This is a genomic window from Microbacterium sp. LWO12-1.2 (genome assembly GCF_040675875.1).
GTDB lineage: Bacteria > Actinomycetota > Actinomycetes > Actinomycetales > Microbacteriaceae > Microbacterium.
On record NZ_JBEGII010000001.1, the window covers coordinates 1,974,292 to 2,029,955 of the forward strand.

At 68.4% G+C, this 55,664-nt stretch carries 52 protein-coding genes (2 of these 52 only partly in view); 16 read left to right on the forward strand and 36 right to left on the reverse strand.

Going from position 1 to position 55,664, the window contains the following annotated elements; translation table 11 throughout:
* Both hrpA and MRBLWO12_RS09430 read left to right on the forward strand, forming a co-directional pair.
* Positions 1-2,808: the 3' portion of an ATP-dependent RNA helicase HrpA gene (gene hrpA, locus MRBLWO12_RS09425; protein WP_363554834.1), read on the forward strand. Its footprint begins 1,227 nt before the window's first position; 2,808 of the gene's 4,035 nt are visible here — the last part of the coding sequence; its start codon lies beyond the left edge, outside the window; it ends in the stop codon at positions 2,806-2,808.
* A gap of 23 nt (positions 2,809-2,831) precedes the next feature.
* A complete protein-coding gene (locus tag MRBLWO12_RS09430) occupies positions 2,832-3,776 on the forward strand; it encodes a quinone oxidoreductase family protein (RefSeq protein WP_363554836.1) in 945 nt (314 codons plus the stop codon).
* A 28-nt stretch (positions 3,777-3,804) separates the two neighbouring features.
* Here the strand turns inward: MRBLWO12_RS09430 and MRBLWO12_RS09435 are convergent, their stop codons facing one another.
* From MRBLWO12_RS09435 to MRBLWO12_RS09470, 8 genes are all read right to left on the reverse strand, one after another.
* Positions 3,805-4,413, reverse strand: a complete 609-nt coding sequence (locus MRBLWO12_RS09435; RefSeq protein WP_363554838.1) for an alkylhydroperoxidase domain protein — start codon at positions 4,411-4,413, stop codon at positions 3,805-3,807.
* Positions 4,410-5,030: a CMD domain protein gene (locus MRBLWO12_RS09440; RefSeq protein WP_363554840.1), complete on the reverse strand. Its 621-nt coding sequence runs from the start codon at positions 5,028-5,030 to the stop codon at positions 4,410-4,412. The genes MRBLWO12_RS09435 and MRBLWO12_RS09440 overlap by 4 nt, the downstream gene beginning before the upstream one ends.
* Positions 5,027-6,049 carry a putative FMN-dependent luciferase-like monooxygenase gene (locus MRBLWO12_RS09445; protein ID WP_363554842.1) on the reverse strand — a complete coding sequence of 341 codons (1,023 nt, stop codon included), beginning with the start codon at positions 6,047-6,049 and terminating at the stop codon, positions 5,027-5,029. The genes MRBLWO12_RS09440 and MRBLWO12_RS09445 overlap by 4 nt, the downstream gene beginning before the upstream one ends.
* A complete protein-coding gene (locus MRBLWO12_RS09450; protein WP_363554844.1) occupies positions 6,046-7,674 on the reverse strand; it encodes an ABC transporter ATP-binding protein in 1,629 nt (542 codons plus the stop codon). Before MRBLWO12_RS09450 ends, MRBLWO12_RS09445 begins: the two co-directional genes overlap by 4 nt.
* Positions 7,671-8,564, reverse strand: coding sequence for an ABC transporter permease (locus MRBLWO12_RS09455; protein ID WP_363554846.1), 894 nt, complete (start codon positions 8,562-8,564; stop codon positions 7,671-7,673). The genes MRBLWO12_RS09450 and MRBLWO12_RS09455 overlap by 4 nt, the downstream gene beginning before the upstream one ends.
* Positions 8,561-9,547, reverse strand: a complete 987-nt coding sequence (locus MRBLWO12_RS09460) for an ABC transporter permease (RefSeq protein WP_363554848.1) — start codon at positions 9,545-9,547, stop codon at positions 8,561-8,563. Before MRBLWO12_RS09460 ends, MRBLWO12_RS09455 begins: the two co-directional genes overlap by 4 nt.
* 16 nt (positions 9,548-9,563) lie before the next feature.
* Positions 9,564-11,198, reverse strand: coding sequence for a TIGR04028 family ABC transporter substrate-binding protein (locus tag MRBLWO12_RS09465; protein WP_363554850.1), 1,635 nt, complete (start codon positions 11,196-11,198; stop codon positions 9,564-9,566).
* Positions 11,199-11,339: 141 nt separating this feature from the next.
* Positions 11,340-12,725 (reverse strand): NtaA/DmoA family FMN-dependent monooxygenase, encoded by a 1,386-nt coding sequence (locus MRBLWO12_RS09470; RefSeq protein ID WP_363554852.1) that lies wholly within the window; start codon positions 12,723-12,725, stop codon positions 11,340-11,342.
* A gap of 106 nt (positions 12,726-12,831) precedes the next feature.
* Here MRBLWO12_RS09470 and MRBLWO12_RS09475 point away from each other — a divergent pair, with 106 nt between their 5' ends.
* Both MRBLWO12_RS09475 and MRBLWO12_RS09480 read left to right on the forward strand, forming a co-directional pair.
* Positions 12,832-13,839 carry a Gfo/Idh/MocA family protein gene (locus tag MRBLWO12_RS09475; protein ID WP_363554854.1) on the forward strand — a complete coding sequence of 336 codons (1,008 nt, stop codon included), beginning with the start codon at positions 12,832-12,834 and terminating at the stop codon, positions 13,837-13,839.
* The gene (locus MRBLWO12_RS09480; RefSeq protein WP_363554856.1) at positions 13,832-14,800 is read left to right on the forward strand and encodes an NYN domain-containing protein; all 969 of its coding nucleotides are present in this window, start codon (positions 13,832-13,834) and stop codon (positions 14,798-14,800) included. Before MRBLWO12_RS09475 ends, MRBLWO12_RS09480 begins: the two co-directional genes overlap by 8 nt.
* 19 nt (positions 14,801-14,819) lie before the next feature.
* Here MRBLWO12_RS09480 and MRBLWO12_RS09485 read toward each other — a convergent pair whose 3' ends face one another.
* From MRBLWO12_RS09485 to MRBLWO12_RS09525, 9 genes are read right to left on the reverse strand one after another with little or no spacing between them, the layout of a single operon-like run.
* The gene (locus MRBLWO12_RS09485; RefSeq protein ID WP_363554858.1) at positions 14,820-16,064 is read right to left on the reverse strand and encodes an MFS transporter; all 1,245 of its coding nucleotides are present in this window, start codon (positions 16,062-16,064) and stop codon (positions 14,820-14,822) included.
* A gap of 6 nt (positions 16,065-16,070) precedes the next feature.
* Positions 16,071-17,081 (reverse strand): sugar phosphate isomerase/epimerase family protein, encoded by a 1,011-nt coding sequence (locus MRBLWO12_RS09490; protein WP_363554860.1) that lies wholly within the window; start codon positions 17,079-17,081, stop codon positions 16,071-16,073.
* The gene (locus tag MRBLWO12_RS09495) at positions 17,078-18,040 is read right to left on the reverse strand and encodes a sugar phosphate isomerase/epimerase family protein (protein WP_363554862.1); all 963 of its coding nucleotides are present in this window, start codon (positions 18,038-18,040) and stop codon (positions 17,078-17,080) included. Before MRBLWO12_RS09495 ends, MRBLWO12_RS09490 begins: the two co-directional genes overlap by 4 nt.
* A 47-nt stretch (positions 18,041-18,087) precedes the next feature.
* Complete coding sequence (locus tag MRBLWO12_RS09500) at positions 18,088-19,035, reverse strand: sugar phosphate isomerase/epimerase family protein (protein ID WP_363554864.1); 948 nt, start codon at positions 19,033-19,035, stop codon at positions 18,088-18,090.
* Positions 19,036-19,053: 18 nt separating this feature from the next.
* The gene (locus tag MRBLWO12_RS09505) at positions 19,054-19,881 is read right to left on the reverse strand and encodes a carbohydrate ABC transporter permease (protein ID WP_363554866.1); all 828 of its coding nucleotides are present in this window, start codon (positions 19,879-19,881) and stop codon (positions 19,054-19,056) included.
* Positions 19,878-20,834: a carbohydrate ABC transporter permease gene (locus MRBLWO12_RS09510; protein ID WP_363554869.1), complete on the reverse strand. Its 957-nt coding sequence runs from the start codon at positions 20,832-20,834 to the stop codon at positions 19,878-19,880. The genes MRBLWO12_RS09505 and MRBLWO12_RS09510 overlap by 4 nt, the downstream gene beginning before the upstream one ends.
* Positions 20,835-20,842: 8 nt before the next feature.
* Positions 20,843-22,153, reverse strand: coding sequence for a sugar ABC transporter substrate-binding protein (locus tag MRBLWO12_RS09515; protein ID WP_363554871.1), 1,311 nt, complete (start codon positions 22,151-22,153; stop codon positions 20,843-20,845).
* Positions 22,154-22,192: 39 nt separating this feature from the next.
* Positions 22,193-23,677: a GMC oxidoreductase gene (locus MRBLWO12_RS09520; protein ID WP_363554873.1), complete on the reverse strand. Its 1,485-nt coding sequence runs from the start codon at positions 23,675-23,677 to the stop codon at positions 22,193-22,195.
* Positions 23,678-23,693: 16 nt separating this feature from the next.
* A complete protein-coding gene (locus MRBLWO12_RS09525) occupies positions 23,694-24,806 on the reverse strand; it encodes a Gfo/Idh/MocA family protein (RefSeq protein WP_363554875.1) in 1,113 nt (370 codons plus the stop codon).
* A 115-nt stretch (positions 24,807-24,921) separates the two neighbouring features.
* On the opposite strand from MRBLWO12_RS09525, the gene MRBLWO12_RS09530 reads away from it, so the two are divergent.
* On the forward strand, positions 24,922-26,118 hold the full coding sequence (locus tag MRBLWO12_RS09530) for an ROK family transcriptional regulator (RefSeq protein WP_363554877.1): 1,197 nt from the start codon (positions 24,922-24,924) through the stop codon (positions 26,116-26,118).
* On the opposite strand, the gene MRBLWO12_RS09535 is transcribed toward MRBLWO12_RS09530, so the two are convergent.
* Genes MRBLWO12_RS09535 through MRBLWO12_RS09545 form a run of 3 tightly spaced genes read right to left on the reverse strand, consistent with a single transcriptional unit; the run spans position 26,119 to position 28,447 of the window.
* Positions 26,119-27,099: an epimerase gene (locus MRBLWO12_RS09535; protein WP_363554879.1), complete on the reverse strand. Its 981-nt coding sequence runs from the start codon at positions 27,097-27,099 to the stop codon at positions 26,119-26,121.
* Positions 27,096-27,479, reverse strand: a complete 384-nt coding sequence (locus MRBLWO12_RS09540; RefSeq protein WP_363554881.1) for a PLDc N-terminal domain-containing protein — start codon at positions 27,477-27,479, stop codon at positions 27,096-27,098. Before MRBLWO12_RS09540 ends, MRBLWO12_RS09535 begins: the two co-directional genes overlap by 4 nt.
* A 38-nt stretch (positions 27,480-27,517) precedes the next feature.
* Positions 27,518-28,447, reverse strand: coding sequence for an aldo/keto reductase (locus tag MRBLWO12_RS09545; RefSeq protein WP_363554883.1), 930 nt, complete (start codon positions 28,445-28,447; stop codon positions 27,518-27,520).
* A gap of 428 nt (positions 28,448-28,875) precedes the next feature.
* Here MRBLWO12_RS09545 and MRBLWO12_RS09550 point away from each other — a divergent pair, with 428 nt between their 5' ends.
* The 3 genes from MRBLWO12_RS09550 to MRBLWO12_RS09560 are packed head-to-tail and all read left to right on the forward strand — an operon-like array spanning position 28,876 to position 30,346.
* Positions 28,876-29,253: an XRE family transcriptional regulator gene (locus MRBLWO12_RS09550; RefSeq protein ID WP_363554885.1), complete on the forward strand. Its 378-nt coding sequence runs from the start codon at positions 28,876-28,878 to the stop codon at positions 29,251-29,253.
* 7 nt (positions 29,254-29,260) lie between these two features.
* On the forward strand, positions 29,261-29,701 hold the full coding sequence (locus MRBLWO12_RS09555) for an ImmA/IrrE family metallo-endopeptidase (protein ID WP_363554887.1): 441 nt from the start codon (positions 29,261-29,263) through the stop codon (positions 29,699-29,701).
* A 42-nt stretch (positions 29,702-29,743) separates the two neighbouring features.
* On the forward strand, positions 29,744-30,346 hold the full coding sequence (locus MRBLWO12_RS09560; RefSeq protein WP_363554889.1) for a GNAT family N-acetyltransferase: 603 nt from the start codon (positions 29,744-29,746) through the stop codon (positions 30,344-30,346).
* On the opposite strand, the gene MRBLWO12_RS09565 is transcribed toward MRBLWO12_RS09560, so the two are convergent.
* From MRBLWO12_RS09565 to MRBLWO12_RS09575, 3 genes are all read right to left on the reverse strand, one after another.
* Positions 30,347-31,441, reverse strand: coding sequence for a fatty acid desaturase family protein (locus MRBLWO12_RS09565; protein WP_363554891.1), 1,095 nt, complete (start codon positions 31,439-31,441; stop codon positions 30,347-30,349).
* A 29-nt stretch (positions 31,442-31,470) separates the two neighbouring features.
* A complete protein-coding gene (locus MRBLWO12_RS09570; protein WP_363554893.1) occupies positions 31,471-31,986 on the reverse strand; it encodes a hypothetical protein in 516 nt (171 codons plus the stop codon).
* A gap of 91 nt (positions 31,987-32,077) precedes the next feature.
* Positions 32,078-32,308, reverse strand: a complete 231-nt coding sequence (locus tag MRBLWO12_RS09575; protein WP_363554895.1) for a hypothetical protein — start codon at positions 32,306-32,308, stop codon at positions 32,078-32,080.
* Between the two features lie 110 nt (positions 32,309-32,418).
* On the opposite strand from MRBLWO12_RS09575, the gene MRBLWO12_RS09580 reads away from it, so the two are divergent.
* Complete coding sequence (locus tag MRBLWO12_RS09580; RefSeq protein WP_363554897.1) at positions 32,419-33,030, forward strand: flavodoxin family protein; 612 nt, start codon at positions 32,419-32,421, stop codon at positions 33,028-33,030.
* Between the two features lie 2 nt (positions 33,031-33,032).
* Here the strand turns inward: MRBLWO12_RS09580 and MRBLWO12_RS09585 are convergent, their stop codons facing one another.
* The 8 genes from MRBLWO12_RS09585 to MRBLWO12_RS09620 all read right to left on the reverse strand — a co-directional run bounded on the left by MRBLWO12_RS09585 (position 33,033) and on the right by MRBLWO12_RS09620 (position 43,267).
* Positions 33,033-34,052 carry a hypothetical protein gene (locus MRBLWO12_RS09585; RefSeq protein WP_363554899.1) on the reverse strand — a complete coding sequence of 340 codons (1,020 nt, stop codon included), beginning with the start codon at positions 34,050-34,052 and terminating at the stop codon, positions 33,033-33,035.
* Positions 34,053-34,062: 10 nt separating this feature from the next.
* Positions 34,063-35,490: a diaminopimelate decarboxylase gene (lysA, locus tag MRBLWO12_RS09590; RefSeq protein WP_363554901.1), complete on the reverse strand. Its 1,428-nt coding sequence runs from the start codon at positions 35,488-35,490 to the stop codon at positions 34,063-34,065.
* An 81-nt stretch (positions 35,491-35,571) separates the two neighbouring features.
* On the reverse strand, positions 35,572-36,960 hold the full coding sequence (locus MRBLWO12_RS09595; RefSeq protein ID WP_363558579.1) for an NAD(P)/FAD-dependent oxidoreductase: 1,389 nt from the start codon (positions 36,958-36,960) through the stop codon (positions 35,572-35,574).
* Complete coding sequence (locus MRBLWO12_RS09600; protein WP_363554903.1) at positions 36,852-37,778, reverse strand: S66 peptidase family protein; 927 nt, start codon at positions 37,776-37,778, stop codon at positions 36,852-36,854. The genes MRBLWO12_RS09595 and MRBLWO12_RS09600 overlap by 109 nt, the downstream gene beginning before the upstream one ends.
* Positions 37,775-39,505, reverse strand: a complete 1,731-nt coding sequence (locus MRBLWO12_RS09605; protein ID WP_363554905.1) for an ABC transporter ATP-binding protein — start codon at positions 39,503-39,505, stop codon at positions 37,775-37,777. The genes MRBLWO12_RS09600 and MRBLWO12_RS09605 overlap by 4 nt, the downstream gene beginning before the upstream one ends.
* A complete protein-coding gene (locus tag MRBLWO12_RS09610) occupies positions 39,502-40,416 on the reverse strand; it encodes an ABC transporter permease (RefSeq protein ID WP_363554907.1) in 915 nt (304 codons plus the stop codon). The genes MRBLWO12_RS09605 and MRBLWO12_RS09610 overlap by 4 nt, the downstream gene beginning before the upstream one ends.
* Positions 40,413-41,471 (reverse strand): ABC transporter permease, encoded by a 1,059-nt coding sequence (locus tag MRBLWO12_RS09615; protein ID WP_363554909.1) that lies wholly within the window; start codon positions 41,469-41,471, stop codon positions 40,413-40,415. The genes MRBLWO12_RS09610 and MRBLWO12_RS09615 overlap by 4 nt, the downstream gene beginning before the upstream one ends.
* A 5-nt stretch (positions 41,472-41,476) precedes the next feature.
* A complete protein-coding gene (locus MRBLWO12_RS09620) occupies positions 41,477-43,267 on the reverse strand; it encodes an ABC transporter substrate-binding protein (RefSeq protein WP_363554911.1) in 1,791 nt (596 codons plus the stop codon).
* A 243-nt stretch (positions 43,268-43,510) separates the two neighbouring features.
* Here MRBLWO12_RS09620 and MRBLWO12_RS09625 point away from each other — a divergent pair, with 243 nt between their 5' ends.
* The 3 genes from MRBLWO12_RS09625 to MRBLWO12_RS09635 are packed head-to-tail and all read left to right on the forward strand — an operon-like array spanning position 43,511 to position 46,950.
* Positions 43,511-44,845 (forward strand): M20/M25/M40 family metallo-hydrolase, encoded by a 1,335-nt coding sequence (locus tag MRBLWO12_RS09625; protein WP_363554913.1) that lies wholly within the window; start codon positions 43,511-43,513, stop codon positions 44,843-44,845.
* Entirely contained in the window at positions 44,838-46,277 is a 1,440-nt protein-coding gene (locus tag MRBLWO12_RS09630; RefSeq protein ID WP_363554915.1) for a serine hydrolase domain-containing protein, read from the forward strand. Before MRBLWO12_RS09625 ends, MRBLWO12_RS09630 begins: the two co-directional genes overlap by 8 nt.
* Complete coding sequence (locus tag MRBLWO12_RS09635) at positions 46,267-46,950, forward strand: MurR/RpiR family transcriptional regulator (RefSeq protein WP_363554917.1); 684 nt, start codon at positions 46,267-46,269, stop codon at positions 46,948-46,950. Before MRBLWO12_RS09630 ends, MRBLWO12_RS09635 begins: the two co-directional genes overlap by 11 nt.
* An 8-nt stretch (positions 46,951-46,958) precedes the next feature.
* On the opposite strand, the gene MRBLWO12_RS09640 is transcribed toward MRBLWO12_RS09635, so the two are convergent.
* Positions 46,959-47,111, reverse strand: coding sequence for a hypothetical protein (locus MRBLWO12_RS09640; RefSeq protein WP_363554919.1), 153 nt, complete (start codon positions 47,109-47,111; stop codon positions 46,959-46,961).
* Between the two features lie 155 nt (positions 47,112-47,266).
* Here MRBLWO12_RS09640 and MRBLWO12_RS09645 point away from each other — a divergent pair, with 155 nt between their 5' ends.
* Positions 47,267-48,265, forward strand: coding sequence for a hypothetical protein (locus MRBLWO12_RS09645; RefSeq protein WP_363554921.1), 999 nt, complete (start codon positions 47,267-47,269; stop codon positions 48,263-48,265).
* 96 nt (positions 48,266-48,361) lie between these two features.
* On the opposite strand, the gene nrdF is transcribed toward MRBLWO12_RS09645, so the two are convergent.
* From nrdF to nrdH, 4 genes are read right to left on the reverse strand one after another with little or no spacing between them, the layout of a single operon-like run.
* The gene (gene nrdF, locus MRBLWO12_RS09650; protein ID WP_141871173.1) at positions 48,362-49,342 is read right to left on the reverse strand and encodes a class 1b ribonucleoside-diphosphate reductase subunit beta; all 981 of its coding nucleotides are present in this window, start codon (positions 49,340-49,342) and stop codon (positions 48,362-48,364) included.
* Between the two features lie 31 nt (positions 49,343-49,373).
* On the reverse strand, positions 49,374-51,518 hold the full coding sequence (nrdE, locus tag MRBLWO12_RS09655; RefSeq protein WP_363554923.1) for a class 1b ribonucleoside-diphosphate reductase subunit alpha: 2,145 nt from the start codon (positions 51,516-51,518) through the stop codon (positions 49,374-49,376).
* On the reverse strand, positions 51,515-51,967 hold the full coding sequence (gene nrdI / locus MRBLWO12_RS09660) for a class Ib ribonucleoside-diphosphate reductase assembly flavoprotein NrdI (RefSeq protein ID WP_363554925.1): 453 nt from the start codon (positions 51,965-51,967) through the stop codon (positions 51,515-51,517). Before nrdI ends, nrdE begins: the two co-directional genes overlap by 4 nt.
* 33 nt (positions 51,968-52,000) lie before the next feature.
* Positions 52,001-52,234 (reverse strand): glutaredoxin-like protein NrdH, encoded by a 234-nt coding sequence (nrdH, locus tag MRBLWO12_RS09665; RefSeq protein ID WP_141871170.1) that lies wholly within the window; start codon positions 52,232-52,234, stop codon positions 52,001-52,003.
* 413 nt (positions 52,235-52,647) lie between these two features.
* Between nrdH and MRBLWO12_RS09670 the strand changes: the two genes are divergently transcribed.
* The 3 genes from MRBLWO12_RS09670 to MRBLWO12_RS09680 form a co-directional block, all read left to right on the forward strand.
* Positions 52,648-53,811 carry an MFS transporter gene (locus tag MRBLWO12_RS09670; protein WP_414685468.1) on the forward strand — a complete coding sequence of 388 codons (1,164 nt, stop codon included), beginning with the start codon at positions 52,648-52,650 and terminating at the stop codon, positions 53,809-53,811.
* The gene (locus MRBLWO12_RS09675) at positions 53,808-54,719 is read left to right on the forward strand and encodes a sugar kinase (protein WP_363554930.1); all 912 of its coding nucleotides are present in this window, start codon (positions 53,808-53,810) and stop codon (positions 54,717-54,719) included. The genes MRBLWO12_RS09670 and MRBLWO12_RS09675 overlap by 4 nt, the downstream gene beginning before the upstream one ends.
* A 125-nt stretch (positions 54,720-54,844) precedes the next feature.
* Positions 54,845-55,664: the start of a metallophosphoesterase family protein gene (locus MRBLWO12_RS09680; protein ID WP_363554932.1), read on the forward strand. 1,214 nt of this gene lie beyond the right edge of the window; the window shows 820 of its 2,034 coding nt (coding positions 1-820); it begins with the start codon at positions 54,845-54,847; its stop codon lies off the right edge, out of view.

Here is a 55,664-nt window from a genome sequence, read left to right on the forward strand (position 1 = left end):
TCGGTCATCCTGCAGATGCTGTCGCTGGGCTTCGGCGACATCGCGGCGTTCCCCTTCCTCACCCCGCCCGACTCCCGCGGAGTGAAGGCCGCGTTCGACCTGCTGACCGAGCTCGGCGCGGTCGAACCGTCTCGTCGGGACGGTTCCCCGCGCCTCACCCGCACGGGCCGCGACATCTCGCGCATGCCGATCGATCCCCGGTTCGCGCGGATGCTGATCGAGGCCGGCCGCCCTTCGACGAGCTCAGGGACCCAGGGCGCCAGCGTCACGCGCGACGTGCTCGCGATCGTGTCGGGCATGACCATCCAGGATGTGCGGGAACGCCCGGAGGAGCGCCGCGAGGAGGCCGACCGGCTGCACGCGCGCTTCGTGGATCCGACCAGCGATTTCCTGACCCTGCTGAACCTCTGGAACCACCTGCGCGAGCAGCAGCGCGAGCTCGGATCCAGCGCGTTCCGCCGACTGTGCCGCGCCGAGCATCTGAACTATGTGCGGGTGCGGGAGTGGTTCGACGTGCACCGGCAGCTGCGCACGCTCGTGAAGTCGCCGGAACGCCAGGGCGGCGACACCGGAGCGAGCGATCCCGATGCGATCCACCGCGCTCTGCTGTCCGGTCTCCTGTCGCAGATCGGCATCCTCGATGAGCGCAGCGCGCCCACCGGCAAGTCCCATTCCCCCGCGAAGGACCCGAAGCGCCGCATCGCGGAGTATCGCGGCGCCCGCGGCATCCGGTTCTCGATCTTCCCCGGCTCTGGTCTGCGCAAGAAGAGTCCGCCGGCCGTCATCGCCGCCGAGATCGTCGAGACGTCGCGCACCTTCGCCCGCACGGTCGCCGCGATCGACCCGGCCTGGGCGGAATCGCTCGCCAGCGATCTTGCCAAGCGCCAGGTCAGCGAGCCGCACTGGTCGAAGGATGCCGGCGCCGCCGTCGCCTTCGAGAAGGTGACGCTGTTCGGGCTCGAGATCGTCCCGCGTCGGCGCGTGCAGTTCGCACGCATCGACCGGGCGGCCTCGCGCGAGCTGTTCCTGCGCCATGCGCTCGTCGAGGGCGAATGGGACCCGACGCGCATCGACAAGCGCGTCAGCGCCTTCTGGCGCAGCAACGCCGAACTGCGCAAGCGTCTCGAGAAGCTCGAGGAGCGGGAGCGTCGCCGCGACATCCTCGCCGGCGACGAGGCCGTGTACCGCTTCTACGACGAGCGCATCCCCGCGGACGTCTTCGACGTGCGCTCCTTCGAGGCCTGGTGGCGGGAGGCGATGCAGAGCACGCCCAAGCTGCTCGTGATGCGCGAGGGCGATCTGCTCGACGACGAGGAGCGGGCCGATCAGAGCGAGTTCCCGACGCGCTGGACGCAGGGCGACCAGGTGCTCGGTCTCGCCTACCGCTTCGAACCCGGCGCCGCCGACGACGGCGTGAGCGTGGTCATCCCCCTCGCGCTCCTCGCGCAGGTGGAGGACCGCGGCTTCGACTGGCAGGTGCCTGGGCTTCGCGCCGAGCTGATCACCGGCCTGCTGCGCGCGCTCCCCAAGTCCATCCGGCGGCACGTGGTGCCCGCGGCGGACTGGGCCGAGAAGTTCGGCGCCGAACTCGCGGGCGAGGGCCCGGAGTCGCACGGCGGTCTGCCCGCACGCACCCTGAAAGAAGCGCTCGCGCGGCTCATCCAGCCCCTCGCGAACCAGCTCGTCTCGGCGGCGGATTTCGAGGAGGAGCGGGTGCCCGCGCACCTGCGCATGAACTTCCGCGCGGTCGACGAGCGTGGGAGGACGGCCGGTACCGGCCGCGACCTCACCGCGCTGCAGCAGCAGCTCTCCGACCGTGCCCGCAGCAGCGTCGCCCGTTCGATCGCCGCCCCTCCACGGCCTCGCGGCGGTGCGAAGGAGGCCTCGGCGTCGGTGGCAGCGGCATCCGCGCGCGGCCCCATCGAGCAGGACGGCCTGACCGCGTGGACGTTCGGCGACCTCCCCGAGGTGCTCGACACCCGCGTCGCCGGCGGCGTCGTGCGCGGCTACCCGGCGATCGTCGACCAGGGCAAGACTGCGTCGGTGCGCGTGGAGTCGACAGCGGATGCCGCGGCTGCCGCGACCCGCGACGGCGTGCTGCGGCTGGTGCTGCTCGCGGTGCCGTCACCCTCGTCGTACGTGCAGGAGCACCTCACGAGCCAGGAGAAGCTGGCGCTCGCCGCCTCGCCGTACTCCTCGGCCGCGGCACTGATCGAGGATTGCCGCGCCGCGGTCGCCCGCGCGGTCATCGACGCTTCGACAGGCTCAGCGACCGGCGAGGGACGCGGCGTCGTCCGCACCGAGGCGGAGTTCACCCGCGTGCGCGATGCGGTCTCCGCCGCCCTGGTCGACGACCTGTTCGCGTGCGTCTCGCTGGTCGCCCGCATCCTCACCTCGTCGCGCGAGGTCGAGCGGGGCATCAAGTCACAGAACTCGCTCGCGCTGCTCGGGCCGCTCAACGACATCCGCACGCAGCTGTCCGGCCTCCTGCATCCCGGTTTCGTCTCTGCGGCGGGCGTCGAACGCCTCGCGCACTTCCCGCGCTACCTCGCCGGCATGCTCGACCGTCTGAAGATGCTCGCGAGCGAACCGGGCAAGGACCGCGCCCGCATGACGGAGTTCGAACGCATGGCGAAGGCATACGAGGATGCCGGCGGCACGATCCCCCTCGCTCCAGGAGTTGCGGCCCCGCTGGTCGAGACGCGCTGGCTACTGGAGGAGTATCGGATAAGCGTGTTCGCGCAGCGACTGGGCACCGCGCAGCCGGTGTCGCCGCAACGCATCCTGAAGGCACTCGCCGGACGCTGATCCACGGCGGGTAGCCTGGCAGCATGGCTCGCGCGATCGTCTACACCGAAATCGGCTCCCCCGACGTTCTGCACCTCAGCGAGGTGCCCGACCCCATCGCCGGTGACGGCGAGGTCGTGGTGCGCATCGAGGCGGCGGGAGTCAACCCGATCGACGCCAAGATCCGGGGCGGCAAGCGCCCCTCACCGCCCATCACCGAGCCCCGTCCGGTCGGCTTCGACGGGGCGGGCGTGATCGACTCGATCGGCTCCGACGTCGACGACTACTCCGTGGGCGATCGCGTCGCGATCCGCGACACCGTCGGCACCTACGCCGACCTGCTCCGCGTCCCGGTCGCGAACCTCGCGCCCCTCCCCGACTCCGTGACCGCGGCTGAGGGCGCCGGCATCGGCATCCCGGCCGGCACCGCGTACCAGGCGCTGCGCTCCCTCGCCGTCACCGCCGATGATGTGCTGCTCGTGCACGGCGGCTCCGGATCCGTCGGTCAGGCAGCCGTGCAGTTCGCGGTCGCATGGGGTGCGACCGTGATCGCGACCGCCAGCCCCGCCCGCCACGATCAGCTGCGCGAACTCGGCGCGATCCCCGTCGCCTACGGTGATGGTCTGCTCGAGCGCGTGCGCGAGGCCGCACCTGAGGACGTCACGGTGGCGCTGGACTGCGCGGGCACGGACGAGGCGATCGAGACCTCGCTGGCACTCGTCGCCGACCGCGACCGCATCGCGACGATCGTGCGGGGGCCGGATGCCGCGTCGTTCGGCATCCGCGCCTTCTCCGGGGGTTCGCCGGCCCCGTTGACCGCAGAGGAGCTCGCGTGGCGTGCCGAGGCGCTCCCGGCGACGATCGCCCTGCTCGCCTCCGGCGACTTCACGATCGAGCTCGGCCCCGAACTGCCTCTCGCCGAAGCGGCGCAGGCCCACGAGCTCGTGGAATCCGGCGCCGCCTCGGGCAAGATCGTGCTGATCCCCTGACCTGATCAGGTCAGGACACCAGGCCTGATCAGGCGGGGGCCACCGGTCGCCCGATCGACAGCATCAGCCGGTTGGCCCAGTTGAAGAACGCGGCGCCGTGGATGACGTCGGCGATCGCGAGGTCGTCGAGCCCCACCGCACGCAGTCGCGTGATCTCCGCCTCGCCGAACGCGCCGGGGGTGTCGGTGAGCGCGACCGAGGCCGCGACGATCGCGTTCCACCGCTCGCCGAGCTCCGCGTCCACTCCCTCGTCGAGCAGCGCGTCGACCTCATCGACCCGCTTGCTGTAGTGCGCCGCGAAGCGCGAGTGCACCGAGGCGCAGAACACGCAACCGTTGCGCCGCGACGCCGCCGTCGCGGCGAGCTCGCGGTCGGCGCGCGGAAGCCCCTCGGCCACGTTGTAGAAGATGTCCTTGTCGACCAGCGTGCGCGCCTTCAGCACCTCGGGATCGCGGGCGAGCAGCCGGAAGTAGTCGTTCTTCGCGCGGGCGGCGTCGACCAGCCCGTCGTAGTGGCGCTCGGTCAGCTCCTCCTCGGCGAGCGGAGCCAGGTGCGGCGTCCACCCGACCTCGGCGCGGGTGAAGGCGTGCGGGTGCGGGGCGTCCTGGTGCAGGAGCGCGGTCTGCGCGTCGGTCATGCTGCCTCCTCCTCGGCATCGATTCCCGCAGCGATACCGGTCGCGGCGAGCACGCGCAGGCCTGTGACCACGCGCTGTTGGAAGGCCAGGAACGACACCAGCTGCGAGAGCGTGACGATCCCGTCAGCCGACCACCCGGCATCCAGCAGATGCCCGAGGTCGGCGCCTGAAGCTTCGCGGGGCCGCAGCACCAGCAGGTGCGTGTGCGCGAGCGCGGCGGCGAGACGCTCGCCGAGTGCCGCAGTGACCGCATCCGACGGCGCGTATCGCTCGCCCTCGGTGTTCTCGTCCTGCAGGCCGAGCTCGGTGTAGGAGCCGAACGGTCCGCTCGTCGCCGCAGCAGCCGCCTCGGAGAGCACGACGCCCGCCCGTACCGGGTCTGCCCGCCGTGCGCGATCGGCGTAGAACGCGGCTGTCTCGTCGGTGCTCCCGGCGAGGCTCGTCGCGAAGGCCGCGATCAGCTCGCGCTCCTGCTGCGAGACGTGCTCCACCGAGACCGGCTGGAAGAGGGCGTCGAAGCTCGCCTGCAGCTGCTCCCTCGTGACAGGGCGCCGACGGCGCAGGGCGTCCAGCTCTGGCGTCACCCCCGCGATCTGATCGACGATGTCGTGTGTCATGCCTTCTCCTTGAGTGTGGGGTTCACGGTGTAGCCGAGGGCCGGGGCGACCTGATCGGCGAAGAGCTCGATCGAGCGGAGCACCTGTTCGTGCGGCGCATCCACCGAGTGCACCTGGAAAGCCACCTCGGTCGCGCGCTCGAGCGTGGCATCAGCGGCGAGCGACTCGGCGACCTGCTCCGGCGTCCCCAGATGCGTGTCCAGTGCGGCGATCAGCTCCTCGATGCTGTCGTCGCCGGGGATCGTCTGCCCCTGACGCCGGAAGCCCTCGGCCGCTCGACGCAGTCCGATCTCGGCGTAGCGCAGCGCCTCAGCGCGATCGTCGGCGACGAAGACCGTGCGCGAAGCCGTGATCCGCGGAGCGATGCCGTCGGGCAGGGCATCGAGGTACGCGTCGATGATCGGGTCCTGCAGCGCCGAGAGCGGTGCATGCAGTGCCTCGGCCGCACGCGGCTGTGTCCGCGAGAGCAGCAGCCCATGGCCGTGCGCACCGGCGCGGTGGCCGCCGGGAATCGAGAACGTCGCCTGCCAGATGCGCTCGTCGAGCGTAGAGGCGTCCGGGTAGAGGGCGTTGCCCTCGCCGATGTCGCGGCCTCCCAGCGCATCGAGCAACACACCGAGCTTGCGGTCGTAGGTGACGGCTTTCTGACGCACGTCCTCCCCGAAGGGCGAGAACGACGAGGGGGTGCCGCCGCTGCCGAGACCGAGATCCAGGCGGCCGCCCGAGAGCAGATCGGCGACCGTCGCGTCCTCCGCGACCCGCACCGGGTCTTCGATCGACAGCGTGATCACTCCGGTGCCCAGACGGATGCGGGAGGTCTGCGCCGCGACGTTCGCGAGGAACACCAGCGGAGAGGGAAGACCACCCTCAGCGGCATGGAAGTGGTGCTGCGCGACCCAGGCACGGCCGACGCCGTGTCGCTCGGCGTGCTGGATCTGCGCGGTCGCCAGAGCGTAGCGCTCTGCGGGCGCGGCATCGTCGAGCAGTCGCGTGAAGAACGCGATGGACGGTGCACTCATCGGGAGACCTCCGTTCGTCCGGGAACCGCAGCGAGCAGCTCCCTGGTGTAGTCGTGCTGCGGGGCGCGGAAGAGCTCTTCGGTGACCCCTTCTTCGACGATCCGGCCGCGGCGCATGACCGAGACCGTGTGGCTGATCCTCCGCACGACCGCGAGGTCGTGCGAGATGAACAGGTAGGTGAGCCCGAGCTCGTCCTGCAGCGAGGTGAGCAGCTCGAGGATGCGGGCCTGCACCGTCACATCCAGCGCCGACACGGCCTCGTCGAGCACCACGATCTCGGGATCGATCGCAAGAGCGCGGGCGATCGCGACGCGCTGGCGCTGACCGCCTGAGAGCTCGCGCGGGGTGCGCTGAGCCACGTCCACCGGGAGCGAGACCCGGTCGATCAGGGCGAGAGCGCGCTGCTGCCGCTCCGCGCGCGAACCCACACCGAAGTTCTGCAGGGGCTCGGCGATGATGTCGACGATCTGCTGGCGCGGGTCGAGCGAGGCGAACGGGTTCTGATAGACGAGCTGGATGCGGCGGCGCAGTGCACGCAGCTGCTTTCCCGATGCGGTGGTCACATCGTCGCCGTCGACCTGGATCGATCCGGCGTCCGGCCGGTGGAACCGTGTCACGAGACGTGCCGTGGTCGTCTTACCCGACCCTGACTCCCCCACCAGCGCGTGCGTCGTGCCTCTGCGCACACGGAACGACACGTCGTCCACCGCACGGAAGCGCTCCCGACCGCCGACTGAGAACTCCTTGACCAGGCTGTCGGCCACGATCGCGTAGGGGTTCTCGGCGGCGACCGCTGCCGCGTCCCGGAGGAACGGGGGTGCTTCCGGACGACGGAATCCGGTCGTGAACGCCGGCGCGTCTGCGAGCAGCTGCCGCGTGTAGCCATCGCTCGGCGCAGCCAGCACATCCGCGCTCGAGCCCTGTTCGACGATGCGACCGTCTTTGAGCACGACCAGGCGCTGCGCACGGTCGGCGGCGACGCCCAGGTCGTGGGTGACCAGCAGGATGCTCGTGCCCTCCTCCTGGCGCAGTTCGTCGAGCAGGTCGAGCACGCGCCGCTGCACGGTCGCGTCGAGTGCACTGGTCGGCTCATCGGCGATCAGCAGCCGCGGCCGCAGGGCGATCGCGGTGGCGATCAGCACCCGTTGACGCATGCCGCCGGACAGCTCGTGCGGATACTGCCGCGCCCTCAGGTCGGGGTCGTCGATGCCGACACGGTCGAGCAGTTCGATCGCCCGCGCGCGCCGGGAGCGGCGGTCACGGTGCCCGTGCAGCCGGAGGATCTCCTCGACCTGAGCCCCGATCGGGCGCACGGGGTCGAGCGAGGTGGTCGGATCCTGCGGCACCAGACCGATCTCCGGGCCGCGGATGCTGCGCAGCGCGCGATCCGACCACCCCGCGATCTCCAGTTCGCCGAGGCGCACACTGCCGCCCTCGACGCGCCCGCCGGCCGGCAGCAGCCCGAGCAGGGCGTGCGCGGTGGTGGACTTGCCCGACCCCGACTCCCCCACGAGGGCGAGGGTCTCCCCCTCGCCGATCTCGAACGAGACGCCGTGCACGACATCGCGTCGCCCGGCGCGGGTGGCGTACGAGACCCGCAGGTCATCGACGGCGAGAACACTCATCGTGCGGCCCTTCCGATCCGGTGGCTGATGCGGTTCGCGCTCAGCACGACCGCCACGACGACGAGACCGGGCAGTGCGGTCAGCCACCACGCCGTCCCGATGTAGTTGCGGCCGTCGGCGATCAGGAGGCCCCATTCCGGGGTGGGGGGCGGTGCGCCGTAGCCGAGGAAGCCGAGCGTCGAGATCGCCAGGATCGCGGTGCCGAACTGCAGGGCGGCGAGCGCGACGATCGGGGTGAGCGAATTCGGGAGCACGTGGCGGCGCAGCACCGTGAAGAAGGTGGCACCACTGCCGTAGGCGGCCTCGACGTACTCGGTGCGGCGCACGCGCGCGACCTCGGCGCGCATGAGCCGGGCGAAGGCCGCGATGCTGCCCAGGCCGACCGCGATCGCCGCGTTCACGGTGCCGAAGCCGAGCAGGATGATCACCGACAGCGAGAGCAGCAGGCCGGGGATGGCCAACAGCACATCGACGATCCGCATCAGCACGTCGTCGACGACGCCGCCCAGCGCCCCCGCGATCGCCCCGAGCAACGTGCCGAGCGCGAGCCCGACGGTGACGGCGATGAGCGCTCCCGAGAGCGAGTGCACCGCGCCGTGCACGACCCGGCCGAACAGGTCGCGGCCCAACGTATCGGTGCCGAACCAGTGCGCTGCGCTGGGCGGGAGGAGCTTGTCTGCGGGCGTTCCGGTCAGCGGGTCGCCCGGGGCGAACACCCCGGGGATGAGCGCCCAGAGCACGGCGAGCGAGACCACAGCGACCGCGAGATACAGGCCCCAGGAGCGCCCACGCAGCCGGCGGACCCTCCGTGGGGCATCTGCCGCCGCGTCGACGGGCACGGGCGTATCCGCGTCCGTGGTCGGACGGGGAGTGAGAACGGGGACGGTCATGCCGACACCTCCTGGAGGGTCGTCGTCTTCGGAGTGGTGGCCGGGGTCGATGCGCGGGCGACACGGCGCTGCCGCGGATCGATGAGCGGTGTCACGAGGTCGACCGCGAAGCTGATCAGCACGAACCCGAGCGCCGAGAGCAGGACGACGCCCTGAAGCACAGGGATGTCCTGATTCGACACGGCCTGCTCGGTGAGGCGTCCGATGCCGGTGCGCCCGAACACCGTCTCGGTGACGACCGCGCCGCCCACGAGCTCACCGAACAGCACACCGGCGATCGTCAGCGTGGGCAGTGTCGCGTTGCGGGCGACCGACCTGGTGAGCACCCAGAGCGGCGGCGCTCCCTTCGCGCGGACGACCGTGATGAACGGTTGCGCCTGCACCTGGTCGACGGCGCGGACCAGTACCTGGGCGAGTGGCGCCGAGATCGGCACTGCGAGTGTCAGCACCGGCAGGATCAGCCCGCTCACCGGGTCGGCACCGACGATCGGCACCCAGCCGAGCCCGAACGAGAACACCTGGATCAGCAGAATGCCGAGCCAGAACACCGGCACGGCCACGAAGAGGCCCGGCACCTGCCGCAGTCCGTCGCGCAGCCAGGCGAAGGGGGCGAGAGAGGAGAGCCCGGCGATGAGGATCGCGATCAGGAGCGCGACGACCAGTCCGAGTGAGGCGAGCAGGAGTGTGGCGGGCAGCGCCTCGGACAGCATCGTCAGCACCGGTGTGCCGAACTGCGTCGAGTACCCGAAGTCGCCGGCCAGGAAGCCGAGTCCGGCGTGCACGTACTGCTCCCACCAGGGCAGATCGGCGCCATAGGTGGCGCGGATGCTGTCGAGCTGCTCCGGCGACAGCCCGAGGCTCGGATCCGCGAACTTGATCAGTATCGCGTCGCCCGGCAGCAACTGGAGCAGGAAGAAGGTGGCCGTGAAGGCCGCGATCAGAACGATCGCAGCCTGCCCGGCTCGTCGGAGGACGAAACTCATCAGTGATCCGTGTGCATCAGTGATCGGCGAGCCAGACGCCGGAGAAGGTCGGACGACCCACCGACTCGAAGGCGACGCCCTGCACGTAGGTGGCGGCGCCGTAGACCTGCGGCTCCTCGAACAGCGGGATCACGTACGCCTGCTCGGCGATGTAGTCCTGCACGGCCTGCGAGGCGGCGATGCGCTTGTCGGCATCGGGCTCGGAGGCCACGGCGAGGAGCAGCTCGTCGAGCTTCGCGTCCTGCGAGATCAGCACGTCACGGTTCTTCGTGAAGTACTGGCTCTTGATCACATCGAGATCTGCACGGCCGACCATCGAGTGGTAGAAACCGGTCTTCAGCGGATCGCGGGTGTCCTCTGCGGCGCTTCCGGCGTCGCCGGGCTTGACCTGCAGCTCGACGCCGACCTTCGCCAGCTGCTGGGCGACGAGTTCGAGCGTCTGCTTCGACAGCGGCTGCGGCTTCGCCTCGTAGACAGTGATCGACAGGCGCTCCCCGTCCTTCTCGCGGATGCCGTCGGATCCGGGAACCCATCCGGCCTCGTCGAGCAGCTCGGTCGCTTTGTCGGGGTCGTAGACGTAGTGCTCCGACTCGTCCTTGTATCCGACAGCCTGCGAGGACAGCACCGACGTCGCCGCCGGATAGTTCTCGGTGAACAGGGTGTCGACGACCTCCTGCGCGTTCACCGCCGCGATGATCGCCTGCCGCACGCGGATGTCGCCGAGCAGCGGGTTCTCCGGGCGGAGCGCGATCGAGTTGTTCACACCGCGGGTCTGCGGGGCGTAGAGGGTGAACCCGGCGCTCTCGACGCGGTCCTCGTCGAACGCCTGCACGTAGCGCACGTAGTCGGCCTGACCGGCGAGCAGCGATCCGATGCGCACCGAGTCCTCGGGGGTGATCAGCACATGCACCGCGTCGAGGTACGCACGCCCCTGGTTGGTCGCGCTCTCCGGCGCCCAGTCGTAGTCCTCGCGCGCGGTGAGCGTGTACTCGGTGCCCAGCTTCTCGTCGGTGACGGTGAAGGGTCCTGAACCGATGATCTCCTCGGCGTTGCCCGCGCCGAAGTCCTCGATCGTGCCGTCGAGCGTCTCGGGCGAGAGCAGGCCGGAGTTGATGGTCGACGTCGCCTGCAGGAAGCCGGGAGACGGTGCCGTGAAGTGGAACGTGACGGTGTCGTCGTCGACGACCTCGCTGCTGGCGTAGTTGTTGATCGCCTCGGAGACCGTGAGCCCTCGGTCGGCGTCGCCGAGGCCGTAGGTGTCGAAGTTCTTCTTCACGGCTTCCGCATCGAGCGGAGTGCCGTCGGAGAAGGTCACATCCGACTTCAGGTTGAAGGTGTACTCGGTCGCGTCATCGTTCACGGTCCAGTCCGTGGCGATCCACGGCTCGATCTCGAGCGACTCCGGGTTCTGCCAGGTGAGACGCGCGGCGATGTTGTTGACCACGCCGCCGTTCGGGTAGAAGCCGGCCTGCGGCGGGTAAAGGTTCGTGTACGCCTGGTGCTCGAGGTAGGTGAGCGTGCCACCCGTGATCGGGTCGCCGGCCTCGGCCGGAGCGTTCGCCGGTGCGGGAGAGGTGGCGCAGGCAGCGAGGCTCGCCGCCATCACGAGCGGGAGGGCGACGGCTGCGGCGCGGACGGTGCGGCGGTTCATGCGGGGGCCTCCTGGAGGGATGGGATGCAGGGATGGAAGTGCAAGGTGTGGATCACGCTAGGGGTGGAAGCACGGCGATGCGACCGGATCGTCACGGGCAGACGCCGCCCGTCACCGGACGACTCCTGGCGTCATGCGGCGTCATGCGCGCACGGCCTGGAGCGCAGGCTGCGCGGCGATGCCGAGTCGTTCGCGCAGGGTCTCGCCCTCGCGTCCGAGCAGTCCGCGGCGGCGCAGTTCCGGAGCGGCGAGACGAGTGAACGCCTCGAACTGCGCCGGCTGGAAAGCCGACAGCACGTTGAATCCGTCGGCCGCTCCTTCGTCGCGCCACTTCTCGAAATGATCGGCGATGGTCGTCGCCCCGCCGACCACGAAGGCGGCGGGCACCGCGTGCGCCGCGACCAGGTGGCGCCACGTGAGCGGATGACGTGTCGCCACACCCAGCCCTGCGATGCGCGTCAGCCGTTCGATCAGCGCGGCTCCTGCCGTGCCCAGCCGAGAGGCCTGCTCCGCGGTGACCTCATCGTCGAACGCGGCACCGCGCAGCGGATCATCAGGCGCGACGGCGAGCGCATCGGCGAGAGCCGCGACCGTGCGGTTGGCGGGGAAGGCAGTGCGATCGCGCTGATGCCCTTCGGCGAGCGGCAGCAGGGCGAGCAGGCGCTCCACGATGCGGTGCGCGTCGGCATCGGTGTCGGCGACCACGGGCAGCACGGGTGCGATGACCTTCAGCGATTCCGGTGCACGACCGGCATCCGCGGCGATCGCCCGCAGGGCCCTGCGCACCTCGATCGCGTCGGCGAGGTTCGGGGCCGCGATCAGCGCGAGATCCGCCTCGGTCGCCGCCAGCGACCGCGACCGCGGCGAGGTTCCGGCGTGCACGATGGGAATCTGCCCCTGCGGGGGCCTCGCGACGTTGAGCGGACCGGTGACGCCGAGGTGGGTGCCCTGCAGACCGGCGGGGCGCAGTCCGTCCGGATCGATCAGCACGCCGCGCGCGGCATCCGCGATCCAGGCGTCTTCGCTCCACGAGTCCCACAGGCGGCGCAGCGCCGTGACGAACTCCTCTGCACGGTCATAGCGGTTCTCGTTGTCGGCGTGCGCGTCGCGGCCGTGGTTGCCCGCGGCGCGCGGCTCCGCGCCGGTCACGAGATTCACACCCGCTCGCCCGCCCGTGAGCACGTCGAGGGACGCCAGTGAGCGGGCCGTCGTATAGGGGTCGGCGTAGGTGGTGTTGACCGTCGCGATGAGTCCGATGCGGGAGGTGAGCCCGGCGAGAAAGAGCACGGCACTCACCGGGTCGATGCGGGCCAGCAGATAGGGGTCGCGGAACTCGAGATCGGGTCCCGTCGCGAGCCAGTCGCCGAAGAACAGGTAGTCCAGGCCGGCCTCTTCGCCCGCCTGTGCGACGCGACGCAGGATGTCGGCGTCACCGGCGGGATCGCGGTGCGCCCCGTCCTGTCGCCAGCCGGAGGGATAGGCGCCGAGTGTGCGCACCATGGCGCCGACGATGAGGGGTTCGGTCATGACCGACACGCTAGAAGCACGCCGACGCGCGGGGCGAGGACGCCGAAGTCGCAGGTCACAGAGCGCAACAGTCCGACACACAGGGCGCACCCTCTACGCTGAAGACATGACTGGTCTTCGTTGGGGCATCCTCGCGACCGGCGGTATCGCCGGCGCCTTCGCATCCGATCTGCGCACTGCAGGACTCGACCTGGTGGCGGTCGGTTCGCGATCCCAGGAGTCGGCGGACGCCTTCGCATCACGATTCGACATCCCGCATGCGCATGCGTCCTACGAGGCGCTCGTGGCCGATCCCGATGTCGACATCATCTACGTCTCGACGCCGCATCCGATGCACCACGCGAACGCCCGCCTCGCGCTCGAACACGGCAAGCACGTGCTCGTCGAGAAGGCGTTCACCCTCAACCATGCCGAGGCGGAGGACCTGCAGCGCCTGGCCGCCGAACGCGGCCTGCTGGTGACCGAGGCGATGTGGACCCGCTACCTGCCGCACATGGTCCGCGTCCGCGAGATCATCGCCGCCGGCACGCTCGGCGAGATCCGCGCGGTCAGCGCCGACCACACGCAGCTGCTCCCCTCCGACCCGACTCACCGGCTCAACGCGCTCGAGCTCGGCGGCGGCGCACTGCTCGACCTGGCGATCTACCCGCTGTCGTTCATCTGGGACATCCTGGGCGCGCCCACCACCGTCCACAGCGTCGCTCGGCTGATCGAGACCGGCGCGGACGCCGAGGTCGCGACGGTCATGACCCACGAGGGCGGGGCGGTCTCCACGAGCCTGTCATCGTCGCGCGCGGCCGGTCCCAACACGGCCGTCATCCTCGGCACTGAGGCGCGCATCGAGATCGAACGGTACTGGTGGTCCCCCTCCGTCGCGCGGGTGATCGATCCGCAGGGCGAGGTGATCGAGGAGTTCAACGGCCGCCCCGCCTCCGACGCAGACGGACGCGGCATGCAGTACGAGGCACTCGCCGCGGAGCGGCTGGTGCGCGAGGGCCGTCTCGAGGGCGACATCCTCCCGATCGCCGAGAGCGTCGCGATCATGGGCACTCTCGACGAGATCCGCCGCCAGATCGGCGTGCGCTACCCCGGAGAGGACGCCGCCAATGGCTGAGCCCACCGACTCCCGCGTCGCGGTCTATCTGGACTTCGACAACATCGTCATCTCCTGGTACGACAGGGTGCACGGTCGCAACGCCTATGCCAAGGACCGTCAGCGCATCTCCGAGCAGCCGAACGACCCCGAGGTCGCCGAGCGTCTGAGCCAGGCGATGATCGAGGTCGGGGCGATCATCGACTACGCCGCCTCCTTCGGCACCCTGGTGCTCACCCGCGCCTACGCCGACTGGTCATCGCCCGTGAACGCCGTGTACCGGTCCCAGCTGGTGGCCCGCGCCGTCGACCTCGTGCAGCTGTTCCCCGCCGCCGCCTACGCGAAGAACGGCGCCGATATCCGGCTGGCCGTGGATGCCGTGGAAGACATGTTCCGCCTCCCCGACCTCACCCACGTGGTGATCGTCGCCGGCGACAGCGACTACGTGCCGCTCGCACAGCGCTGCAAGCGTCTCGGCCGCTACGTGATCGGCGTGGGCGTCGCAGGCTCCACCGCCAAGTCCCTCGCCGCCGCGTGCGACGAGTTCGAGGCGTACGACTCCCTCTCCGGTGTCGTGCGTCCGGTCAAGGCCCCCGCCGCCGCGGCGACGCCCGTCGTCGATGCGCCGGTCGAGACCCCGCCTGCGCCCGCCGAGGCCGCCGCCGACGCTCCGAAGACGAAAAGCCGTTCCCGCGCCAAAGCCAAGACCGCGCCCGCCGAGACCGCACCGCCGAAGCTCGATGAGCAGGGTGAGGCCACACAGCTCCTGGAGCGCGCCCTGCGGCTGGGCCATGACAAGGGCGATGCCGACGAGTGGCTGCACAGCTCCGCCGTGAAGACGCACATGCGCCGCATGGACCCGTCGTTCAGCGAGAAGGCGCTCGGCTACCGCTCGTTCTCGGACTTCCTGAAGTCCCGCGACGACATGGCCGAGCTCGAGGAGACAGGGCACGAGCGGCTGGTGCGCTTGCGCGACCACTGAGACGCCGGGCCGTCCGCCGTCACCGCGCTGAGCGCAGCCCCCGCCACGACAGCGCGACGACCAGGGCGGTGACGACTCCGACCGCACCGTAGGCGATGCGCGGGTCGGTCAGGTCGGCGAGCCCGCCGACCAGCAGGCCCGTCACGACCGTCGACCCCGGCAGCGCCATCGCCCAGATGCCCATGACACGACCGCGGATCGCCGTGGGCGTCGACAGCATCACGAAGGCGTTCGCGCGGGCGATGAACCACATCACGACCATGCCCACCGCCGCGAGACCTGTGAACAGCAGCGGCAGCGTCGGCGCGGCCGCCGAGAGCAGCACCGCGGCCGCCATCGCCACGGCCATCGCCCGCACCTCTCCGCTGCGGGGCATGGTCGGCCCTGTCGCCGAGAAGAACGCACCGGGCAGCGCGCCCAGGCCGAAGGCGACCGCGAGTGCACCGTAGGTGCCGCCATCGGCCTGAAACACGTCGGCGACGATGAGCGGCACCACGACGGCGATGTTGTAGCACGCAGAGGCGCAGACGGCGAGGAGCAGCGTCGCGCGGATGGCGGGCGTGTGCATCGCGAATCGCCAGGCGCCGATCGGCCGCTCGGCGGGCGCCGTCGCGTCGGCCACGGAGGGATGACCGAGAGGAGCGACCGGACGCAGCGCGAGCAGCACGAAGATCGACGGCACGAACATCAGCACGTTCACGACGAAGCACCAGCCCGCGTCGGAGACGACCAGCAGCATGCCGGCGATCGCGGGCCCGATGACCCTGGCACCGTTGATGATCACCTCGTTCATGCTGACGGCGCTCGTCATCCGCTCGCGGCCCACGATGTCCATCACCAGCAGCTGACGCGCCGGGTTGTCGGCGGCGAAGGCCACACCGTGCGCGAGCGAGAGGGCCATCAGCATCCACAGCTCCAGCGCCCCGCCGAACGTGAGCGCCGCGAGCAGACCGGCGATGAGCATCTGCGCCACGGCCGTCACCAGCAGCACCGCGCGCCGCGTGTGGCGGTCGACCAGGATCCCGATGAACGGCCCGAGCAGCAGCGTGGGCAGCATCATGCAGGCCGTCACCGCGCCGAGGGCGATGCCGTCGCCGCCCAGCTCGATCACGAGCCATGCGATCGCGATCTGCGAGGCCGCTGCCCCCGCTCCGGAGAGCAGCTGCGCGATGCTCCAGCGACGGTAGTCGCGGATGCGCAGCGCGACGAAGGAGCGGGTCAGCGCCTCGCGGGTGAATCGAGCCCGCAGGGGCTCCCAGAACACCTCTGCCTACTGGTTGCTGAATGCAGCGTCGAACGACGCCGTGGGCTTCGGCCACAGCAGCGACCGCACGAACCCGACGGCCTCGGCAGCGCCGTGCAACCGGTCCATCCCGGCGTCCTCCCACTCGATCGAGATCGGACCGGAGTAGCCGATCGCGTCGAGGGCACGGAACGAGTCCTCCCACGGCACATCCCCATGACCGGTCGAGACGAAGTCCCAGCCGCGCCGCGGGTCGCCCCAGGGCAGGTGCGAGCCGAGCACGCCGGCGCGGCCGTTCTGCGGGCGCATCCGGGTGTCCTTGCAGTCCACGTGGTAGATCCGATCCGCGAAGTCGACGATGAAGCCGACCGGATCGATGTTCTGCCACATCATGTGCGAGGGGTCCCAGTTGAAGCCGAACGCCTCACGGTGGTCGACGGCCTCCAGCGCCCGCACCGACGACCAGTAGTCGTAGGCGATCTCGCCAGGGTGCACCTCGTGGGCGAAGCGCACGCCCTCACCGTCGAACACATCCAGGATCGGGTTCCACCGGGCGGCGAAGTCCTCGAAACCACCCTCGATGACCGATGCGGGCACGGGCGGGAACATGGCCACGTACGGCCAGATCGACGACCCCGTGAACCCGACGACGGTGTCGATGTCGAGTTTGCGCGCCACGCGGGCGGCCCGCTTCATGTCGTCGGCCGCACGCTGCCGCACGCCCTCGGCATCGCCGTCGCCCCACACGTAGTCGCGCAGGATCGCCTGGTGACGGAAGTCGATCGGCGCGTCGCACACGGCTTGACCGGCGAGATGGTTCGAGATCGCGAAGATCTTCAGCCCGTGGCGGTCGAGGATCTCCTTGCGCGAGGCCAGATAGGCGTCGTCCTCGTCGGCGCGCTGAAGGTCGAGGTGGTCGCCGGATGCCGCGACCTCGAGACCGTCGTAGCCCCACTCGCTCGCGAGCCGTGCCACCTCCTCGAAGGGCAGGTCGGCCCACTGCCCCGTGAACAGGGTGACGGGATGCGTGCTGGTCATCGTGCAGCCTCCGGGTAGTTCTCCGCGATCCACGCCCAGCTGGTCTTCGCGCTGGCGAACGGCTCCATGCTGGGCTTGTCCACTTCGATGATCACAGAACCGTCGAAGTCCTCCGGCAACCCGGCGAGCGCGTCGACGATCGGCACGTCCCCGAGACCGGGCTCGAGGAAGAAGCGCCGGCTCATCACATCGAAGTACGGGGTGCGCGTCGCCCGTGCCTCCGCGGCGATCGACAGGTCCATGTCCTTCACGTGCAGATCGGAGATGCGGTCGGCGTGCGCGGCCACCCACGCCACGACATCCGCGCCGGTCCAGGCCAGGTGCCCGATGTCGGGCCCAGCCGCGAGCAGGCTCGGTGAGATCGCATCGAGCACGTACTCGTACTCGTACTCGGTCTCCACCCACGTGCCGACGTGGTTGTGCAGCGCGGCCGTCACACCTTCGGCTGCGAGCACCTCGGCGGCCTCGCCGATGATGTTCGCGACACGGTCCAGCCGCGCCCGGTCGAAGGCGTGCCCGACCGCGGCTGCCTCGTCGATGCGCGGACGGCCCGGCGCCATGTCGGCTGCCAGGAACACCCGGTCGAGCCCCATGAACGTCGTCTCCTCGGCGCGGCGGCGGATCTCGTCGAACCAGCGGAAATGCGCCTCCGGGTCACCGGAGTGGTCACGGTCGAACTCCTCGGGAAGCCCGATGTGCACGTAGCCCGGCGACAGCCTCAGGCCCGAGTCCGCGACGACACGGGCATAGCTCTGCAACGTCTGGGTCGGCAGCACCTCCAGCATGACCGAGGAGTATCCCGCCTCTGCCACCTGCCCGAGGATGACCGGCTGCTTGGGCAGGAAGCTCGACAGGTCGAACTCCCATCCCACGCTTCCCGGCTCGCCCGTGGACTCGCCGAGCGAGACCGTGATCCACTGCAGCGTGTTGAGCGAGAAGTGATCCTGTGTCAGCGCCATCGCTGTTCTCCGTTCTTAGAGGACCTGTTCTGCACGGCCCGGCCCCTTCAGGAACCGGTGACTTCGGCGACCCAGGCGGCCGTGTGCTTCGCGCTAGCCACCGGATCCATGCTCGCCCTGTCCACCTCGATGATGATCCACCCGCCGAAGCCGTCGGGGAGCACCGAGAGTGTGTCGACGATGTCGATCTGGCCGAGCCCCGGCTCGAGGTAGAGCCCCAGGTCGGTGGCGCGTTCGTAACTGAAGCCCTCTTCGCGGCTGCGACGGGCCAGCTCCAGGTTCAGGTCCTTGACATGCAGATCCTGCACGCGATCCGCCCACTTCGCGATGGCCTGCTTCGCATCGATGCCCGCCCATTCCAGGTGGCCGATGTCGAAGGAGGCACCCAGGCGCGAGGCGTCGATGCTGTTCAACACGTGCTCGTACTCGTGCTCGGTCTCGATCCAGGTGCCGACGTGGTTGTGCAGTCCGGGACGCACCCCCTCGGCGTTGAGCACGTCGACTGCCTCATCGATCAGGTCCGTGAGCTCGTCGAGTCGATCCTGCGAGAAGTCGACGCCGATCGCCGGCTTCTCCCAGCGGACGGCGGTCTGGTCGACCTCGGCGGCGAGGAAGATGGTGTCGAGCCCGAAGTAGTTGGATTCCTCCGCCTTGCGGCGCACTGCGTCGAACCAGTGGATGCGCTCGAACGTGCCGCGCTCCAGGCGCCCGCCGTGGTCGCTCGCGAGCGGCACCTGCACGTAGCCGGGAGCGAGCTCCAGACCGGAGGCCTCGACCATGGCGGCGTAGTTCTGCAGCGTCTGCGTGTCGAGCACCTCCAGCATCGTGGCCGAGAAGCCGGCGTCCCTGATCTCCGCCAGCACCTGCGGGTACTCGGCGACGAACGAGGGATCCGCGAAACGCCACAGGCTCGCGCTGCTGAGATCGTCCGGGTTCTCCTTGACGTTGATCCACTGGATCGCGTTGAGCGCGAACTTCAGGTCTTTCATCTGCATGGTGGTTTCCGTTCGGTTCTACTTCAGCCCCGCGGTGGCGACACCCTGGATGAAGTACTTCTGGAGGAAGAGGAAGAGGATGAGGATCGGCAGCAGCACGACGACGGCGCCGGCGAGCAGCAGTCCGAACGAGACGGTGTTGGATGCCTGGGAGGCCACCGACAGTCCGACCGGGGCCGTGTAGGTGTCCTGCGACTGGGCGACGACGAGCGGCCAGAGGAAGTTGTTCCACGAGGTGAGGAACGACAGGATCGCGACCGTCGCAAGGCCCGGGCCGGTGAGCGGGAGGAAGATCCGGAAGAAGAGCCGCCCCTCCCCCGCGCCGTCGAGACGAGCAGCCTCCATGAGCTCGAACGGCACTCCGTGCGCGAACTGACGCATGATGAACACGCACAGCGGCAGGATCAGCACCGGCAGGATGATCGCGATGAGCGAGTTCACCAGTCCCATCTGCACGACCACGACGAACTGCGGCACGAACAGCGCCACGTACGGCACGATCATCGAGACGATCACCAGCGGGAAGACGAAGTTCTTCCCCCGGAAGCGCAGCTTCGCCAGGGCGTAGCCGGCCATCGCGCTGAACAGCACGTTGCCCGCGATCGCGACGCCGGAGACGATGAAGCTGTTCATCATGTAGGTGCCGAACTCACGGTCGGCGAACAGCTGGATGTAGTTGTCGATCTGGAAGGACTCGGGGAACCACGCCCCCGGGTTGCCCAGGAACTCGGACTGCGTCTTGAACGATCCGAAGAACACCCAGACGAAGGGAAGGAGCATGAACACGGTGACGACGATGAGGGCTGTGTAGTTCAGCGCCTGGCGCGTCGGAGACAGAGTCTTCAATGTTTCGGCCTCAGCATTCGGAACTGGACGATCGCGACGATGCTGACGAGCAGAAGGAGCAGGACGGATCCGGCCATCGAGGCCGACACGTTCCCGAATCCGAACTGTTCGTAGACCCAGACCGCGATCGATTTGGTGGAGCCGAGCGGTCCGCCCTTGGTCAGCAGGTACGGCTCCTCGAAGATGTTCAGGAAGGCGACGGTCATCAGCACGGTGACCAGCAGCGTGGTCGGACGCAGGAGCGGAAGCGTGATCGACCAGAGTCGGCGCCAGGTGCCGGCCCCATCGGTCGCTGCGGCCTCGTAGATCTCCTCCGGCACGGCCTGCAGACCCGCGAGGAACAGGATCATGCAGGTTCCCGTGGTGCGCCAGACGCCCATCAGCACGACCGTGGTGATCGCCCACCCCGGCTCGCCGAGCCAGTTCGGCTCCGGCAGGCCGAGGTCCCCCAGCGAAGAGTTGACCGGACCGGTGATCGAGAAGGCGTACTGCCAGATGACGGCCGCCGCCACGATGTTGGTGATGACGGGCACGTAGACCGCCGCACGGAAGAAGGTCTTGAGACGGCGGATGCCGTTGTTGAGCATGAGCGCCAGCGCGAGGCCGAGCGCCATGCTGATCGGCACGCACAGCACCACGAACATGATCGTGTTGAGGAACGCACTCTGGAAGCCGGGGTTCGTGATGACCTTCGCGAAGCCTTCGAAGCCGGTGAAGTTGACCCCCAGAGGGTCACGGATGTCCCTCGCGGTCATGTCCGTCAGGCTGGCGCCGATGGCCAGGATGGCGGGGATGCCCGTGAAGAGCAGGAACAGGGCGAGGAAAGGTGAGAGGAAGAGCCACGCCGTGGTGGTCTCCGCCTTGCTTCCCTCGCGCATCTTCCTGGTGCCTCCGGGGCGTCGTCGGGTAGACGCCCCGGAGGTGACCATGGTGCGAGTCGCTGTGGTGGACATGGCAGGTGTCAGTTGCCCATCCCGATCGACTCGGCCTGCTGCTGCGCCGCGTCGAGCGCGTCCTGCGCGGAGAGTCCGCCGCGGACGACCTTCTCCATCTGCTCACCGATGACCGTGCCCACCTGGCTCCAGGTGGAGACCTTCGGCAGCGTGATCCCGGTCTCGAGACCGGCTTCGACGGTCGCGAGCAGGCGGTCGTCAGCGAGAGCGGGGTCTTCCCACGCGGACTTCACAGCCGGCATGTTCTTGAAGATCTGGAACCATTCGACCTGGCTCTCCGGCTCCGACATGAAGCGCGCGAACTTCCACGCGGCATCCTTGTTCTCGGAGTCGGTCGGCACGAACCAGCTGCCGCCGCCGACCGTGGTGGCCGCATCGCCCTCGGGGCCGACCGGCATGGTCGACAGCGACAGGTGCTCGTCCGCCCAGCCCTCGCCGTTGGCGTCGTCGAACCAGCCGACGAACCAGGGGCCGCCGTCGATGATCGCGGCGTTCTTGCCGGTGGTGGACCAGGAGACCGTGTCGAGGAAGGCGGGGCCATCCGGCGAGGCCAGGCCGTCCTTGATGAGTCCGGACCAGTACTCCAGCGCCTCGACGTTCTCGGGCGAGTTGATCGTCCACTCGGAGAGGTCGTCGGAGATGAAGGAGCCGCCGTTCTGCGCCGCGAAGGTCAGCAGCTGGCGCGCGGTGTACGAGTCGTAGGCGGCGTACAGCGCCAGCGGGTACTCGACGCCGGACTCCTTGAGCTTCTCACCGAAGGTGCGCAGCCCGTCCCAGTCCTTCGGGGCCTCGGCACCGGCGGCCTCGGCGAGGTCGGTGCGGTAGATCACCATGTCGGAATAGGCGTACCACGGCACGCCGTAGGCCACGTCGTCATAGACCGAGTTGTCCCAGATGACCTCGAAGAAGTCGTCCTTGTTCACCAGTCCGTCCGGCACCGGGTCGAACCCGCCGGTCGCGATGAGCGAGGACTGCGTCTCGGTGAACGAGTAGATCAGGTCGGGGACGGTGCCCGCCGTGATCGCCGCGGTCATCTTCGACGCGAACTCGGCCTCGGGGATCTGCGTCATGTTGATGTCGACGTCGGGGTTGTCGGCCTTGAACTTCTCGAACATCTGGGGAAGCTCGGCGCCGTCGGCACCCTGCGTCCAGATCTCGAGCGTGCCGGTGGCGGGCTTGTCGTCGACCGTGGTCGAGTCGCCTCCCGCGGCCGGGGTGTCGTCGCCGCGTCCGCAGCCGGTCAGCAGCAGTGCGCTCGACGCGACAAGCGCGATTCCGAGCATCGTTGCCCGGCGTCGCGAGGAAGGGTATGTGTGCATCGCGATCATCTCCTAGTGGTGTTCATCGGGTAGTGCAGGTCAGAGTGCGGCGCTGACAGCCCGCGCGATACGCACGGAGAGGGTCGCTCCCGTGAGTGTCGCGTTGCATGTCAACGCGGTGGGAACCACGCCGTTGCCGGCGAGGAAGAGGTTGTCGAAGCCCCAGACGCGGCCGTCGGTGTCGACGACGCTCGTGCCGTCGTCGACCGGCCCCATCCGGACGGTGCCGGTGTAGTGCAGCGACGCTCCGGCGGGGAGCACCTCGGACTCGGCGTCCTGGAAGGTGCCGATCGCGTTCGCCGCGGCCCGCTGCACGTCCATGGTGCGGCGGATCTCGGCCAGGTCGTTCTCCGAGTAGGAGAAGTGCACGGTCATGTGCGGCATGCCCAGCGCGTCCGTGATCTCGTCGGAGAACTCGATCCGGTTCTCCGGACGGATCTCGGTCGCGCAGTACCAGCCGACGCCGAGCACGTGCCTGCCGTCGAACTCGCGCTCCATGAGCTGTCCGTGCGCGGGGCGTGCGGTGCCGATCGACGGGCTCCAGTAGGACCCGATGAACGGCTCGCCCGCCGGAGGGACGGGGATCTCGGCGTCGGCGAGGCCGAGGCGGACCGCGTCGATCACGACGTCGCCGTCGATCGAGGCGTGCTCGTTCAACCGCACCCCGAGGGCTGCAGGACGGATGCCGGAGGCCCACAGCAGCTGCGGCGTGCGCAGTGCGTCGGCGGCGACGAGGATCTGGGCGCCGCGGTACACGGTCTCGACACCGGTGTCCACGTCCTTCGTGATGAGCCCGGTCACGCGGGTGCCGTCGTTCTCGAGCCGGGTCACGAAGACGCCGGTGCGGAAGGTGACGTTCGGGGCGCTGCCGTCGAAGACGAACGGAGCGATGTCGCGGGGCCCCGTACGGGCGAACGGGCGGTCGCTGTGCGCGACGCCCGCCATCGGCATGTAGCCGAACTCGCGGGCGGGGTCGGGGCTGGGGACAGCCTCGCGGATGGCCGCGAAGATCGGCTCAGTGAACGGGTTGTCCACCAGCGGTCCGACCGAGGTGCGCAGCAGACCGCGCGCGGTCTCGAGATCGGCATCCCACTCGGCACGGGGCAGGAAGTCGGGGATCTCCTCGGCATACGGCCATGGGGTCGCCGCCGTCCAGTGCACGCCCATGCCTCCGATGTTCCAGGCCACGGATGCTCCGGGGAAGGCGGCGAAGTTGTGACCGAAGAACGCGGCGGGGAAGACTCCCGGCACGTCGGCCTGCCAGGCATCCCCCTCGATCTCGTTCATCGAGACGGCACCCTTGACATACTCGATCTGGCGCGCACGGCGCATGAGGTCTTCGTAGGAGGCGTTCAATGCGCTCTCGTCTGCTTCGACGAGGTGCTCCCCCGGCACCTGGGTGATCTCGCGCCCCGCTTCGAGCACCAGGATCGACGCCTCGGGGTTCTGCGCATGCACCTGGGCGGCGATCACGGCGCCGTTGGGTCCCGATCCCACGATGACGAGGTCGTAGTTGTCTGTCATGTCGATTCCTTCTTGCTCAAGCCTGGTCGGGGGTGACGTCGATCCACCGCTCGTCGCGCGCCGCGGCCAACACGGCCTCGGTGAGCTGAGCAGCACGGACGCCGTCGACGAAAGTGGGCAGCCCGTCAGGGGTCGCTCCGCCGATGGCCGCGTAGGCGTCGGCGACGAATCCGTTGAACGCGTCCTGGTAGCCCTGGCCGTGCCCGGCCGGAACGCGCGAGAAGCGGGCGACGCCGTCGTGGGCGAAGGCCGGGTCGCGGAACAATTGCTGGTTGCCGGCGCGGTTGCCGATCCACAGCTCCTCAGGGCGCTCCTGATCGAAGCGGATGCTGGACTGGGCGCCGTGCAGCTCGAGGGTGAGCGCGTTCTTGCGACCGGCCGCCATCTGCGAGATGAGCAGTGTGCCGATGGCCCCCGACTGCATCTCCACCAGGATCGATACCGCGTCCTCGTTGGTCACGGTGTGCCCGCCGCGCTCGTCGTACACCCGTCGGGTGCGGGCGGTGAGTCGCACGATGCGCTCGCCGGCGACGAACTCGAGCAGGTCGCACAGGTGCGAGCCGATGTCGGCGAACGCCCGCGAAGGACCGCCTTCGGCCGAGGTCGCGCGCCAGTCGTCGTCTTCGGGCAGCAGCATCCAGTCCTGCAGGTACCCGCAGTCCACGGTGAGCAGCGCGCCGATCTCACCGGCGGCGACGCGCGCCCGTGCCTCGCGGACCATCGGGTGGTAGCGGTAGACGAAAGGCACGGCAGCGACGACTCCCCGCTCGGCGGCGGCGGCGGCCAGTGCCTGCGCTTCGGCGAGAGTCGTGGCGAGCGGCTTCTCGCAGATCACGTGCTTGCCGGCATCGATCACGCGCAGGGCGAGGGCGGTGTGCGTGGCGTTCGGGGTGCAGACGTGCACGATGTCGGCCTCGCCGCTGAGGAGCTCGTCGATGTCGCGCGCTGCGCGGTCGATGCCGAGTTCCCGTGCTGCCTGCGCGGCGCGGTCGGGAGTGGAGCTGGCGAGGACGGCCGTGGTGGCACCCGCCGCGCGCGCTGCGCGGCTGTGCACCTGGGCCATGAATCCTCCGCCGAGGAAGCCGGATCGGATCGTTCCGACCCCGGTGTCAGTGACGTCCGTTGTCATGTCGATGATTCTGACACACGTCGGCACACTTTTGCTACCTCTTCGTCAGAAGTTTTATTTCGATCGACGAATCTCGCTCCACAGAGATCGAAAGGGTCTGTGGTTTACTGACCCTATGAGCGACGCCGACCGCAGTTTCGGGGGCGCCTCGACCGGGGCCGGCGAGATCTTCCAGCTCCTCCTCGATGGCCACGCCCGCACCAAGGCCGACCTCGTGCATCTCACGGGGCTGGCACGATCCACCGTGTCATCACGCGTGGACGCCCTCCTCGCCTCCGGGCTGGTGATCCCCGCCGGAGAGGCGGCATCGACGGGCGGACGCCCACCCTCGCGCGTCGCGTTCAACCCGCGCGCGGGACTCGTTCTCGCGGTCGACCTCGGCGCCTCGCACGCCACGGTCGCAGTCTCGGATCTCGGCGGCCGCATCCTCTCCTCGATCACGCACACGCTCGACATCGCGAGCGGACCCGTCGCCGTGCTCGACCGGGTGGTGGCGGAGGGTCGCACCCTGCTCGAGGATGCGTCCCTGCGGGCGATCCCGGTGGTCGGCGTCGGCATCGGAGTTCCCGGGCCAGTGGAGCATTCCTCCGGCCGGCCGTACAACCCGCCCATCATGCCGGGGTGGGACCGCTTCGACATCCCCGCCTATGTGCAGCAGACCTTCGACGTCCCCGTGCTCGTCGACAACGACGTGAACGTCCTCGCCCTGGGCGAGCAGACCGCGAGCTTCCCCGAGACCACCGACCTGATCTTCGTCAAGGTCGCCACCGGCATCGGCGCCGGCATCATCGCCGGCGGCGCACTGCAGCGCGGCGCGCAGGGGTCGGCGGGAGACATGGGGCATGTTCGGGTGCCCCACTCCCTCGACTCCCCCCGAGAGAGTCACGAGGACCGCGACCTCGAGGACCTCGCGAGCGGGCGCGCCATCGCGGCCGTCCTCCGTGCCCAGGACATCGATGCCGAGACGAGCAACGACGTGGTCGAGCTCGTCCGATCCGGTAACCCCGCAGCGATCGAAGCCCTCCGACAGGCCGGGCGCGACGTCGGCGAGGTCCTCGCCACGGTCGTCAACCTGCTGAACCCCTCGGTCATCGTGCTCGGGGGCAGCATCGCCCGCGCCGGAGAGCACCTGCTCGCGGGCGTCCGCGAGGTCGTCTATCGTCGCTCGATCCCGCTCGCCACCCAGCATCTCGCGATCGTTCAGTCCCCCACCGGCGAGCGCGCCGCCGTGCTGGGCGCCGCGGTTCTCGTCGCACGCGAGGTGCTCTCGCCCGCCAACGTCGATGCGCGCGTGGTGGCCGCGGCGCGCTGATCAGCGCCTGCTCTGCTCCCACACGTCGCGCAGCGCGGGTTCGAGCTCCGGATACGCGAAGTCGTAGCCGGCATCGGCGAGCACCTGCGGCGCCACCCAGCGGCTCTTGAGCACCAGCTCCGGCTCCTTGCGCAGCACCCACATCGCGGGCTCGAGCATGAACCGCCACGAGGGCAGGCCGAACGGCATCCCGACCACGCGACGCAGAGTGGCCATCAGACCGCGGTTGTCGGTCTGGGTCGGCGCCGAGAAGTTGACCGGTCCCTCGATGGACAGATCGTCGCGGACGAACCGCACAGCGCCGACCAGGTCATCGATGTGGATCCAGCTGAACTTCTGACGCCCCTTCGAGCGCTTCCCGAGCGGCTGCTCGGGTTCGGTCGGGTGCGGGCCGATCCCGCGGTATCGACGGTGCGGGAACCACCACCCGTCGAACTGGGTGCCGCCGATCCCCCAGCGGGCGAGGCGGAAGAAGAGGTCGGTCGCTGCGCCATCACCGAGCACGATCGTGATGCGCATCGCGACGCGACGTGTGCCGGGGAGCTCACCGCGGAAGAACTCCTCCTCCCAGGCGAGTGCGACGTCGGGCGAGAATCCGGTGTCGAACTCCGTGTCCGCCTCGGTCTGCGCACGGTCGAGCGCATAGCGGTAGATGGTCGCGCTGCTGGCGTTCATCCAGACCGCCGGCGGATTCTCCGCCTTCTCCACGGCTTCGTGCAGCGCCCGCGTGGTGTCGAGACGCGAGCGCAGGAACTCCTCACGGTTGGCATCCGTGAAGCGGCAGTCGATCGCCTTGCCCGCCAACCCGATGAGCAGATCCGCCCCGTCGACGAGGCGGAGGATCGCGGAAGGGTCATCCCATCGGGCGTCCGGACCGTTCCGGCCGATCACACTGACCTGGTATCCGTCCGCCTCGAGAGCTTCCTTGAGTGCGGTGCCGAGGAAGCCAGAACCACCACCGAGCACAGCGCGGCGGGTCATGCGCCCACCTGGCCCTGATCGTCGGATTCGGTCCTGCGTCTCTCGATCTCCTGACGCAGTCGCCATTCCTCGATCTCACGGTCGAGATCCGCGATCTGCTGCTCGGTGGTTCGCGTGTCCCTGGGCGGAGCAGGAGCAGGTCGTACATCTGCCGGCGCTGAACGAGGCGCACGTCGCATCCGTGGGATCGCGATGCCCTCGCTGCCGTACTCCCGGCCGAGTCCGAACCACAGCAGGCTTCCGATCAGCGGCAGCAGGATGACGATGATGATCCAGACCATCTTGGGCAGGAACTTCACCTGGGAGTCGTCCCGGGTGATGATGTCGATCAGCGCGCCGATCATCAGCGCGATGACGAGGATCGAGAGCAGGAACGACATGAGTTCAGGGTAGACGACGAAGCGGCGCCGCGGTCGGGTTACGGGAGCAGATGCCCCGCGGCCCGGAACAGCTCGTACCACTCAGCCCTGGTGAGGTCGACATCGGCTCCGGCAGCCGCGTCCTGCACGCGCTGAGGCGTCGTGGTCCCGAGCACGACCTGCATCTTGGCGGGATGCCGGGAGATCCATGCCGTCGCGATGGCGATCGGGGTGACGCCGTACGACGCGGCCAGCCGGTCGATCACGGCGTTGAGCTCGGCGTACTCCGGATTGCCGAGGAAGACTCCCGTGAAGAAACCGCCCTGGAACGGCGACCACGCCTGGACGGTGATGCCGTTGATACGGCAGTACTCCACGATCCCTCCGCCGTCTCGGACGACGCTCTGGTCCGACCCCGCCATGTTCGCCGCGACCGGCTGCGCGATGATCGGCGCATGCGTGATGGAGAGCTGCAGCTGGTTGGCGACGAGGGGCTGGCGCACGGCCGTGCGGAGCAGGTCGATCTGACGCGGCGTGTGGTTGGAGACACCGAATGCCCGCACCTTGCCGGCGGCCTCCAGCTCATCGAACGCTCTGGCGACCTCGTCCGGCTCGACCAGCGCGTCGGGACGATGCAGCAGCAACACGTCGATGCGGTCGGTGCGCAGCGCCCGCAGCGACCCATCGACCTGTGCCGTGATGTGCTCGTACGAGAAGTCGAACATGCCCTGGGCCGGCACGATTCCGCACTTGGTCTGCAGCACGATCTCATCACGCTCGGCAGAGCTCAGCTGCAGAGCGTCGGCGAACCGGGACTCGCAGTGGTGCATGCTGCCGCCGTATATGTCGGCGTGGTCGAAGAAGTCGATCCCGGCATCACGCGCCGCACGGTAGAGCGTGCGGATGTGCGCGTCATCCTTGTCGTCGATGCGCATCATCCCTGCGATGACGGCGGGAGCGGTGGTGGATCCGAAGGGCACGGTCTTCATCCCGCCACGATACCCGGGGCATCCACCGCGCGGCACGGAGCGAGCGACGTGCCAGTCGGAGCATCCGCCCCAGCGGGCCCCGACCGACACGCCCTCCCTATGAATCCGCGCTGGCAACCCGAGGGGAAGGTACGAGCGCGGCAGGTGAGAGGTCCAACGCCAGCGCGATCGCGGCGAGCTCGGTGACTGTGAAGTCCGAGCGCACCTGCATTCTGCGCCGCAATGTGGAATAGGCGATTCCTGAGTGTTCCGACAGCCAGCGCCGGGAGTGCCCCGCTCTGCCGAGCTGCGCGGCGACCGCTTCTGCTACCACACGTCGGTCATCTGTCGTCACATGGAGACACTATCGCCCCGCCTGGCGACGTGCAACAGTTCCCGGGTCCAGCATGACAGCATATTGGTCACAGGCCGGTGCTATCGTGACTCGTGTGAAGACACTGTCCGAGGAGTTCAACGCCGCCGTCGGACGCCAGCTGCGCGGCGAGATCGCCGCCGCGGGAAGCAGCATCGCGGCGATGGCACGTGACATCGGAATCGCCCGCAGCGCCCTCGACAACTATGTCACCGGCAAACGCGCCATCCCCGTCCCCGTGGTCTACGCCGTCTGCGCGAAGGTCCAGGTCGCCCCTCACCTCGTGCTCGCCAGAGCCGAGGAACGGCTGAGCGCCGACAGCGCCAGAGCAGCCGGCGTCGTGACCCCCTTCCGCCGCCGGACCAATGTCGCAGGCACCGACGACACTATCCCCGAAGTCGCCTTCGATTCCCCCGTCGGACACGAACGCGATACCGACGACCTGTACCAGTAGGAGCATCATGGACCACCTCCTTCGACTCGTCGAGGAGAGTGGACTCCGCGTCGTGGAGCGCTCCGGCCCCACCAGGGGCGGCTACGACCACGCCGGCATGACGATTCGACTCGCCCCCGGCATGAGCGTCCGCACGACGACGAGCGTGCTGGCGCACGAACTCGGACACGCGGCCCTCGGCCACACGGTGTCGGCGCACCCGGAGGTCCGCGCCCGCCAGGAGCGCCGCGCGGACGAATGGGCGGCACGGCTGCTCATCTCGCCCGCCGCCTATGCCGCCGCCGAAGCGGCCCGTGGTCCGCATCGCGCGAGTCTGGCCTTCGACCTCGGGGTCACCGTCGAGCTGATCGAGGCGTACCAGCGCATGCTGCAGCGGATCGGAGAGAGCGTCTACGTCGCGCCGCGCATGGGATCCGGCCAATGGGCGCACCGCGTCGCGGCCGGGTGAACCTGCGATTCCGGGCGACGTGGAACTGGTTGAATGGCGGGCATGGCTTTTCTCGTCTCCCCCTCTGCCGTCACGCTGACCGGAACGCTCGTCGAGCTGCGCCCCCTCGAGGCATCGCACCGTGATGCGCTGATCGAGGCGGTGCAGGAGGGCGATCTCTGGAAGACCGCCTGGTACACCTCGGTACCGGCTCCCGACGGCGTCGAGGCGGAGATCGCGCGGCGCATCGCGCTGCGCGAGACCGGGGAGATGGTGCCGTTCACCGCCTTCGATTCGTCCGGCCGGGTCCTCGGCATGACCTCGTACTACGATATCGACGCCGACGTCCCCCGTCTGCACATCGGCTACACCTGGAACCGCCCCTCGGCGCACGGCACCGGCACGAACGCGGAGTCCAAGCTGCTGCTCCTGCAGCACGCCTTCGAGACGTTGGGGGTCTTCCGCGTCGGCCTCACCACACAGTGGGTGAACTTCCAGTCGCGCGCCGCCATCGAGCGGCTCGGAGCGAAGCAGGACGGCGTGATGCGCGCCATGTCGCGCTACCGCAACGGCGCCCTGCGCGACAGCGTCGAGTTCTCGATCATCGAGCCGGAATGGCCGGCGGTGAGGGCGAACCTCGAGGCCCGGTTGGCCACGCGCCGCTGATCAGACGGTCAGGGCGTTGCGCTGTTCGATCAGCGGACACGAGAACACGTCGCGTTCTCCCAGCCCGACGCGGTTGATGTAGCGGACCACGATCGCGTACGACGCGAACAGGCTGGTCTGCGTATACAGCACGTCATGGTCTCGGCAGTAGGCCGCGATCACGGGAGCAGCCCGGCGCAGGTGCGGTCGCGGCATCGACGGGAACAGATGATGCTCGATCTGATAGTTCAGACCGCCCATCGCGACGTCGAGGAAGCGGCTCCCCCGGATGTTGCGGCTCATGAGCACCTGACGGCGCAGGAAGTCGAGTGCCATGTCACGCGGCACCACCGGCATCCCCTTGTGGTTCGGGGCGAAGGCCATGCCCATGTAGAACCCGAAGAGCCCCAGTTGCACCGCGAGGAACACGAACGCGATGCCCGGAGAGAGCACCAGGAACACCAGCACCAGGTAGCCGATCATCCGCACGCTCAGGAAGACGATCTCGACCCACCGCCGCTCGAGCCTGCCGCGCGCGAGCACGCGTCGCACGCTCGAGGCGTGCAGGGAGATGCCCTCGAGGAACAGGATCGGGAAGAACAGCAGACCCTGATGCCCGCGGAGCCAGCTGATGGCCGGACCACGGTGCTTCATCGCCGTCTCCGCTGTGACCGCGATGACCGGAAGCTCGATGTCGGGATCCGCGCCCAGCTTGTTCGGGTTCGCGTGATGGCGTGTGTGCTTGTGCTGCCACCATCCGTAGCTCATGCCGACCAGCAGGTCACCCAGGATCAGGCTGATCCAGTCGTTCCACCGGCCCGAGACGAAGATCTGCCGGTGCGCCGCGTCATGGCCGAGGAAGGCGATCTGGGTGAACAGGATCGCGAGCGCCGCGGCGGTGAATAGCTGCCACCAGGTGTCGCCGATCCAGATGAACGCCAGCACGAACGCGGCCACGGTCACAGGAGCTGCCACCAGCTTCGTCCAGTAGTAGCCGTAGCGGCGACGCAGGAATCCGAGACTGCGGACCTGCTGGGCCAGCTCGGTGAACGTGCTCGATGCACGCGGCGCGCTGTCGCGCGGACGTGTGCGGACGGTCGGACGGATGTCGCCCATGATGACCTCTTCTCCGGCGGGTCGCCCGCTCAGCGGGTGGCGCCGCCCTCTTCCACCCACTCGTCGATGCGCGCGTCGTCGTCCACGGCGACCGGCACAGCACGGCGGGTGAAGACCACCGATTCCGCGAGGGCGGCGACGGATGCCGCACGGACCTGTTCGCGGTCGGAGGCGTCCTGGTAGCGATGCGCGGCGATCTCGCGGTCGGCCTGAAGGTCGGCAGCGATCGTTGCGAATCGTTCCGCGATGACGGCAGCGAGGCCGTCACGGAGCTCTTCCAGGTTGGTGTTCGCGATCTCCAGACGACGATCCGCGACGCGGAGTTCGACGGTCGGGTATCCGTTCGCGGACAGGTGGGCGCGCATCTCGCTGCCCTGGATCGCGGCGACCTCGTCGCGATCCGTCTTGCGCGTGAACACCGCTTCGACGGTGTAGCGGTCGGGTGCATCATCGGTCAGCAGCGTCGCAGGAAGCGAGCCGATCAGGACGTTCTCCAGACCCAGCGTTTCGGGGCTCTGCCCCGCGATTTTCAGTTGTGTGTTCATGTACCGACGTTACGCCTGCAACCTGTACTACTCACAGGCTGGAGATCCGGTGCGCGCGTCGAAAGCGACGCACGCAGCCGAGCGACGTCGGTCAGTCCGTGGCCTTGCCCGCCCAGTTGTTCGAGCGCTTGGTGGCCGTACCGCCCTGACGCATCATGAACGCGAGCGAGAGGCTCGTGATCAGGAGGCCGGCGCAGAACACGATCGCCTGGAAGTCCTCGAGCGACTGGGCCAGACCCATGAGGTAGATGCCTCCGAGGAAGAGGATCATGAAGAAGATGAAGCTGAGGATCACGGGGTCTCCTGTCGTAGCGGCCGTCATCCAGGATACCGTCGGCCGCACCGTCCGCTTGCCGCTCCGCGACTAGCGCACGATCACGCGGGGCGGAACCCCCTGTGAGCCCGGGCGTCGATCTGGTTTCGTCTGTGGGTATGAGCACTCCCCTGAAGGCGATCGCCATCTCCTGCACGTTGAAGCCGTCCCCCTCCGAGTCGAGCTCGGATCTGCTCGCCTCGCAGATCCTCGACGAGTTGGCCGCCCACGGCGTGACAGGAGAGGTCGCGCGCGCGGTGGACTCGGTCATCAGTCCCGGTGTCGAGGCCGACATGGGTGGTGACGACGAGTGGCCGGCGCTGCGCACGCGGATCCTGGATGCCGACATCCTCGTCCTCGTCACCCCGACCTGGATGGGCCAGCACTCCAGCGTCGCCCAGCGCGTCCTCGAACGCCTGGACGCCGAACTCGGCGAGACGGATGCACGCGGGCGCCCTCACCTGTTCGACAAGGTCGCGATCGCCGGGATCGTGGGCAATGAGGACGGAGCCCACCACATCGCCGCCATCCTCTTCCAGTCGCTCAACGATGTCGGCTACACGATCCCCGCGCAGGCCTCGGTGTACTGGAACGGCGAGGCGATGCACACGACCGACTACAAGGATCTCGACGAGGTTCCCGCGAAGGTCCAGGTGGCACTCACCACGGCCGCGAGCAATGCGGCGCACCTGGCACGAGCGCTGCGGGAACGCGAGTATCCCGTGCGCTGAACTCAGGCGTGCGGTGAGGCGCGCGTGAAGATGGTGACGTCCCGGCGCCGCGAGCGCTCCTGCGTCATGCCGACGAGCTCGAGACGGCGGAAGACGCGGCGCGGGAGCGGAGGCAGTTCGGCCGTGAGTCCGCGCGGAGGCTTCGCGAGCCCGGCGATCAGGGACAGGTCGACGCCGTTTCCCTGCACCTCGATCCGCGCGTAGTCGCTGCGGGTGCGCCACACGAGGCGATCCAGCAGGCGGAACGGGATGACATGGGTCGACTCCCCCACCGTCACGCGAAGCTCGTCGTTTCCGAAAGCCACCACGCAGGCCTCCGTCCGGCGGCGCAGCACGGTCGTGAACACGACGTACACGGGCAGCGCGATCACCACACCGACCAGGATGATCGTCAGGCGCGCACCCAGGCGCAGCACGACGTCGTCGAACGCGATCACCACCGCGGTGCCGCCCAGCCCGAAGACGACGACGATCGCGATGATCGCACCGGTGAGCGCGCGCATACGGAGCGGGATACCGGGAAAACGCACGCCCGATCCGTCGCCGCTCTCCTCGCGCTCCCACTCCGGTGTCACCGGCACCGGCCGCTTCTTCACCTCACGCTGCGTCATGGCGTCGGTGATGCGCGAGAGCAGGCCCAGCCAGATCCACCCCGCCGCAGGGATCGCAGCGAGCTGCACGACGACCGCGCCCGCCCGCACCTGTTCGGGGAGCGGCGCGAGCAGATCGTTGCCGAACTCGACCACGAAGGCGATGGCGGCGCCGAGCACGATGGCGACTGCGGCGTGCAGGAACGCCCCGTTGCGCGCGGGGACCATCCGCAGCGTCGCGTTCACGAACGCGAACCCGAAGCACCAGCCGCCGACCAGCATCAGCAGGAACGGGAAGAAGCTCAGGTCGTCGCCCGCCAGCGTCCAGATCAGCGCCGCGAGCAGCAGCAGCGCACCCCAGATCATGGGGTTGCGGATCAGACGCCGCCCCACGGCGCGATGCACCTGGGTGTCGAGGGCGGAGTCGGTCATCGGGGCAATCCTATGGCGTGAGGGGACCTCCCTGAGGGCGCCAGGATGCGCTCTTCGCCAGCAGATCATCCTCGGTCTCTCCGTGCACGATGAGGCGCGCCCCTCGGCCGGAGGCGGCGACGATCGGCGGTCGAGGGAGGTAGTTGTAGTTGCTCGCGAGCGACCAGCAGTACGCTCCGGTGGCAGCGACGACGAGAGTGTCGCCGGCGCGCACGTCCCCGGGAAGCAGGTCGCGGTGCACGACGATATCGCCGGATTCGCAGTGCTTGCCGACGACACGGACGAGTGCCGGCGCCGCGTCGCTGGTCCGGTTGGCGATGCGGACCTGATAGTCGGCGCCGTACAGGGCAGGGCGGGCGTTGTCGCTCATCCCGCCGTCGACGCTGACGTACAGGCGCTCATCGTGCCCGTGGTCGGCGGGAGCGACGGCATCGCTCCCTGCGAGCGGTACCGGCTTGGTGGTCCCGACCGTGTACAGCGTGACCCCCGCGGGGCCGATCACGACGCGCCCCGGCTCGAAGGCCAGGTGCGGTACCGGTACCGCGAACTCGCGCGCGCAGTCGGCGACCACATCGGCGAGATCACGCGCGACATCGGCGATCGCAGGAACATTCCCGGCCTGCGCACTCGTGTAGGCGATGCCGAAGCCCCCGCCGAGGTTGAGCTCGGGAATCGGCCGTCCCGTCAGCCGCGCCAGCTCCGGATAGACACGCATCAGGCGTCGGGCGGACTCTCGGAACCCGTCAGTTCCGAAGATCTGCGATCCGATGTGGCAATGGAGCCCGACGAACTCGAGGCTGTCGTGCGCGAGGATCGCACCCACCAGACGCGGCGCGTCGGCCAGGGGCTGACCGAACTTCTGGTCTTCGTGCGCCGTGGCGAGGTAGTCGTGAGTGGAGGCATGCACGCCGCTGTTCACCCGCAGCCGTACGCGCTGCCTGACTCCCGCTGCGCGTGCCGCCGCGGCGACGCGCTCCGTCTCGATCTCGCTGTCGATGACGATCGTGCCGACGCCGGCGTCGATCGCACGGCGGATCTCCCGCTCCGACTTGTTGTTGCCGTGGAACCCGATCCTGCGCGGATCCACCCCCGCGGCGAGCGCCACGGCGAGCTCGCCGCCGCTGGCCACGTCGACCGCCAGCCCTTCCTCGGCCATCCAGCGCGCCACGTCGATGCAGAGCAGCGCTTTGCCGGCGTAGTAGACGGTCGCTGTCGTGCCGATCCTCTCCGCCTCAGCCTCGAGCGCCGTGCGAATCCTGCGTGCACGAGCCCTGGCGACATCCTCGTCGAGCACGTAGAGCGGTGAGCCGTACTGCGCGATCAGGGCTGAGGCTCTCATCTCTCCGAGCAGGAGCTCCCCGGTCTGCGGATCCCGACGGGCCGTCGGCGGAAAGACCCGCTGATCGATCTCGTTCGGATCGGACACGTCGGTCGTCATGGTTCCCCTCTTCTTCTTGTTCCGGCACGCCCACCTGCTTCTTCTCCGGCACGCCCGCCACGATGTCGAACCGATCGCCGCTCAACGGTCCAGCGCGAACGGGCCGAGATCGATCGGTGATCCATCGACGCGGGGGCTCCTCCCCGCAACCAGCGCCGAGAGCAGTTCGCCGGTCACCGGCCCCAGCGACAGACCGTGCATGTTGTGCCCTGCGGCCACCAGGATCTCCGGTCTTCCCGTCGGCGACCCCAGCACGGGCATCCCATCGGCGGTCATGGGGCGTGCGCCGACCCATTCCTCGGTACGTCCGTCCCAGTCGGCGCCGACGATCAGCCCCTTGGCCGCTTTCGTGAGCACGTCGAGGCGGGCGGGGTGGAACACATCCGGGCGCTCGTCGAACTCCATCATGCCGACCACACGTAGGCGACCGTTCATCGGGATCACGACGCAGTGCCGATCGATGGAATGCACGAGATGGCGGGGCATGCGTGCGACCGGCACTGTGTAGCTGTATCCCTTGCCCGACACGATGCGCGCGGCGCGTATTCCCGAGCGGCGCAGGATCGGCGAGGTCCATGCGCCCGCCGCGATGATGATCCGGTCGCCGGTGATGATCGATTCCCGACCGTTCGCGTCCCGGCACACCACGGAGGCGCCGTCGGCGACCCGCGTCGCCCTGATCCCTGTGCGCACATCCGCGCCCTGCTGAACGATCCGCTGGGCGAGGCTGGCCACGAAGGTGACCGGGTCGAGATACCGCTCCGCAGGCAGCAGAAATCCTGCCCCGATCCCTCGGGCGAGCGTCGGCTCGTGAGCGCGCAGCTCTTCCCCGCGCATGACAGCACCCGGCGCCTCGCCCCAGCCCTCGGCCGCACGCGCGTGATAGCGCTCGTGCGCCGCGACCAGCTCGCGCTCGTCGGTGCAGGTCATCAGATACCCGCGCCCGCCGCCGGACGTATCGATGCCGTCGTCGGTCATCCGATCCAACGCGGGGAAGATCGCTGCCGAGAACTGCGCGAGCGCGCGCGTCGAGGAAGCCCTCCGCCGCCGCGTCGACGAGAGCAGGAAGCCCGTCCCGAAGCCGGCGAGCTGCGGCAGCCGCGATGGCGCGATGGACAGATACGACGACGACGAGAGGACACCCGTCAGCACATCGCGCGCCGTGTGCGGCGAGGCGAGCGGAGCGACCTGTTGCGGCGTCAGCTCTCCTGCGTTGCCCGTTGCTGCCCCGGCTCCCAGATGATCCCGCTCGATGATCGTGACCCGATGGCCCTCTCGCAGCAGCGCGTAGGCGGTGCACAGGCCGATGAGCCCACCGCCGACGATCACCACGTGCCGGGGCGGGCGGCCCCCGTGGAGGCTCACCGGAGCAGTTCGATCCGCGGCTGACCGGCGTCGGCGATGATCCGGGCCCGAACACCCAGCGGCACGCTGTCGACACCCGGACCGTGGCCGAAGGGAAGGCCCCAGATGAGCGGGATGCCGAGCGGTGCGAGGAGTTCTTCGACGAGAGCGCGGATCTCCGGCAGCGGCCCGCACTCGTGCCAGGTACCGAGCGCAATACCGACGGCGCCGTCGAAGTATCCCGAGCGCAGGAGCGAGACCAGGAAGCCGTCCACCCGATAGGTCTTCTCCTCCACGTCTTCCAGGAGCACGATCTTCCCCGCCGCACGTGGTGCCGACGAATGCGAACCGGTGGTCATGGCGAGCAGGCTCAGGTTGCCGCCGGTGAGCGTGCCTTGGGCCTCGCCCTCGACGATCGCCTCCGCCCCCGGAGCCTGCAGCGTGCGCTCCTCCGTTGCGGTGAACAGCGCGCGGTGCAGCGCGATGAGGTTCCCCGGGTCGCTCATGAGATCGTTCGTGCCGAGCATCGGCGCGAACAGAGTGGGCACTGCGAGCTCGCGCTCCCAGAACTCGTGCAGTCCGGTGATGTCCGACGACCCCACGAGCATCTTGGGTCGCGCGGCACGCAGTCGCGGCACGTCCAGGTGGTCCAGGATCCGCACCGCGCCGTAGCCTCCGCACAGGCAGAGCACGGCCGCGACCGAGTCATCCGTCCATGCGCGCATCAGGTCCACCGCACGATCGGCATCCGCGCCGGCGAGGTAGGTCCCCGCCCGCGGATGCGTGTCGCGTACGTGCGCGCCGAGCACCGGCTCCAGATCCCACCTCGCCAGCAGATCGAGCGCCTCCGTCAGTCGCTCATCGGAGATCGCACTCGAGGGTGCGACCAACGCGACCCGATCGCCGTGACGCAGTGGTCCCGGCAGTGCGGCGCCCACGGTCATCGGTCCTCCCCCGTCGGACGCTCGCGCAGCTCCCGCGACGGGACCACGGCGAGCAGACGCTTCGTGTACTCGTGCTGCGGGTCCAGGAGCACTTCTTCCACGGTGCCGTGCTCGATGATCCTGCCGCGATACATCACGGCCACACGGTCGGCGATGTTCCACGCCAACCCCAGATCGTGCGTGATGACGAGGGCACCAAGACCCCGCTCGCACCGCAGCCGAAGCAGCAAGGCGAGCACGCCGGCGCGGACCGAGGCGTCCAGGCTCGCGACAGGTTCGTCGGCGACGAGGAACTCCGGGCCGAGGGCGAGCGCTCCCGCGATCACGACCCGCTGGCGCTGCCCTCCGGAGAGCTCCTGCGGAATCGCCTGGAAGTACTTCTCCGGCGGGGTCAGCTCGGCATCCGTCAGAGCCTGCGCCACGACGTCGCGCTCATCACCCGGCCACCGGTGCAGTCGCGGGCCCTCGGCGACGGCCTCGTACACGGACTGCTTGGGGTTCAGTGCGGCTGAGGGATCCTGCAACACGAACTGCACGCGCGACCGGTACTCCTTGAGGTCCTTCCGGCGCGTGGACAGCGGACGTCCGCGGTACATGACGTCGCCGCTGGTCGGCTGCTGCAGCCCGAGGATCGTGCGGGCGAGGGTGGTCTTCCCTGATCCGGACTGTCCGACGAGCGCGATGATCTCGCCGGGTCGACACGTGAGGTCGACGTCATCGACGGCCACGTGTCCCCGGTCGCCCCCACCGAAGGAGACGGTCACGCCTCGCACCGCGATCACCGCATCCGTGAGCGAGAGCAGACCCGTCGGCGTCGCGGAGATTTCGCTCGGCTCGGGTGCCGGACGCGAGCCTGGACCGTTCGGGCCGGGTGCTTCCGGCGACGTGTACGCGGGAAGCGACAGACGCGACGACCAGTCGCCGATGGTCGGGAACGCGGCAGCGAGCGCCCGTGTATGAACATGCTGCGGATTCGACATGACCTCTGCCGACGGCCCCTCCTCCACGATCCTGCCCTGCTGCATCACGACGATGCGTTCGCAGGTGGACGCGAGAACCGAGAGGTCGTGGCTGATCATGATCAGCGACAGGCCGCGTTCGCGGACCATCTGCTTCAACAGGTTCAGGATCTGGTCCTGCACGATCACGTCGAGAGCGGTGGTCGGCTCATCCGCGATGATGATCTCCGGCTCGCAGGCGAGTGCGAGGGCGATCATCACACGCTGCTTCTGACCGCCGGAGAGCTCATGAGGATACGACCGCGCCTTGGACTTCGGCAGATCGACCTGCTGCAGCAGCTCGACGACGCGCCGGTCCTGCTCGGCTCGCTCGCGGTACTTCGCCCTGCTCCCGGTCGCGTGCAGCACCAGCGCCTCGACGATCTGGTCGCCCACCCGCTGCACGGGGTTGAGCGAGTGCATCGCCCCCTGGAACACGATCGCCGCCTCGGTCCAGCGGACCGCGCGCAGGCGCCCCCATCCCATGTCGGCGACGGATTCCTCGCCGAGCAGGATGCGCCCGTCGATGCGGGCGTTCCGTGGCAGCAATCGGAGCACGCTCATCGCGAGCGTGGACTTGCCGCACCCCGACTCACCGGCGAGGCCGATGGTCGCGCCCTCCGGCACGTCGAGCGTGACGCCGCGCACCGCTTCCACGACGCCCCGGCCTCCCCGCTCGAAGGTGGAGTAGCTGATCCGGACATCCTCGAACTTCAGACTGGGCATCATCGACCTCGCAACGTCGGGTTCACAACAGCTTCGAATGCACGGCCGGCGAGCGTGAACGCCAGCACGACCAGCACGATGGCGAGTCCAGGAGGGAGCAGATACCACCAGTACCCGGCGGTCGCGGCTCCGGTGTCGAGTGCGAGCTTCAGCATCGACCCCCAGGAGATCGTCGAAGGATCACCAAGCCCCAGAAAGGCCAGGGTGGACTCGGAGATGATCGCCGATCCGACGGTGAGCGTGGTGTTCGCCAGCACCAAGGGCAGAACGGCCGGGAGCACGTGCTTCCACAGGATGTGTCCGTCTCCTGCCCCGAGAGCCCAGGATCGTTCGATGTACCCGCGCGACTCCACGGTGAGCGTCTGAGAGCGCACCAGCCTGGCGGTCGAGGCCCAGGAGGTCACACCGATCGCGACGATGATGGTCGTCACTCCGGCGCCCAGGACGCTCGAGAGGACGATCGCGAGCACGAGCGATGGCACGACCAGGAAGAAGTCGACGATGCGGAGCAGGATCGCCTGCGTCGGGCCACGGAAGTGCCCGGAGGCCATTCCGACGGCCGTGCCGATGACCATCGACACGAGCGTGGCGGCGAAACCGACCAGCAACGACGCCCGCGCGCCCCACACCAGCATCGCGAGGACGCTGCGGCCCGAGGGATCGGTGCCGAGCGGCAGTCCGGCCGTGGGTGGCGAGTTCAGCGGATTGTCGATCTTGGTGACGTCGAGCATCTCCGCCGGGAACAGCACGGGGGCGAGCGTCGCCAGCGCGATCACGACGATCAGGATGACCAGGCCGACGACACCGGATCGGTGGGTGCAGAACTCACGCCAGACTTCGGCGAGACGGGCTCGTCGTCGCGCAGAGGCGACACTGCGGGCACGGGGACGCGGGGATTCGAGGATCTGAGTCATGCGGTACGCAGCCTTGGGTCGAGAACGCGATACACCAGGTCCGCGATGAAGTTCATGGCGATCACGATGGCGGAGAAGACCACGAACGTCCCCTGCAGAACAGGGAAGTCGGGAGCGCTGAGCGCCTGGAACGTGAGGTAGCCGAGCCCCGGCCACGAGAAGACGGTCTCGACGGAGACGCCGCCGCTGATGAGACCGCCGATGGCGAGGAAGATCAGCGTGACCGTCGGCAGCAACGCGTTCGGAACGGCGTGCACGCGACGCACACGATCCTCGTTCAGACCCTTCGCACGTGCCGTGACGAGGTAGTCGGCCGTCATCTCCTCCAGCAGCGAGGCGCGCATGACCAGGAGGTACTGCGCGTAGACGACGGCGGCCATGGTGATCGCGGGCAGGACGAGATGGTGCGCCACATCGAGCACGTAGGCGAGGCCCTCCAGGTTCGCGCCCGCCGTCACCATGCCGCCCGTGGGGAACCAGTGGAGCGTGCCGGCGAACAGGAGCAGCAGGAGCAGTCCGAACCAGAAGGTGGGCACCGACCACAGGGTCAGCGCGATCCCGGTGTGCACACGATCGAAGAGGCTGCCGCGCCGCCACGCTGCGCGCTGTCCGAGCCACAGCCCGAGCGCGAGCGAGATCGCGAACGCGGTTCCGGTGAGGAGGAGCGTCGGTCCCATCCGATCGAGGATCAGTCGGGAGACCTCCTCGTTGTTCGTGTAGGAGTACCCGAGATCGCCGCGGAGCAGATCCGTGAGGTAGCGCCAGAACTGGTTCGGCAGCGGTTGATCCAGTCCCAGCTCACGGCGGATGGCCTCCAGCTGGTCGACACTCACCCGACGACCGTGCGTCAGAGAGCGCACCGGGTCTCCCGGCAGGATGCGGAAGGCGAAGAAGCCGAGGACGATCACCATCAGCAGCGAGACGAGCGCTCCCCCGGCCTTGCCGAGTGTGTATCGCGCCCAGGATGTCCCCCGGCGCGGCTCGTCGATGTCGACGGCGGGCGCCCCGGAGGGGACGAGCGTGTCGCCCCCTCCGGTCACCACGTTGTCGCTCATGCGGACTACTCCCGGTCGCCGGCCTGCGAGCGGCGGCGGCTCAGCACGATCCCGCCGCCCACGAGCGCTGCGGCGGCGACGCCTCCTGCAATCCACCATCCGGTCGCTCCGCCATCGGCGGCAGCACCATCACCGGTCCCTGCCCCGTCGACCGGGGTCAGCGAGTAGACGCCCCATGGCCCGTTCTGACGGAGCAGTACCCCGCCCTCGGCCGGCTGCAGCTGCGCGTCGGTGAAGCGGTCGGAGCGGTACGCCTGGAAGCGCGCGTCGAAGAACATCACGTTGTTGACCGCTGCGTCGTACTTCAGCTGCTGCATCTCCAGGATCAGCGCAGCACGCTTCTCGGGATCGGTCTCGGAGTGCTGCTGGGCGTAGAGCTCATCGAACGCGGGATCGCACCAGTTCGACTCGCTGGTCGCCCCGGATCCATCCGCATTGGGGCGGGAGCTGCAGAGGTTGATCGACATCATGAAGTCGGGATCGGGCCCCATCCCCCACCCGGTGAAGTACATGTCGTACCGCCCGAGCACCGATTCGTCGTTGACCTGTGCGTCCGAGAGCATCGAGACGGTGGTCTTGATGCCGATCTCCTCGAGCCAGGGGCCGATGAAGTCTGCCGCCTGCTGGCTGTTCGAGCTCGAGGATCGCCCCATGATGCGCAGGTCGATCGGGTTGCCCGACTTGTCGAGCCGCACGCCGTCAGCGCCGCGCTCGTACCCGGCCTCGTCGAGCATCCGGTTCGCCTCGTCGGGGTCGTAGGCGAGCGGGAGCTCTTCGGGGGCGATGTTCCAGTGGAACGTCGGGTACCGCGGCGGGACCGTGCCCGTACCCGGATCGCCGAGCCCCTGCAGGATCTTGGCACGCAGGGTCTCGTTGTCGATCGCCCGCACGATGGCCTGCCGCACGACCTTGTCGTGCAGGACCGGGTTGCCGTCTCCGAGGTCGTTGCCGTCGATGTCCTTCGCGCCGGGGTTGATGGCCAGCGCCGAGAAAGAGTTGCCCTTCGCCGAGATCGTGGTGATGCCCTCGACCCCGTCGAGCGAATCGAACTGGGCGATCGTGAGGCCGTCGACCAGATCGACCTCACCGGTCTTGAGCGCCTGCACCGCGGCATCCGAGCTCTTGTAGGGAACCCAGACAAGTGAGCCGATCTTGGCTTCGCCGTGCCGGTAGTGGGGGTTCGCCGTCATCGTGACGCCGTTCGTCTTCGACGATTCGGTGATGATGAACGGTCCGGAACCCACGGTGTCGGCATCATTCTCGTACGCGGCGGGATCGTCGAGCTCCGCCCACACGTGGCGGGGCACGATGGGCAGGTCGGCGCCGGGGTTCGGCGCCTGCGGGTTCTCCATCGTCATGACGACGGTCAGCTCGTCGGGCGCCTCGATGCTCTCGATGTTCTCGACGAGCGACCCCTTGGCCATCTTGAGCGCGTCGTTGTCCTGGATCGCCTCGATCGTCCAGATCACGTCATCGGCGACGATCGGCTCACCATCCGACCACATCGCGTCGGGCTCGAGATGGAAGGTCCATTCGGTCCCGTCGGCGTTCGCCTCCCACGACTCGGCGATCGCCGGGTACTCGCTGTTGTCCTCAGCGGCCCAGGCGACGAGGGGCTCGTACTGGTACATGAGGATCGAGTCGCTCGTGGAGAGTACGGAGAGGAACGGATTCAGGGTCTCGACATCGCCCGTGAGCGAGATCCGCGCCTGCGCACCCTCTTCTTCGGCCGCTGCTGCTCCTGCGCCCGCGACCGTGCCGCCGAACACGATCGCTCCGGCGCCGATCAGGGCCATGCACCGACGGCTCGCGCGGACGGATCGTCGTCCCCGACTGTCCCAGTGTGACTGCATCAACATCCACTCCTTTGTGTTATGTCTCGTAAGTGTGAGCGCGTGAGGAATACAGATTCCGTCGACCCGGTCGAACTCTAACCAGACAACAGGCATCGATGACCAAGTTCCCTCACTTATGGGGGGTCACGCAGGACTGCGATTGCGTTTTTATGATTCATAAGACGGAACGCACAAAGGAGTCCCATGTCGCACCCGAGCACCGCCTCACGTCTGAGTGCCGCCGAGCTGTGCGCCCGACTAATCCGCTTCGACACGTCGAACTACGGTGACGGGCGCAGCGCCGGTGAACACGACATCGCGTCGTGGATCCACAGCGCGCTGAAGCACGCCGGCTACGCGGCACAGATCGTCGGCCCCGAACCTGCGCGCGCCTCGGTGGTGCTGCGGGTGCCCGGCGAAGACCGCACCCTCCCCGCGCTGCTCGTCCATGCGCACACCGACGTCGTCCCCGTCGAGCCGTCGCAGTGGTCCGTCCCCGCATTCGCCGGCCACATCGCTGACGGCTACGTGTGGGGTCGAGGCGCCACCGACATGAAGGACATGGTCGCGAGCGTCCTGCGCACGCTGTTGAACTGGGCAGAGAACGACATCCGACCGCAGCGCGACATCGTGGTGGCCTTCGTCGCCGACGAGGAATCGGGTGGCGAGCATGGAGCCACGTGGCTGGTCCGGAACATGCCGGAGTTCTTCACCGGGGTCGAGGTCGCGATCGGCGAGTCCGGGGGCGACGCGACCGAACTCGTGTCGAACGACGGCACCCCGCTGCGGGTCTATCCCATCGCCACCGGCGAGCGCGGAACGCTGCAGCTGCGCATCCACGCACGAGGGACCGGGGGTCACGGGTCGCGTCCGCAGGCGGACCAGGCCCTCACCCGTGTCATCGACACCTGTCAGCGCATCAACGCCTACCGATGGCCGCTCCGACTCACCGACACCGTCAGGGAGTACATCGCGACAATCGATCACGCGCTCGGCAACGAACCGCGGCTCGACACCGACGCCGGGATCGCTGCGTCGATCCGCCGGTTGGGTCCCGCCGGGGAGGTCGCCGAGGCCATCACCCGCTGCACGGCGACGACGACCGTGCTCAACGCTGGCGTCAAGGTCAACGTCATCCCCGCGTCAGCGGAGGCACAGCTCGATGTACGGTGCCTGCCCGGCACGGAGGACGAGGTCGTCGCGACCCTCGTGCACCTGATCGGCGACGACGTGGAGTGGGAATTCCTCTCCCGATGTTCTCCCGTGACGGCGCCGTACCCCTCGCACTGGTTCGACGCGATGCGCGCCGCGATCCTCACCCAGGACCCGGCCGCGATCACTCCCCCGGTGTGGCTGGGCGGCGGCACAGATGCGAAGGCCTTCTCCGAACTCGGCATCGCCTGCTACGGCTTCGCCCCGCTGACGACAGACCGCGCCGGACGTCATCCTGGCGGCGCCCACGGAGCGGACGAGCGGAACCCCGTGGAGGCGATCGATGGGGGCCAGCGGGTGCTCGAGCAGTTCCTGACCCATGTCTGAGCAGGGCACCGCGATCGACCCCGCGCTCGTGCGTCTCACCGACGACCGTGTCGCCTCCGGCAAGAGCCCCGCCGCCGTGCTGGCGTCGTCGGGCGGTGCGGAACCGCTCGGAGTCGGCGGCTCCGGCGACGCCGGCGACGGTTCAGCGCCCGACGCCGACACGGTCTTCCGCATCGCGTCGTGCACGAAGTCCTTCACCGCTGCCCGAGCGTTGCAGCTGCGCGACGCCGGCCTGCTCGATCTCGATCGTCCCATCGCCGAGATGCTCCCCCGACCGCCGCGGTTCGTGATTCCCGGAGGAGATGCGACCCCGCCCACTCCGCGGATGCTGCTGACCATGTCGGCGGGCCTGCCGACCGACGACGCCTGGGCGGACCGGCTGGAGTCGCTGCCGGTCACGGAGTTCGACGCGATGCTCAGCCGGGGAATCAGGTTCACCCGGCCGCCGGGGGTCGGCTACGAGTACGCGAACCTCGGGTGGGCGATCCTCGGACGGGCGCTGGAGCAGCTGGACGGGCGCCGACTGCAGGAGCAGATCGAGAAGGATCTCCTGGATCCACTCGGCCTCACCGGGGTCAGGTTCTCCCCGCCGGCGGGGCGCCGCATCGCCACCGGCTACGCCCGGCACCACGGATCCTGGCAGGCACAGGCGGTCACGTCGCCCGGAGCGTTCTCGGCGATCGGAGGGCTCTTCGCGTCGTGCGCCGACATCCTGGCCTGGGCGCGGTGGCTGGCGAGCGCTTTCGCCGAGGGACCGAGCGAACCGGACTCCGTGCTCTCGGCAGCGAGTCGCCGCGAGATGCAGCACCTCCACTGGGCCATCCCCGGCGGCGACAGCGAGGTCGCGCGCGGCTACGGGTACGGCTTGATCGTCGAGCATTCCGCGGAGCAGGGGCGTGTCGTCTCGCACTCCGGCGGCTACCCGGGCTTCTCTGCACACATGCGCTGGAGCGTGGACCGCTCGGTCGCGGTCTGCGGGTTCGAGAACGCGGGCTACTCCGGTGTGCACGAGATCGTGCGTCCCGCGTTCGCCGCGGCACTCGCCGAAGCGGTGACCGCGGCACGATCGACTCCTCCCCCGGAGCCGTGGTCCGAGACCCGAGCGGCCGTTACCCGGATCTCGGAGCTGGTGAGTGATCATGGGAACATGACCTTGTGGGACCGCGCGAACAGTGACCTGTTCGATGGGTGCATCGACCTCGACGTGTCGGTGGCGGAGCGCAGGACTCGGCTGTCACGACTCATCGACGACGTCGGCGCCCCGCTGATCCATGGGCCCGCGTCGTTCCCGACGCCCGCGCGCGCGACCTGGAGAGCGTTCGGGTCATCCGGCGCGTTCGACATCTCTCTGCAGCTGACCCCGTCGGAACCGCCTCTGGTCCAGAGATGGGACCTCGCCATGATCACCGCGGAGGACGCTCATGTCTCCTGAGCCCGCAGCGCCGGAGGAGTCAGCGCCCGGCCGCAAGGCGCAGGCGCGAAGAAGCGCGTCTCTCCTCAAGTCCCGACTGCTCAAGGAAGAGCAGACGGCCTTCGACGACGCGCTGCGCTCTTTTGCGACGAACCCCGCGTTCGAGCGCATGGCGGCCATCATCGCCCGCAGCCGCCGCCGATTCATCCTCGGGCGCGGCGATGCTCAGGAGCACGCCATGCTGCTGAGCGCGTCGCTGAAGGCCAGCTTCAGCCAGGTCTTCCTGGTGGCTCCTCCAGGGCTCGACCACCTCGACCTGCTCGCCGATGTGCGGACGGGCGACGTGCTCATCGCGATCTGCCACCGCCCGTACCGGCGCGACACCGTCGAGATCGGCCGGCTCTACGTCGCCGCCGGCGGCACGCTGATGCTGTTGACCGACAGCGCCGACTCGCCGCTGAGCGCGTTCGCCTCAGAGCAGATCATCATCGAGCACGCCACGCGCGATGCGCAAGTCGACGCCACCGCCGTCGTCCTCGCCACCCGTCTGCTGGCACGACTCGCATCGGCCAGCTCCAAAGGCGCCGTGCGGCGGGCACAGGAACGTGAACGGCTCGGCGATCTGCTCGGCCTCTACGAATCCGACATGCGCTGGGTCGGGCGCGAGCAGGGGCCGGGCGGGGCGGGGTCGTAGCGCGGGAGTCAGCCTCCCGAGGGGTTCTCGAGCGGCTTGCCGTCGTCGTCGGTGGTCTCTCGTTCGAGGATCTCCTCGGTGCTGTCGGGCGCACCGCCCGATGCGGTGTCGGCCTCTTCGTCAGGACCGGGGGTGCCCTGCGTGTTCTTCGGATCGCTCATGATTCTCTCCTTCGTTCGGTCCGGTGAGGCTACGGGGCCCGGGGCGCGGCAGCGAGGGGGTTGACGTGGATCGTCGGGGCACGAGACCTCGACCGAACGACGTAGGAATCGCGGAGGCCGATGCGGCTGGGGCGACGCGGGTGTAGGTTGCGGAGATGGAGCCGATCCGAGTGGGGCTCGTGGCCGACCCGGCTTCGCCCACGGCGGTCGCGCGTCGGATGACCGACCTCACACCGCCGCTCGCTGCTCAGGCCGACGGCTGGATCATCGAACTCGTCAGCGAGCCGTTCACCCTCGGATCTGAAGACGTCGACGCCGCGCTGGAACGGCTTCGGGCTCACGCTGCACAGAAGCGCTGGGATCTCGTCATCGGCGTCACCGAGCTTCCGCTTCGCGATGATGACGGCCGCTATCTGCTGGCGGCGATCGATCCTCGACGCCGATCCGCTGTGCTGTCATTGCCCGCGCTGGGCGGTTTCCGGGTGCAGACCCGCGCCCGCCGCGCGGTGCGAGGGCTCGTCGACGGGATGGCCGGACCAGCCGTGTCTGAGGAACAGCGCCTGCCGCTCCCCCGGCTCAGCGCCCGGGGTCGCGTGCTTCTGGGCATGGTGCTGGCCAACCGTCCCTGGCTGCTCGCGGCAGGGCTCAAGTCCGCTCTGGTCGCGGCCCTGGCGACCGGCGCGGTGGCGACGATCGAGCCGACGGTGTGGTCACTCGCCATCTCGCTGTCGGGCTGGCGTCTGGCGGCGGCGACGTTGGCCTCCATCACGATCATCATCGCCTGGATCGTGATCGACGGCAGGCTCTGGGACCGCCCCGACGACAGCTCTCCTGCAGCGCGTGAGAGATCCCGTCTCTACAACACCTCGACGCTGCTGACTCTGACCATCGGCATCATCATCTGTTATCTGGCGCTGTACGTCGTGAACCTGGCCTGGGCGTTCTTCGTGCTCGACCCGACGGTGATGAGCGAGTCCCTCGGCCGAGCCGTCGGAGCGGGTGATCTGTTCGTGCTCAGCTGGTTCGTCGCGTCGGCGGCGACACTCGGCGGGGCGCTCGGCACCGGCTTGGAGTCCGACGATGCGATCCGTGCTGCCACGTATTCGAAGCGCGAAGAGGAGCGACGCGCGCGCCTGGCTGATGAGCGCGTCTGAGTCGGCGATGCACGATGGGCGCGGTCACTGGTCTCACCGGGATGCGTCCACGGTGAGACCAGTTCGCTGCCCACGCGATCGCGGAGCTATGACTTCCTAGAAGTCCCAGTCGTCGTCTTCCGTGGCCTCGGCCTTGCCGATGACGTAGGAGGAACCCGAACCGGAGAAGAAGTCGTGGTTCTCGTCGGCATTCGGCGAGAGCGCCGACAGGATCGCCGGGTTCACGTTCGTGACGGTCGACGGGAACATCGCTTCGTAGCCGAGGTTCATCAGCGCCTTGTTGGCGTTGTAGTGCAGGAACTTCTTGACGTCTTCGGTCAGGCCGACGCCGTCGTAGAGGTCCTGCGTGTACTGCACCTCGTTGTCGTAGAGCTCGAACAACAGGTTGAAGGTGTAGTCCTTCAGCTCCTGACGACGCTCTTCGGTCTCGTTCTCGAGACCCTTCTGGAACTTGTAGCCGATGTAGTACCCGTGCACGGCCTCGTCACGGATGATGAGGCGGATCAGGTCGGCCGTGTTCGTGAGCTTCGCCTTGGACGACCAGTAGATCGGCAGGTAGAAGCCCGAGTAGAACAGGAACGACTCGAGCAGGGTCGAGGCGACCTTGCGCTTGAGCGGGTCATCACCCTGGTAGTAGTCCATGATGATCTGAGCCTTCTTCTGAAGGTTCGGGTTCTCGGTGGACCACCGGAACGCCTCGTCGATCTCCTTCGTCGACGCGAGCGTCGAGAAGATCGAGGAGTAGCTCTTCGCGTGCACCGACTCCATGAAGGCGATGTTGGTGTACACCGCCTCCTCGTGAGGAGTGATCGCGTCAGGGATGAGCGAGACGGCGCCCACTGTGCCCTGGATCGTGTCGAGCAGCGTCAGACCGGTGAAGACGCGCATGGTGAGCAGCTGCTCTTCGGGCGTCAGCGTGTTCCAGGACTGGATGTCGTTGGACAGCGGCACCTTCTCGGGCAACCAGAAGTTGTTCACCAGACGGTTCCAGACCTCGAGGTCCTTGTCGTCGATGATGCGGTTCCAGTTGATCGCCTGCACGCTGTCGACCAGCTTGATCGGGGGGTGGGGAGTCATGTCTTCGTCGTTTCTCGAGTCAGTGAGCAGGTCAGAGCATGCAGGAGACGCACTCGGTCATGTCGGTGCCCTCGAGCGCCATCTGACGCAGACGGATGTAGTAGATCGTCTTGATGCCCTTGCGCCATGCGTAGATCTGCGCCTTGTTGATGTCACGCGTGGTGGCGGTGTCCTTGAAGAACAGCGTCAGCGACAGGCCCTGGTCCACGTGCTGCGTGGCCGCGGCGTACGTGTCGATGACCTTCTCGTAGCCGATCTCGTACGCGTCCTGGTAGTACTCCAGGTTGTCGTTCGTCATGAACGCCGCCGGGTAGTAGACGCGACCGAGCTTGCCTTCCTTGCGGATCTCGATCTTCGACGCGATCGGGTGGATCGACGACGTCGAGTTGTTGATGTACGAGATCGAGCCGGTCGGCGGCACCGCCTGCAGGTTCTGGTTGTAGATGCCGTGCTCCTGGATCGATGCCTTGAGCGCGACCCAGTCCTCCTGCGTCGGGATGTGCTTTCCGGCGAAGAGCTCCTTGACCTTCTCGGTCTCCGGGACCCAGGCGCGCTCGATGTACTTGTCGAAGAACTCCCCCGACGCGTAGGTCGAGTCCTCGAAGCCGTCGAACGCCTGCTTGCGCTCGATCGCGAGGTTGTTCGAGGCGCGCAGCGCGTGGAACAGCACCGTGTAGAAGTAGATGTTCGTGAAGTCGATGCCCTCTTCGGACCCGTAGTAGACGTGCTCGCGAGCGAGGTAGCCGTGCAGGTTCATCTGGCCGAGGCCGATCGCGTGGGAGCGGTCGTTGCCGTCCTCGATCGAGCGCACGGAACGGATGTGGCTCTGGTCGCTGACCGCGCTCAGCGCACGGATCGCGGTCTCGACGGTCTGGCCGAGGTCATCGGCATCCATCGACAGCGCGATGTTCATCGAGCCGAGGTTGCAGGAGATGTCCTTGCCGATCTGGTCGTACGACAGGTCGTCGTTGTACGTCGTCGGCGTGTTCACCTGAAGGATCTCGCTGCAGAGGTTGGACATGTTGATGCGGCCCTTGATCGGGTTGGCCTTGTTCACCGTGTCCTCGAACATGATGTACGGGTAGCCCGACTCGAACTGGATCTCGGCGATGGTCTGGAAGAACTCGCGCGCGTTGATCTTCGTCTTCTTGATGCGAGGGTTGTCGACCATCTCGCGGTACTTCTCGGTGACGGAGATGTCGCCGAAGGGCACCCCGTAGACCTTCTCGACGTCGTACGGCGAGAAGAGGTACATGTCCTCGCCGTTCTTGGCGAGCTCGAACGTGATGTCGGGGACGACGACACCGAGCGACAGCGTCTTGATGCGGATCTTCTCGTCGGCGTTCTCACGCTTGGTGTCGAGGAAGCGCATGATGTCGGGGTGGTGCGCGTTGAGGTACACCGCACCGGCACCCTGACGGGCACCGAGCTGGTTCGCGTAGCTGAAGCTGTCTTCGAGGAGCTTCATGACGGGGATGATGCCCGACGACTGGTTCTCGATCTGCTTGATCGGAGCGCCGGCTTCGCGGATGTTCGAGAGCAGCAGCGCCACGCCGCCACCGCGCTTGGAGAGCTGGAGAGCGGAGTTGATGCCGCGGGCGATCGACTCCATGTTGTCTTCGATGCGCAGGAGGAAGCAGCTGACGAGCTCGCCGCGCTGGGCCTTGCCCGCGTTGAGGAACGTCGGGGTGGCCGGCTGGAAGCGACCGGAGATGATCTCCTCGACCAGGGCGACCGCGAGCTTCTCGTCACCGTCGGCGAGACCGAGAGCGGTCATCACGACGCGGTCCTCGAAGCGCTCGAGGTAGCGCTTGCCGTCGAACGTCTTGAGCGTGTAGCTCGTGTAGTACTTGAAGGCGCCGAGGAAGGTCTCGAAGCGGAACTTCTTGCCGTAGGCGAGGTCGTTGAGCTCCTGGATGAACTCGAGCGAGTACTGCTCGATGACGGCCGGCTCGTAGTACTCCTTCTCGACCAGGTAGTCGAGACGCTCCTTGAGCGAGTGGAAGAACACCGTGTTCTGGTTGACGTGCTGGAGGAAGTACTCGCGCGCCGCCCGCTTGTCGGCGTCGAACTGGATCTTGCCGTCCGCGTCGTACAGGTTGAGCATCGCGTTGAGGGCGTGATAGTCCAGGCCCTCGTAGTTCGGGTTCGCCTTGAACGCCACCGTCTCGGTCACTGCGTCCTGCTCTTCAACTGTGATACCCACCGTCGTTCCAATCCGTCGCTCACGCGATCAACGTCGTCCTGTGTGCCGAAGATTTCGAGCCGGTACAAGTGCGGCACGTGGCACTTGCGGCTGATGATGTCGCCGGCGAGACAGAAGGAATCGCCGAAGTTGGTATTGCCCGCGGAGATGACACCGCGGATGTGCTGCCGGTTGCGCTCGTCGTTGAGGAACCGGATCACCTGCTTGGGCACGGCACCTCGTTCGACGCCGCGCCCTTCACCTCCGCCATAGGTGGGGGTGACCAGCACGAAGGGCTCGTCTATGACGAGTTCTTCCTCCTGCCGGTGGAGAGGGATGCGTCGGGCCGGAAGCCCGAGCTTCTCGATGAAACGCGCGGTGTTACCCGACGCGCTCGAGAAGTAGACCAGGAGCGGCGCGGCAGTCGCGACTAGGTGCATGACTCACTCCGGTTCCTGAGCGACGCAGAAGGGTCACGCCAGGCGCGTGGCGAGCTCGGCGATCTTGTCGGGACGGAAGCCCGACCAGTGGTCCTCGTCGGTCACGACGACGGGCGCCTGCATGTAGCCGAGCGCCTTGACCTGCTCCAGGGCCGTCGGGTCCTCCGACAGGTCATGGATCTCGTACTCGATGCCCTGGGCATCCAGCGCACGGTAGGTGGCGTTGCACTGGACGCAGGACGGCTTGGTGTAGACCGTGATCGACATCTGAAACCCCTCAAATCTCTGGTTGCTCCGGCAGACCCCCGCCGGGACTTCAATACTACATATAGGGACGGACATTGCGGCCGACCACAAGGGGTAGTAGTTACATCCGTGTAGTTTTCCACCGCTCTCCACTGATACAACACAGGTTCTCCACCGTTTCTTCCACAGGTTGAGACCCCGCCGAAGGGCTTCCGAACCGCGAGAAATCGCGGCTGGGAAGCGCCTGTGAGCGATCTATCCACAGGCGCGACCATACGAGGGGGTTCGGACATTTTGAGACCTGTGGAAACTACCTCTCGGCGTGTCGTCGGCGTGTCGCATCCGCACCCGCTTCGACGCTCCCCGCCGGGTGCCGCTACCGTTGTGAGGTGGCGGGATATCGGGATCTTCTTCGCACGCCGGGAGTGGCGCGCATGATCGCTGCTCAGTTGACCGCGCGATTCCCCAACGGCATGTCCTCGCTCGCGATCCTGCTGCACGTCGAACAGCAGACGGGGTCCTACGGAGCCGCCGGCCTCGTGCTCGCCGCGACCAGCGTCGGCCAGGCGGTCGCCGGCCCCATCACCAGCCGCTGGATGGGCATGTGGGGCATGCGTCGCGTTCTCACCCTGACCCTGAGCGTGTGCGTCGTCGCCGTGCTGGCGCTCGCCCTGCTCCCGCTGAACCTGCCGGGGTACATGGTGCTCGGGATGGTGGCCGGACTCTCCACTCCTCCGATCCAGGCAGCCGTTCGCACGATCTATCCGAAGCTCGTGAACTCCTCGCAGCTCACCCCGCTCTTCTCGCTCGACGCCTCTCTGCAGGAGATCATCTGGATCCTGGCACCGGTGGTCATCACACTCGTGTCGACGCAGGTCGGCACGACCGAGGGTCTGTTGCTGGTCGCGATCATCCTGGTGGCGGGAGGCGCGTGGTTCATCCTCTCGCCCGAGGTCGGTCGCGTGCGGATCCCCCGCAGCCGCAATCCGCTCGGCAAGGTCGTGCTCAAGCCCCCTGTCATGCTCGCCACCGTCATCGGCTTCCTCCTGATCGGGGCGTGCGCGGCCGTCGAGGTCGGTGTGGTCGCGAGCTTCGAGCATGGCAGCCTCACCGCCGGTCTCGTGCTCGCCGTCTTCGCGCTCGGCAGCCTCGCCGGCGGCCTGGCCTTCGGTCACATCCCGATCGGCCCCTGGGCCATGGCACGGCGTCTGCTGATCGTCACCATCGGGCTCGGACTCACCATGGTGATGCTCAACGTGTTCTGGCTCGGCGGCACGCTGATCCTCGCCGGCATCGGCATCGCCCCCGCTCTCGCCGTGCTCTTCGCGATCACCTCCGCGAGCGTGAAGTTCAGCGAGACGGCCGAGGCGTTCGGGTGGGCGGGTACCGGTCAGCTCATCGGCGCCGCTGCCGGGTCCGCGGTCGCCGGCTTCCTCGTCGACGCGGGCGACTGGCGCGGCGCATACCTCGCCGCGACGCTGTTCGCCGGGGCCGGGTTGATCGTCTCGATCGTGTTCGTCCGTTCCTTCCCTGATCTGCGTCACCGCGACGCGAGTCCCCATCCCGACACCGAACCCCTGGCGGTCACCCCCTCATGAGCTCCCTTACTGCCCTGACCTCCGCTCCCGAGATCGTCTGCGTGGGCGAGACCATGGCGCTGATCACGCCGACGGATGCGAGTCTCGCCGAGGCGGGGCACGCGACGATCGGGCTCGCCGGGGCGGAGTCCAACGTGTCGGCGGGAGTCGCCGCCACCGGGCACCGCGTCGCCTGGGCGTCTCGCCTGGGAGCCGATCCGCTCGGCGACCGCATCACGTCGGAGCTCGCGCGCCGCGGCGTGGAGCTGTGGGTCGAGCGCGCGGCGGATGCGCCCACCGGTGTCATGTTCAAGGATCCGGGCGTCGAGTCCTCCTCCGTCTACTACTACCGCCGCGGCTCGGCTGCCGCGCACATGGAGCCCGGCTTCCTGACGCCGGACCGACTCGAGGGCGTGCGGATCGTGCACACCACCGGCATCACGCCCGCGCTCTCGCGCTCGTGCCGGGAGATGGTCGACCGCCTCTTCGCAGACGCCCGCACCGCCGGCGCGCTGGTGTCGTTCGACGTGAACGACCGACGTCCGCTCTGGAGCCGCGAGGACGCCGCCGAGACCCTCGCCCGACTGGCGGATGCCGCAGACATCACCTTCGTCGGCCGCGACGAGGCCGAGCGCATCTGGGGCACCGTGACTCCGGCCGAGATCCGCGCCTTCCTCCCCCGGTGCCCGCTGTTGATCGTCAAGGACGGCGATGTCGGGGCGACCGCCTTCGACGGCGATGCCGAGCCGGTGTTCGTCCCGGCACCCGTGGTCGATGTCGTCGAGCCGGTCGGAGCGGGCGACGCGTTCGCCTCCGGCTTCCTCGCAGCCACACTCGACGGTGCTCCGCTCGCCGCTCGCCTGTCGGCCGGGCACGCCGCCGCCGAGCGCGTGCTGACGATCGCGGCTGATCTGCCGCCACTCGACTGACACACCCGATCCCGCCCACGCCGCCGCGCGTTCTGGCGCGCCCGTGACTCGGGAGGGTGCAGAACGGCTCCGGCGCCGTCAAGCGACCGATCGGTGAACGCTCGGCGTCAGTTAATGAACGCCGAATGGCCACTCTCTGGAACCGCCGTTTCGCTGCATCCGACGCTAGTAGCTTCGCGAATGGCGCCGCTTCCACCCTGCTGTCGAGCGCCATCTCCCACCTCGAATCCCGACGAAAGGTGCTGCCTGCGATGGCGCGCTTGCCACGATCCCTGACCCTGCGGCGCACTGCCGCTTTCACCGCCGGCGGCCTCGCTGCCGCTCTCGGCCTCACTCTCCTCGGGGGCGGCGTCGCCGTCGCCGCCGGAGGCCTCAATCCTCCCGCCGTCGCCCCCGCGACGGTGTTCGTGCCCTCGACCGTGCCCGACCGTGTGATCCTCACGCCGACGGCCACACCTCAGACGAGCCAGAGCGTCAGCTGGCGCACCTCGTCCGATGTCACGACGCCACAGGTGCAGATCGCACCGCTCACCGCCACGCCCGTCGACGTCGCAGCCGCACGGATCGTCACCGCCACCACGACCGGTTTCGAGTCCAACTTCGGATACCGGATCGCACATCACTCCGCGACCTTCGACCAGCTCGAGGCCGCGACCACGTACCTCTACCGTGTCGGCGACGGCACGACCTGGAGCGAGTGGCTCGAGTTCACGACGGCAGATGACGCCGTGGGCAACTTCAGCTTCCTCGTGCAGGGCGACGCGCAGAACGACAACAAGGCGTTCACGTCGCGCGCGCTGCGTGCCGCGTTCGAGGCCCGCCCGTACGCACGCGCCGTCGTGCATGCCGGCGACCTGATCGACACCGAGACCTCGGATGCCGAGTGGGGCGAATGGCATGAGGCCGCCGCCTTCTCGAACCAGTACCTCAACGTGATCGCCGCCA

Excerpts from the sequence above, each read along its gene's own strand:
- MRBLWO12_RS09615 (WP_363554909.1), bottom strand. The coding sequence starts at position 41,471 with ATGAGCGACAACGTGGTGACCGGAGGGGGCGACACGCTCGTCCCCTCC.
- MRBLWO12_RS09640 (WP_363554919.1), bottom strand. The coding sequence starts at position 47,111 with ATGAGCGATCCGAAGAACACGCAGGGCACCCCCGGTCCTGACGAAGAG.
- MRBLWO12_RS09510 (WP_363554869.1), bottom strand. The coding sequence starts at position 20,834 with ATGTCCACCACAGCGACTCGCACCATGGTCACCTCCGGGGCGTCTACC.
- MRBLWO12_RS09560 (WP_363554889.1), top strand. The coding sequence starts at position 29,744 with ATGGCTTTTCTCGTCTCCCCCTCTGCCGTCACGCTGACCGGAACGCTC.
- MRBLWO12_RS09565 (WP_363554891.1), bottom strand. The coding sequence starts at position 31,441 with ATGGGCGACATCCGTCCGACCGTCCGCACACGTCCGCGCGACAGCGCG.
- MRBLWO12_RS09575 (WP_363554895.1), bottom strand. The coding sequence starts at position 32,308 with ATGACGGCCGCTACGACAGGAGACCCCGTGATCCTCAGCTTCATCTTC.
- MRBLWO12_RS09530 (WP_363554877.1), top strand. The coding sequence starts at position 24,922 with ATGAGCGACGCCGACCGCAGTTTCGGGGGCGCCTCGACCGGGGCCGGC.
- MRBLWO12_RS09515 (WP_363554871.1), bottom strand. The coding sequence starts at position 22,153 with ATGCACACATACCCTTCCTCGCGACGCCGGGCAACGATGCTCGGAATC.
- MRBLWO12_RS09455 (WP_363554846.1), bottom strand. The coding sequence starts at position 8,564 with ATGACCGTCCCCGTTCTCACTCCCCGTCCGACCACGGACGCGGATACG.
- MRBLWO12_RS09585 (WP_363554899.1), bottom strand. The coding sequence starts at position 34,052 with ATGACCGACTCCGCCCTCGACACCCAGGTGCATCGCGCCGTGGGGCGG.
- MRBLWO12_RS09535 (WP_363554879.1), bottom strand. The coding sequence starts at position 27,099 with ATGACCCGCCGCGCTGTGCTCGGTGGTGGTTCTGGCTTCCTCGGCACC.
- MRBLWO12_RS09450 (WP_363554844.1), bottom strand. The coding sequence starts at position 7,674 with ATGAGTGTTCTCGCCGTCGATGACCTGCGGGTCTCGTACGCCACCCGC.
- MRBLWO12_RS09495 (WP_363554862.1), bottom strand. The coding sequence starts at position 18,040 with ATGGCGCTGACACAGGATCACTTCTCGCTCAACACGCTGCAGTGGATC.
- lysA (WP_363554901.1), bottom strand. The coding sequence starts at position 35,490 with ATGACGACCGACGTGTCCGATCCGAACGAGATCGATCAGCGGGTCTTT.
- MRBLWO12_RS09540 (WP_363554881.1), bottom strand. The coding sequence starts at position 27,479 with ATGTCGTTCCTGCTCTCGATCCTCGTCATCGCGCTGATGATCGGCGCG.
- MRBLWO12_RS09600 (WP_363554903.1), bottom strand. The coding sequence starts at position 37,778 with ATGACCGTGGGCGCCGCACTGCCGGGACCACTGCGTCACGGCGATCGG.
- MRBLWO12_RS09670 (WP_414685468.1), top strand. The coding sequence starts at position 52,648 with ATGATCGCTGCTCAGTTGACCGCGCGATTCCCCAACGGCATGTCCTCG.
- MRBLWO12_RS09500 (WP_363554864.1), bottom strand. The coding sequence starts at position 19,035 with ATGCAGATGAAAGACCTGAAGTTCGCGCTCAACGCGATCCAGTGGATC.
- MRBLWO12_RS09570 (WP_363554893.1), bottom strand. The coding sequence starts at position 31,986 with ATGAACACACAACTGAAAATCGCGGGGCAGAGCCCCGAAACGCTGGGT.
- MRBLWO12_RS09620 (WP_363554911.1), bottom strand. The coding sequence starts at position 43,267 with ATGGCCCTGATCGGCGCCGGAGCGATCGTGTTCGGCGGCACGGTCGCG.
- MRBLWO12_RS09580 (WP_363554897.1), top strand. The coding sequence starts at position 32,419 with ATGAGCACTCCCCTGAAGGCGATCGCCATCTCCTGCACGTTGAAGCCG.
- MRBLWO12_RS09465 (WP_363554850.1), bottom strand. The coding sequence starts at position 11,198 with ATGAACCGCCGCACCGTCCGCGCCGCAGCCGTCGCCCTCCCGCTCGTG.
- MRBLWO12_RS09480 (WP_363554856.1), top strand. The coding sequence starts at position 13,832 with ATGGCTGAGCCCACCGACTCCCGCGTCGCGGTCTATCTGGACTTCGAC.
- MRBLWO12_RS09635 (WP_363554917.1), top strand. The coding sequence starts at position 46,267 with ATGTCTCCTGAGCCCGCAGCGCCGGAGGAGTCAGCGCCCGGCCGCAAG.
- MRBLWO12_RS09475 (WP_363554854.1), top strand. The coding sequence starts at position 12,832 with ATGACTGGTCTTCGTTGGGGCATCCTCGCGACCGGCGGTATCGCCGGC.
- MRBLWO12_RS09430 (WP_363554836.1), top strand. The coding sequence starts at position 2,832 with ATGGCTCGCGCGATCGTCTACACCGAAATCGGCTCCCCCGACGTTCTG.
- MRBLWO12_RS09490 (WP_363554860.1), bottom strand. The coding sequence starts at position 17,081 with ATGACCAGCACGCATCCCGTCACCCTGTTCACGGGGCAGTGGGCCGAC.
- nrdH (WP_141871170.1), bottom strand. The coding sequence starts at position 52,234 with ATGTCGATCACGGTCTACACCAAGCCGTCCTGCGTCCAGTGCAACGCC.
- MRBLWO12_RS09605 (WP_363554905.1), bottom strand. The coding sequence starts at position 39,505 with ATGATGCCCAGTCTGAAGTTCGAGGATGTCCGGATCAGCTACTCCACC.
- nrdI (WP_363554925.1), bottom strand. The coding sequence starts at position 51,967 with ATGCACCTAGTCGCGACTGCCGCGCCGCTCCTGGTCTACTTCTCGAGC.
- MRBLWO12_RS09445 (WP_363554842.1), bottom strand. The coding sequence starts at position 6,049 with ATGAGTGCACCGTCCATCGCGTTCTTCACGCGACTGCTCGACGATGCC.
- MRBLWO12_RS09630 (WP_363554915.1), top strand. The coding sequence starts at position 44,838 with ATGTCTGAGCAGGGCACCGCGATCGACCCCGCGCTCGTGCGTCTCACC.
- MRBLWO12_RS09470 (WP_363554852.1), bottom strand. The coding sequence starts at position 12,725 with ATGACCGAACCCCTCATCGTCGGCGCCATGGTGCGCACACTCGGCGCC.
- MRBLWO12_RS09545 (WP_363554883.1), bottom strand. The coding sequence starts at position 28,447 with ATGAAGACCGTGCCCTTCGGATCCACCACCGCTCCCGCCGTCATCGCA.
- MRBLWO12_RS09440 (WP_363554840.1), bottom strand. The coding sequence starts at position 5,030 with ATGACACACGACATCGTCGATCAGATCGCGGGGGTGACGCCAGAGCTG.
- MRBLWO12_RS09520 (WP_363554873.1), bottom strand. The coding sequence starts at position 23,677 with ATGACAGACAACTACGACCTCGTCATCGTGGGATCGGGACCCAACGGC.
- nrdF (WP_141871173.1), bottom strand. The coding sequence starts at position 49,342 with ATGACTCCCCACCCCCCGATCAAGCTGGTCGACAGCGTGCAGGCGATC.
- MRBLWO12_RS09645 (WP_363554921.1), top strand. The coding sequence starts at position 47,267 with ATGGAGCCGATCCGAGTGGGGCTCGTGGCCGACCCGGCTTCGCCCACG.
- MRBLWO12_RS09525 (WP_363554875.1), bottom strand. The coding sequence starts at position 24,806 with ATGACAACGGACGTCACTGACACCGGGGTCGGAACGATCCGATCCGGC.
- MRBLWO12_RS09460 (WP_363554848.1), bottom strand. The coding sequence starts at position 9,547 with ATGAGTTTCGTCCTCCGACGAGCCGGGCAGGCTGCGATCGTTCTGATC.
- MRBLWO12_RS09435 (WP_363554838.1), bottom strand. The coding sequence starts at position 4,413 with ATGACCGACGCGCAGACCGCGCTCCTGCACCAGGACGCCCCGCACCCG.
- MRBLWO12_RS09555 (WP_363554887.1), top strand. The coding sequence starts at position 29,261 with ATGGACCACCTCCTTCGACTCGTCGAGGAGAGTGGACTCCGCGTCGTG.
- MRBLWO12_RS09675 (WP_363554930.1), top strand. The coding sequence starts at position 53,808 with ATGAGCTCCCTTACTGCCCTGACCTCCGCTCCCGAGATCGTCTGCGTG.
- MRBLWO12_RS09610 (WP_363554907.1), bottom strand. The coding sequence starts at position 40,416 with ATGACTCAGATCCTCGAATCCCCGCGTCCCCGTGCCCGCAGTGTCGCC.
- MRBLWO12_RS09625 (WP_363554913.1), top strand. The coding sequence starts at position 43,511 with ATGTCGCACCCGAGCACCGCCTCACGTCTGAGTGCCGCCGAGCTGTGC.